The organism is Paenibacillus sp. FA6, assembly GCF_051550225.1.
Lineage (GTDB): Bacteria > Bacillota > Bacilli > Paenibacillales > Paenibacillaceae > Paenibacillus_AQ.
The window spans coordinates 288358-346028 of the sequence record NZ_CP188820.1 but is presented as its reverse complement, the minus strand read 5'-3'; the positions used below and the strand labels follow the sequence as shown (position 1 = coordinate 346028).

The 57671-nt window shown below is 41.2% G+C and carries 58 protein-coding genes (2 of these 58 only partly in view); 24 read left to right on the top strand and 34 right to left on the bottom strand.

What is annotated here, in order from left to right:
* On the top strand, positions 1 to 240 hold the end of the coding sequence (locus ACP8HI_RS01595) for a hypothetical protein (protein WP_438349413.1). It extends 393 nt beyond the left edge of the window; the window shows 240 of its 633 coding nt (coding positions 394–633); the start codon falls outside the window, past its left edge; the stop codon is at positions 238 to 240.
* Between the two features lie 75 nt (positions 241 to 315).
* Here ACP8HI_RS01595 and ACP8HI_RS01590 read toward each other — a convergent pair whose 3' ends face one another.
* The 14 genes from ACP8HI_RS01590 to ACP8HI_RS01525 all read right to left on the bottom strand — a co-directional run bounded on the left by ACP8HI_RS01590 (position 316) and on the right by ACP8HI_RS01525 (position 14793).
* Positions 316 to 1200 carry a carbohydrate ABC transporter permease gene (locus tag ACP8HI_RS01590; protein ID WP_438349412.1) on the bottom strand — a complete coding sequence of 295 codons (885 nt, stop codon included), beginning with the start codon at positions 1198 to 1200 and terminating at the stop codon, positions 316 to 318.
* A 16-nt stretch (positions 1201 to 1216) separates the two neighbouring features.
* Entirely contained in the window at positions 1217 to 2098 is an 882-nt protein-coding gene (locus ACP8HI_RS01585) for a carbohydrate ABC transporter permease (protein ID WP_438349411.1), read from the bottom strand.
* 56 nt (positions 2099 to 2154) lie between these two features.
* Positions 2155 to 3489 carry an extracellular solute-binding protein gene (locus ACP8HI_RS01580; RefSeq protein WP_438349410.1) on the bottom strand — a complete coding sequence of 445 codons (1335 nt, stop codon included), beginning with the start codon at positions 3487 to 3489 and terminating at the stop codon, positions 2155 to 2157.
* A gap of 120 nt (positions 3490 to 3609) precedes the next feature.
* Positions 3610 to 4407 carry a response regulator transcription factor gene (locus ACP8HI_RS01575; protein ID WP_438349409.1) on the bottom strand — a complete coding sequence of 266 codons (798 nt, stop codon included), beginning with the start codon at positions 4405 to 4407 and terminating at the stop codon, positions 3610 to 3612.
* Positions 4404 to 6176 carry a cache domain-containing sensor histidine kinase gene (locus ACP8HI_RS01570; protein WP_438349408.1) on the bottom strand — a complete coding sequence of 591 codons (1773 nt, stop codon included), beginning with the start codon at positions 6174 to 6176 and terminating at the stop codon, positions 4404 to 4406. Before ACP8HI_RS01570 ends, ACP8HI_RS01575 begins: the two co-directional genes overlap by 4 nt.
* Before the next feature lie 192 nt (positions 6177 to 6368).
* Positions 6369 to 7070 carry a DsbA family protein gene (locus tag ACP8HI_RS01565; RefSeq protein ID WP_438349407.1) on the bottom strand — a complete coding sequence of 234 codons (702 nt, stop codon included), beginning with the start codon at positions 7068 to 7070 and terminating at the stop codon, positions 6369 to 6371.
* 52 nt (positions 7071 to 7122) lie between these two features.
* Positions 7123 to 7275 carry a hypothetical protein gene (locus ACP8HI_RS01560; protein WP_438349406.1) on the bottom strand — a complete coding sequence of 51 codons (153 nt, stop codon included), beginning with the start codon at positions 7273 to 7275 and terminating at the stop codon, positions 7123 to 7125.
* A gap of 240 nt (positions 7276 to 7515) precedes the next feature.
* Positions 7516 to 7899 carry a RidA family protein gene (locus ACP8HI_RS01555; protein WP_438349405.1) on the bottom strand — a complete coding sequence of 128 codons (384 nt, stop codon included), beginning with the start codon at positions 7897 to 7899 and terminating at the stop codon, positions 7516 to 7518.
* Positions 7900 to 7949: 50 nt separating this feature from the next.
* Entirely contained in the window at positions 7950 to 9464 is a 1515-nt protein-coding gene (gene nhaC / locus ACP8HI_RS01550) for a Na+/H+ antiporter NhaC (protein ID WP_438349404.1), read from the bottom strand.
* A 22-nt stretch (positions 9465 to 9486) separates the two neighbouring features.
* A complete protein-coding gene (locus tag ACP8HI_RS01545; RefSeq protein ID WP_438349403.1) occupies positions 9487 to 10647 on the bottom strand; it encodes a MalY/PatB family protein in 1161 nt (386 codons plus the stop codon).
* A 36-nt stretch (positions 10648 to 10683) separates the two neighbouring features.
* Positions 10684 to 11367: a helix-turn-helix transcriptional regulator gene (locus tag ACP8HI_RS01540; protein WP_438349402.1), complete on the bottom strand. Its 684-nt coding sequence runs from the start codon at positions 11365 to 11367 to the stop codon at positions 10684 to 10686.
* 414 nt (positions 11368 to 11781) lie between these two features.
* Positions 11782 to 12780: a Gfo/Idh/MocA family protein gene (locus ACP8HI_RS01535; RefSeq protein WP_438349401.1), complete on the bottom strand. Its 999-nt coding sequence runs from the start codon at positions 12778 to 12780 to the stop codon at positions 11782 to 11784.
* A 195-nt stretch (positions 12781 to 12975) separates the two neighbouring features.
* On the bottom strand, positions 12976 to 13143 hold the full coding sequence (locus ACP8HI_RS01530) for a hypothetical protein (protein WP_438349400.1): 168 nt from the start codon (positions 13141 to 13143) through the stop codon (positions 12976 to 12978).
* 360 nt (positions 13144 to 13503) lie between these two features.
* Positions 13504 to 14793 carry a Gfo/Idh/MocA family oxidoreductase gene (locus ACP8HI_RS01525; protein ID WP_438349399.1) on the bottom strand — a complete coding sequence of 430 codons (1290 nt, stop codon included), beginning with the start codon at positions 14791 to 14793 and terminating at the stop codon, positions 13504 to 13506.
* A gap of 126 nt (positions 14794 to 14919) precedes the next feature.
* Here ACP8HI_RS01525 and ACP8HI_RS01520 point away from each other — a divergent pair, with 126 nt between their 5' ends.
* From ACP8HI_RS01520 to katA, 6 genes are all read left to right on the top strand, one after another.
* Positions 14920 to 15777 (top strand): helix-turn-helix domain-containing protein, encoded by an 858-nt coding sequence (locus ACP8HI_RS01520; RefSeq protein ID WP_438349398.1) that lies wholly within the window; start codon positions 14920 to 14922, stop codon positions 15775 to 15777.
* A gap of 891 nt (positions 15778 to 16668) precedes the next feature.
* Positions 16669 to 17685, top strand: a complete 1017-nt coding sequence (locus ACP8HI_RS01515) for a substrate-binding domain-containing protein (protein ID WP_438349397.1) — start codon at positions 16669 to 16671, stop codon at positions 17683 to 17685.
* A complete protein-coding gene (locus ACP8HI_RS01510; RefSeq protein WP_438349396.1) occupies positions 17682 to 19091 on the top strand; it encodes a histidine kinase in 1410 nt (469 codons plus the stop codon). The genes ACP8HI_RS01515 and ACP8HI_RS01510 overlap by 4 nt, the downstream gene beginning before the upstream one ends.
* 20 nt (positions 19092 to 19111) lie before the next feature.
* A complete protein-coding gene (locus tag ACP8HI_RS01505; RefSeq protein WP_438349395.1) occupies positions 19112 to 20458 on the top strand; it encodes a response regulator transcription factor in 1347 nt (448 codons plus the stop codon).
* A gap of 213 nt (positions 20459 to 20671) precedes the next feature.
* Entirely contained in the window at positions 20672 to 22063 is a 1392-nt protein-coding gene (locus ACP8HI_RS01500; protein WP_438351671.1) for a sugar porter family MFS transporter, read from the top strand.
* Between the two features lie 251 nt (positions 22064 to 22314).
* Positions 22315 to 23775, top strand: coding sequence for a catalase KatA (gene katA, locus ACP8HI_RS01495; protein WP_438349394.1), 1461 nt, complete (start codon positions 22315 to 22317; stop codon positions 23773 to 23775).
* A gap of 90 nt (positions 23776 to 23865) precedes the next feature.
* On the opposite strand, the gene ACP8HI_RS01490 is transcribed toward katA, so the two are convergent.
* The 6 genes from ACP8HI_RS01490 to ACP8HI_RS01465 form a co-directional block, all read right to left on the bottom strand.
* On the bottom strand, positions 23866 to 24711 hold the full coding sequence (locus ACP8HI_RS01490) for a MetQ/NlpA family ABC transporter substrate-binding protein (protein WP_438349393.1): 846 nt from the start codon (positions 24709 to 24711) through the stop codon (positions 23866 to 23868).
* A 260-nt stretch (positions 24712 to 24971) separates the two neighbouring features.
* Positions 24972 to 25634, bottom strand: a complete 663-nt coding sequence (locus tag ACP8HI_RS01485; protein WP_438349392.1) for a methionine ABC transporter permease — start codon at positions 25632 to 25634, stop codon at positions 24972 to 24974.
* Complete coding sequence (locus tag ACP8HI_RS01480) at positions 25627 to 26319, bottom strand: methionine ABC transporter ATP-binding protein (protein WP_438349391.1); 693 nt, start codon at positions 26317 to 26319, stop codon at positions 25627 to 25629. Before ACP8HI_RS01480 ends, ACP8HI_RS01485 begins: the two co-directional genes overlap by 8 nt.
* 366 nt (positions 26320 to 26685) lie before the next feature.
* Positions 26686 to 27642, bottom strand: a complete 957-nt coding sequence (locus ACP8HI_RS01475; protein ID WP_438349390.1) for an ABC transporter substrate-binding protein — start codon at positions 27640 to 27642, stop codon at positions 26686 to 26688.
* A gap of 33 nt (positions 27643 to 27675) precedes the next feature.
* On the bottom strand, positions 27676 to 28701 hold the full coding sequence (locus ACP8HI_RS01470) for a FecCD family ABC transporter permease (RefSeq protein WP_438349389.1): 1026 nt from the start codon (positions 28699 to 28701) through the stop codon (positions 27676 to 27678).
* Position 28702: 1 nt separating this feature from the next.
* On the bottom strand, positions 28703 to 29707 hold the full coding sequence (locus ACP8HI_RS01465) for a FecCD family ABC transporter permease (protein WP_438349388.1): 1005 nt from the start codon (positions 29705 to 29707) through the stop codon (positions 28703 to 28705).
* A 265-nt stretch (positions 29708 to 29972) separates the two neighbouring features.
* Here ACP8HI_RS01465 and mscL point away from each other — a divergent pair, with 265 nt between their 5' ends.
* The gene (mscL, locus tag ACP8HI_RS01460; RefSeq protein WP_438349387.1) at positions 29973 to 30356 is read left to right on the top strand and encodes a large-conductance mechanosensitive channel protein MscL; all 384 of its coding nucleotides are present in this window, start codon (positions 29973 to 29975) and stop codon (positions 30354 to 30356) included.
* Positions 30357 to 30542: 186 nt separating this feature from the next.
* Positions 30543 to 30926: a hypothetical protein gene (locus tag ACP8HI_RS01455; protein WP_438349386.1), complete on the top strand. Its 384-nt coding sequence runs from the start codon at positions 30543 to 30545 to the stop codon at positions 30924 to 30926.
* Positions 30927 to 31077: 151 nt separating this feature from the next.
* Here the strand turns inward: ACP8HI_RS01455 and ACP8HI_RS01450 are convergent, their stop codons facing one another.
* Together ACP8HI_RS01450 and ACP8HI_RS01445 are read right to left on the bottom strand one after the other, a co-directional pair.
* Positions 31078 to 31593 carry a hypothetical protein gene (locus ACP8HI_RS01450; RefSeq protein ID WP_438349385.1) on the bottom strand — a complete coding sequence of 172 codons (516 nt, stop codon included), beginning with the start codon at positions 31591 to 31593 and terminating at the stop codon, positions 31078 to 31080.
* A 2-nt stretch (positions 31594 to 31595) separates the two neighbouring features.
* Complete coding sequence (locus tag ACP8HI_RS01445) at positions 31596 to 32582, bottom strand: Gfo/Idh/MocA family protein (protein ID WP_438349384.1); 987 nt, start codon at positions 32580 to 32582, stop codon at positions 31596 to 31598.
* 310 nt (positions 32583 to 32892) lie between these two features.
* On the opposite strand from ACP8HI_RS01445, the gene glgP reads away from it, so the two are divergent.
* Positions 32893 to 34518 carry an alpha-glucan family phosphorylase gene (glgP, locus tag ACP8HI_RS01440; protein WP_438349383.1) on the top strand — a complete coding sequence of 542 codons (1626 nt, stop codon included), beginning with the start codon at positions 32893 to 32895 and terminating at the stop codon, positions 34516 to 34518.
* A 132-nt stretch (positions 34519 to 34650) separates the two neighbouring features.
* Here the strand turns inward: glgP and ACP8HI_RS01435 are convergent, their stop codons facing one another.
* The 6 genes from ACP8HI_RS01435 to ACP8HI_RS01410 all read right to left on the bottom strand — a co-directional run bounded on the left by ACP8HI_RS01435 (position 34651) and on the right by ACP8HI_RS01410 (position 39325).
* Positions 34651 to 35097, bottom strand: coding sequence for a hypothetical protein (locus tag ACP8HI_RS01435; RefSeq protein WP_438349382.1), 447 nt, complete (start codon positions 35095 to 35097; stop codon positions 34651 to 34653).
* 205 nt (positions 35098 to 35302) lie between these two features.
* Positions 35303 to 35728, bottom strand: a complete 426-nt coding sequence (locus ACP8HI_RS01430; RefSeq protein ID WP_438349381.1) for a hypothetical protein — start codon at positions 35726 to 35728, stop codon at positions 35303 to 35305.
* A 17-nt stretch (positions 35729 to 35745) separates the two neighbouring features.
* Complete coding sequence (locus tag ACP8HI_RS01425) at positions 35746 to 36219, bottom strand: double zinc ribbon domain-containing protein (RefSeq protein ID WP_438349380.1); 474 nt, start codon at positions 36217 to 36219, stop codon at positions 35746 to 35748.
* A 245-nt stretch (positions 36220 to 36464) separates the two neighbouring features.
* Positions 36465 to 37064 (bottom strand): response regulator, encoded by a 600-nt coding sequence (locus ACP8HI_RS01420; RefSeq protein WP_438349379.1) that lies wholly within the window; start codon positions 37062 to 37064, stop codon positions 36465 to 36467.
* A complete protein-coding gene (locus tag ACP8HI_RS01415) occupies positions 37061 to 38197 on the bottom strand; it encodes a sensor histidine kinase (RefSeq protein WP_438349378.1) in 1137 nt (378 codons plus the stop codon). The genes ACP8HI_RS01420 and ACP8HI_RS01415 overlap by 4 nt, the downstream gene beginning before the upstream one ends.
* Before the next feature lie 72 nt (positions 38198 to 38269).
* Entirely contained in the window at positions 38270 to 39325 is a 1056-nt protein-coding gene (locus ACP8HI_RS01410) for a fatty acid desaturase (RefSeq protein ID WP_438349377.1), read from the bottom strand.
* A gap of 129 nt (positions 39326 to 39454) precedes the next feature.
* On the opposite strand from ACP8HI_RS01410, the gene ACP8HI_RS01405 reads away from it, so the two are divergent.
* From ACP8HI_RS01405 to ACP8HI_RS01390, 4 genes are all read left to right on the top strand, one after another.
* A complete protein-coding gene (locus tag ACP8HI_RS01405; RefSeq protein ID WP_438349376.1) occupies positions 39455 to 39580 on the top strand; it encodes a hypothetical protein in 126 nt (41 codons plus the stop codon).
* A gap of 94 nt (positions 39581 to 39674) precedes the next feature.
* On the top strand, positions 39675 to 40778 hold the full coding sequence (locus tag ACP8HI_RS01400) for an ArsR family transcriptional regulator (RefSeq protein WP_438349375.1): 1104 nt from the start codon (positions 39675 to 39677) through the stop codon (positions 40776 to 40778).
* 49 nt (positions 40779 to 40827) lie between these two features.
* Complete coding sequence (locus ACP8HI_RS01395; RefSeq protein WP_438349374.1) at positions 40828 to 42672, top strand: ABC transporter ATP-binding protein; 1845 nt, start codon at positions 40828 to 40830, stop codon at positions 42670 to 42672.
* Positions 42669 to 44456: an ABC transporter ATP-binding protein gene (locus ACP8HI_RS01390; RefSeq protein WP_438349373.1), complete on the top strand. Its 1788-nt coding sequence runs from the start codon at positions 42669 to 42671 to the stop codon at positions 44454 to 44456. The genes ACP8HI_RS01395 and ACP8HI_RS01390 overlap by 4 nt, the downstream gene beginning before the upstream one ends.
* A 16-nt stretch (positions 44457 to 44472) precedes the next feature.
* Here ACP8HI_RS01390 and ACP8HI_RS01385 read toward each other — a convergent pair whose 3' ends face one another.
* From ACP8HI_RS01385 to ACP8HI_RS01375, 3 genes are all read right to left on the bottom strand, one after another.
* On the bottom strand, positions 44473 to 44658 hold the full coding sequence (locus ACP8HI_RS01385; protein WP_438349372.1) for a hypothetical protein: 186 nt from the start codon (positions 44656 to 44658) through the stop codon (positions 44473 to 44475).
* Between the two features lie 144 nt (positions 44659 to 44802).
* A complete protein-coding gene (locus ACP8HI_RS01380; protein WP_438349371.1) occupies positions 44803 to 45567 on the bottom strand; it encodes a C40 family peptidase in 765 nt (254 codons plus the stop codon).
* Between the two features lie 483 nt (positions 45568 to 46050).
* The gene (locus tag ACP8HI_RS01375) at positions 46051 to 46581 is read right to left on the bottom strand and encodes a hypothetical protein (protein ID WP_438349370.1); all 531 of its coding nucleotides are present in this window, start codon (positions 46579 to 46581) and stop codon (positions 46051 to 46053) included.
* A gap of 230 nt (positions 46582 to 46811) precedes the next feature.
* Between ACP8HI_RS01375 and ACP8HI_RS01370 the strand changes: the two genes are divergently transcribed.
* The 4 genes from ACP8HI_RS01370 to ACP8HI_RS01355 all read left to right on the top strand — a co-directional run bounded on the left by ACP8HI_RS01370 (position 46812) and on the right by ACP8HI_RS01355 (position 49390).
* A complete protein-coding gene (locus tag ACP8HI_RS01370; protein ID WP_438349369.1) occupies positions 46812 to 47555 on the top strand; it encodes an SGNH/GDSL hydrolase family protein in 744 nt (247 codons plus the stop codon).
* A 274-nt stretch (positions 47556 to 47829) separates the two neighbouring features.
* Positions 47830 to 48216 carry a MarR family winged helix-turn-helix transcriptional regulator gene (locus ACP8HI_RS01365; RefSeq protein WP_438351670.1) on the top strand — a complete coding sequence of 129 codons (387 nt, stop codon included), beginning with the start codon at positions 47830 to 47832 and terminating at the stop codon, positions 48214 to 48216.
* A gap of 211 nt (positions 48217 to 48427) precedes the next feature.
* Positions 48428 to 49063, top strand: a complete 636-nt coding sequence (locus ACP8HI_RS01360) for a nitroreductase family protein (protein ID WP_438349368.1) — start codon at positions 48428 to 48430, stop codon at positions 49061 to 49063.
* Positions 49064 to 49096: 33 nt separating this feature from the next.
* Complete coding sequence (locus ACP8HI_RS01355) at positions 49097 to 49390, top strand: putative quinol monooxygenase (protein WP_438349367.1); 294 nt, start codon at positions 49097 to 49099, stop codon at positions 49388 to 49390.
* Positions 49391 to 49499: 109 nt separating this feature from the next.
* On the opposite strand, the gene ACP8HI_RS01350 is transcribed toward ACP8HI_RS01355, so the two are convergent.
* Positions 49500 to 51239, bottom strand: a complete 1740-nt coding sequence (locus ACP8HI_RS01350; RefSeq protein WP_438349366.1) for an ABC transporter ATP-binding protein — start codon at positions 51237 to 51239, stop codon at positions 49500 to 49502.
* The gene (locus ACP8HI_RS01345; RefSeq protein WP_438349365.1) at positions 51236 to 52978 is read right to left on the bottom strand and encodes an ABC transporter ATP-binding protein; all 1743 of its coding nucleotides are present in this window, start codon (positions 52976 to 52978) and stop codon (positions 51236 to 51238) included. Before ACP8HI_RS01345 ends, ACP8HI_RS01350 begins: the two co-directional genes overlap by 4 nt.
* Positions 52979 to 53129: 151 nt before the next feature.
* Here ACP8HI_RS01345 and ACP8HI_RS01340 point away from each other — a divergent pair, with 151 nt between their 5' ends.
* The 6 genes from ACP8HI_RS01340 (at position 53130) to ACP8HI_RS01315 (ending at position 57355) form a co-directional block, all read left to right on the top strand.
* Positions 53130 to 53999, top strand: coding sequence for a LysR family transcriptional regulator (locus ACP8HI_RS01340; protein ID WP_438349364.1), 870 nt, complete (start codon positions 53130 to 53132; stop codon positions 53997 to 53999).
* 88 nt (positions 54000 to 54087) lie between these two features.
* The gene (locus ACP8HI_RS01335) at positions 54088 to 54855 is read left to right on the top strand and encodes a polysaccharide deacetylase family protein (RefSeq protein ID WP_438349363.1); all 768 of its coding nucleotides are present in this window, start codon (positions 54088 to 54090) and stop codon (positions 54853 to 54855) included.
* Positions 54856 to 54983: 128 nt separating this feature from the next.
* Complete coding sequence (locus ACP8HI_RS01330; RefSeq protein ID WP_438349362.1) at positions 54984 to 55745, top strand: MerR family transcriptional regulator; 762 nt, start codon at positions 54984 to 54986, stop codon at positions 55743 to 55745.
* 130 nt (positions 55746 to 55875) lie between these two features.
* Complete coding sequence (locus ACP8HI_RS01325; RefSeq protein WP_438349361.1) at positions 55876 to 56346, top strand: hypothetical protein; 471 nt, start codon at positions 55876 to 55878, stop codon at positions 56344 to 56346.
* Between the two features lie 47 nt (positions 56347 to 56393).
* The gene (locus ACP8HI_RS01320) at positions 56394 to 56849 is read left to right on the top strand and encodes a hypothetical protein (protein WP_438349360.1); all 456 of its coding nucleotides are present in this window, start codon (positions 56394 to 56396) and stop codon (positions 56847 to 56849) included.
* 47 nt (positions 56850 to 56896) lie between these two features.
* On the top strand, positions 56897 to 57355 hold the full coding sequence (locus ACP8HI_RS01315; protein WP_438349359.1) for a hypothetical protein: 459 nt from the start codon (positions 56897 to 56899) through the stop codon (positions 57353 to 57355).
* Between the two features lie 157 nt (positions 57356 to 57512).
* Here ACP8HI_RS01315 and ACP8HI_RS01310 read toward each other — a convergent pair whose 3' ends face one another.
* On the bottom strand, positions 57513 to 57671 hold the 3' portion of the coding sequence (locus ACP8HI_RS01310) for an asparaginase (RefSeq protein WP_438349358.1). It continues 855 nt past the right edge of the window; the window shows 159 of its 1014 coding nt (coding positions 856–1014); its start codon lies beyond the right edge, outside the window; it ends in the stop codon at positions 57513 to 57515.

Below are 57671 nucleotides of genomic sequence, written 5' to 3'. Positions count from 1 at the left end.
GTAGCTACTTTGGCCGTTGGTATATTGGATTTCGTAGATGGCGCGGATGGTGTGGACTCCGTTGAGAGTTCCTCCATCGAGAATCCAAATATGCATGATGTTGAACCACATTACGTGAGTGGTTATGAACGTGCGGATGGTACTCATGTCGATGGCTATTTCAGAGATGGCGATGGAGATACGCAAGTCGATAATCCTGACGGTGGCTATTCTCAGCATAATCCTAATTACAAAGCATAACTAACTACCCATATAAAGACAGTCGCTCGAATTCTTTATTAGAATTCGAGCGACTGTCTTTTCATTATTTAAGGGCTAACCTTTAACTGATCCAGCGGCAATTCCTTCGACAATGCGGTCACTCATGAGTAGGAAAGCTAACATTATTGGCAGAATACTAATGACTAATGTAGCGCCAATTGCTCCCCAATCCGTTGTGTACTGTCCGATAAAGTTCTGGACACCAACAGTCAGTGTTTTATATTTATCTGAGCTGATGAATGTGTTGACGAATATAAATTCGTTCCAGTTATAAATCATATTAATAATTCCAGTAGTTGCTATGACAGAGGAAGTCATTGGAAAGACAATTCGAAAAAATATCCGATTGATTGAAGCTCCGTCCACCACGGCCGCTTCCTCAACTTCCTTCGGCAAAGCGTAGTAAAATCCAAGTAGAATCATAATGGTGATTGGCATATTAAATGCAACATACGCTATGATAATCGATATAGGATTATCTATTAAATTAACCTTTTGAAAGATACTGAACAATGGAATCAATGTTGAATGGACTGGGATCATCATTCCTACCATGAATAGACCTAGAACGAATGAGCTTGCCTTCCATTTCATCCGCGTCATCGCAAAGGTAACCATGCTAGATAGCAATACGGTAAGCACCAGAGCTACACCCGTCACCCATACGCTATTGAGGAAATAGCTGCCTATATTCCCTTGAGTCCATGCGTTCACATAGTTCTCCCAATGTGGCTGTGCTGGTATCGCAAACGGGGCCATATCGAATACTTCTTGATTGTTCTTCAGCGAGAATATAAACAACCAGATCAACGGTAAAATTTGCAGAAGTGCTACCATAATAAGTACCAAATATAAAATACTATAACCAGCTTTACTTAAAGTCCTCCGCCCCAACCCTATCTCATTCACTGGGTAAGCCGTCACCGTGTTCGTCTTCATGAGGGTACCTCCTCTCTTATGAATATTGAATAGTGTCTTTAGAGGCAGTTGCCTTACGAATTAGGTACGTCACGACCAAGCAGATGAGTAACAGGAAGAAGCCTATCGCACTACCATAGCCGAAATCAAAGCTTCTAAAGGCTTTATGATACATATAGGATGCCATCACTTCACTCGATCCATTGGGACCTCCATCCGTCATCACGTAAATAAGATCGAAATATTTCAGAGATCCAACGACAGCCAAGACAATCGTTACTTTGATGACCTCTGTGATTAACGGAAGCTTAATTCCATAAGCGATTTGCCATCCGCTTGCTCCATCGATTCTCGCTGCTTCCACTAATGACTCAGGAATATTCTTCAATGCGGCATAGTAGATCAGAATGTAAAACCCTGCGTATTGCCACAAGATGGGTACAAAGAGTGATAACATGACGATCTTAGGATCAGCCAACCATAATGGAGGATTCTCAATACCAAGTGATACCAAGAAGGTGTTCACTACTCCATTCGTCGGATGATAAATTTTCAGCCACAACTGAGCGATTGCTACGGAAGATAGTAGCATGGGAACTAAATAGATTTTCCGAAGTAGGTTTGCACCTTTTATTCTCCCAGACAATACGATCGCAATGAGTAGATATCCCAATAGGCTAATGACCGAAAATGCTGCGAGTAGCAGTGAATGATAGGCGCTCTGCCAGAAATTTGAATCTTTCAGAAGACTAGTATAGTTATCTAGGCCGATAAAGGTCATTGCGCTTATCCCATCCCACTGATTCAGCCCATAATAACCCGTTAATATAATTGGAATGTATATGATTCCCATAATGAGTAGCAGTGAAGGTAGGATGTATAGTGCAATGATACCTTTGTTAGACATGACTTTGTCCATCTGTCTCGTCCTCTCCTTCCCTAGTGTATATCTCGATGTATGAAACGCCTTCTTACTTAATTTCCTTTCTCTATAGCTTCCATATGTTTCTTCGCAAATTCTGCTGGGGTAGCTACCTTACCGAATAATGCCTGGATCATATTCAAATGTTCTTGAGCAGCATTCGGTTTCATTTGCACATCAGCAAATAGTGTAATGCTACTAGCGCTATTCAATTCATTAAATAGATCAATATACAACTGTGGTAAAGATCCTTGTGTTGTATCTACCTTCGTTGCTGGGATAACTCCCGCTGCTGTTACGGACTGCTCGCCCCACTTGGAGACAAAGTATTCAACAAAGGCTTTGGCTTCATCTTTAACCTTAGATTGTTCGGCTACGAATAGACCTACACCAGGACCACCGACCCAACTGTTAATATTCCCTTTTCCACCTTCAACGGTTGGAAACTTGAAGAATCCAATGTTATCTTTGAATTCTTGCGGGATATCTGGGTTGCTCGTGTAGTTCGGTAGTTCCCATGTTCCCATGAGATACATAGCAGCCTTACTATTCATGAATTCGGATTTACCTTCATCGTTGGAAAGTCCGTTAAAACCTTTGTTGAAGGCATTCATATCTACTAAAGTCTGAATTTCAGCTGCTGCTTGAATTAGACCTGGATCATCAAATGAACCTGAACCGTCAATCGCCTTCTTAAGGGTTTCATTCCCCGCGATGCGATCTGCTAAATACATATACCATAATGACCCCGTCCAGCGATCCTTGTTCCCAAGGGCAATTGGAGCTACATCATTCTCTGTTAGCGTTTTCACAACTTGCTTGAATTCATCGTACGTTGTGGGAACCTGAAGATTATATTTAGCAAAAATTGCTTTGTTATAATAAATTGGAGAAATATTCAGTTCAATGGGAAGTGCATATGTCTTGCCATCCACGGCATATGCTTCCGTGGTGCCGCTTACGAATTTATCCTTTAGTTGTTCCCCGCCAAGAATATCATCCAACTCTGCGAACAGGCCACCTTTTACATAAGGCTCCATAAATCCTGCCGCCCATGTTATTCCTACATCTGGTAGCTCATTAGACGCGGATAACACTTTTAATTTGTTCTTATATTGCTCATTTTCTAGAATCTCTTGCTTGATGGTCACATTAGGATGATCAGTCTGATACTGATTGATAATTTCACTTACAAGCTTATTCTGCTGTGCTGAGCTTCCTGCTGGCCACAAATGCATCATATTCAAGGTGACTTTCTGTTCAGTTCCACCCTTCGATGCACCGTTCGTCTCTTTTCCCTTATTACCGCTAGCCCCACCACACCCAGACAATACAACCATCATTGCAAGTACAAGTAGCAAACCAGAAGTTATCTTCTTTCTAGACATCACTTCAACCCCTTATTCGTTGTCGTACGGCTATTGTAACCGTTCACATTTATATCTTAGCACGGGCGTTGAAAGTCCATAAGGTCACAATCATTTGGGAAAACTCCATTATTATTGGATCTATTCTATCTCGTCTTGCTGCCCAATATGTTGTCTATATCTGCTTGGGCTAATCAATTCCAATGACTTAAACACTTTGATGAAATATTTATCGGTCTGATAACCTACCTTTAAAGCAATCTCACCAATAGGCATTCGGGTCTGTGTAAGTAGCACCTTAGCTTGTTGAATCCTACTACGCGATAGGTATTCACTGAATGTAATTCCAGCCTGTTCTTTGAATAGTACGCTGAAGTAACTGGCATTCAAATGAAGCAACACCGCAAGCCCACTCAGGGTAATCGGCTCTTGCAGATGTCCTTCCACATACGCCATGGCCTCACGAACTGGCGTACTCTGGCCTTCATTCGAATCATCTAACCCCAATAACTTCTTGTCGACTAGCTTCTCTATATTCTCTCTGCGCCTCCTATCCACTCCCACTTGCAATGCCTGCTGTACGACGCTCAGAAGCTCTTGTTTATCTAATGGCTTAAGTAGGTAATTGATTGCACCGAATTGAAGCGCCTTCTGCGCATATTCGAATTCTGCATAACCCGAGATAACGATCACCAATGGCTTATGGGGTTTATCTTGAAGTGAACGGATTAAATCCAGACCACTAACCTCCGGCATCCGAACATCTGTAATCAATAGATGAGCGACATTATGCTGAAGCCACTCCATGGCCTCTACTCCGTTAGATGCCGTTTCAACTCGGTAAGGTTGTTCAGTCAGGTACGCTTCCAGCGTATTCCGAATTCCCTCTCGAGTTCGAGGCTCATCATCCACAATCAGAATCGTCTTTATCAATCTCATCGTCCTCCTTGTTCACTTGGTATTTCAAAAACAACGGTAGTTCCCTCCGATATACGACTGCTCAAGCGTAATCCTTCTACTTCTCCATGATCTCCTTCATAGTAAAGCTTCAGGCGCCGCTGGACGTTGACAAGACCTATACCTGTTCCCTTAGAAGAAATAGACGGTCCACCTTCCAACGCATGATATAATTCCTGAAGCATTGCCTCATTCATACCCAGACCGTCATCTGTAACGGTTACCGTTGTCCAACCCACACTTTCGGATGGCACCACACTGACTGTAACCCTACCTGGTTTAACCTTACTTTCCACCCCATAAAGAATCGCATTCTCGACGATCGGCTGAATCAATAATTTCGGAATAGGAACAGACATAGACTCTGGCGATACATCTACATGCCAACTCAAGCGGTCTCCAAGCCTCATCTGCATAATTAGTAAATAGCGTCTGACCTGCTCCAATTCTTCACCGATCGTGACCCACTCGTCATGATTCGGATTACTGATCGTATAGCGAAACAATTTGGACATGGCAACGACCAGACTAGCTAATTCCTCCTCACCCTTCTCCTGAAGCGACCAATTAAATGCTTCTAATGTATTGAATAGAAAATGTGGATTGATTTGCGCCTGTAATGCTTTTAACTCGGTACGACTCTGGAGCATTTCTTTCTCATACACAACACGAATCAGCTCATTCATATGATTGACCATCTGATTATACGTATAGTTCAATTCACTTAGCTCTATCGTGTATACCGACTCGTGATTGGGTGTAAGTACACCAAATCGAGATTTGCGCATCGCTTTGATCAGTTGGATAATGGGACGAGTAATCATCGTAGACAAGATGAAGGACATAATTAGGAATAGCAATGCTCCAATACCCCCCGACGCAAACAGAACGGTCTGAAGCATCGAGATACCTTCGGTGATATATCGAACAGGTGTTAATATAATGAGTGTCCAATTGGTCTTCTCCGAATGTTGCTTAACCATCACATAGTCCTTACCCTCAAACGTCACCGTCTGATTCCCACTGTCCATGAGAGGTTCCAAATCAGCATCTGTTATCCCATTTGAATTAAGCATCCGTCCAGTATCATCTACTAACAGGATAAATTCCCCTGCCTCATTAACTATTTGTAGCTCATTCAGTTGAAAATAACTCCGTTGAATACGTACGAGTATATAACCACCTCGAGAGAACCAACGATCCATTAAACTGACCTGCCTGATAGCCAGGATATAATCCGTATCATTCGGATCAATTCCCATCCAGACTAGCCGTCCCTTCTGACGATTCGCCTCTTCAATATAACGTTTGTCTACCCGACTGGATAGCGTACTCTCCCCCATTGGAAACAGTAACTTATTATCCGAAGTATACAGCTCCAACGATTCTACATCTGTGGTATATGCTTGATAACTTCCAACGATTTGTAGCAAGGATTGACGCTCGTTAAACGTGCCGGGTTGCCCATCTAATTCTTTCACCAGCAGCTGTTGAACGTATGAATTCGTCGCTACTTGCATTGTCATGCTATCAATCTGCGCAATTAATGCATCCAATCTTCCGGTGGCTTGTACGGCTGTTTGCTGGATATGCTTCTCTGTGTTGTCTTTAAGGAGTGTTGATACTCTATCGTAGATAAATACTCCCGCGACACAAATAATAATGAGCATAACTATAAAGAAACCTAAGAATATCTGATTCCTAAGCGTATTGAACTCCCTTAATCTCCCCATCTCACTGTTCATCCCCATAGTGTATATATTGTTGATTACTTCTTCCTAGATAACTATAACAATACCATTGTAAAAGTACGACAATCATTTGGATATAGGAGCATATTACTAGTGATTCGAAAGAAAAAAGACACCTGCTGCTTACGCAAGTGCCTTCCCCATAGGGCATCATTCTCATATCGCCAATAATTTTGTTTAATGGACATGCCATTACTTTACGCGAGCTATCTCCGCTTCAATCGCTGCGACTAAATCTTCGTAAGAAGAGCTAGGAAGGAGCCTTCCGTTCACCATAAATTTAGGGGTGCCATTGACACCTAAGGAGCCGGCTAGCTTGAAGTCTTCTTTTACATCTAATGCATGCGTATGGTTTTTCAGATCACTTTTAAATTGATCATAGTCTATGCCCGTGATATTATCTTTTACAAATTGAAGCAAGAATTTCTCCGTAGCCCAGATGTCCTTCTCAATACCCTGGTTCTCAAACAGTAAGCTTTTATACTGCCAGAATGCGTCATTATTTTGTTGATAAATACTTTCCCCAGCAGCCGCAGCCAATATGGAATCTCGATCAATAAAGGCGAAATTCATGAAGTATAAATCAATCTTATCTGTATCTACAAATTCCTCTTTTAATTTCTCGAAATAAGCCCCATCCCACATCATACAAGCTGGGCATTTAAAATCAGCAAATTCTATAACCTGTATCCCTGTTGTGCCACTTCCCAAATGTGGTTGCCTGCTGTAATCAATCTGATCTAGATTCATTTCTCCACGAATTTCAGTATAGTTCGGTAAGTCCTCTAATGCTGAAGAATTCTGCGACTTATTAAGTACAGCCATCAATACCAACAGAGCAACCAACACGACAGCGAAAATAATAATCATATATTTAGAGCTAGTCTGTTTCATAAATTCTCCTTTTAACTATTAGTGGGAGTAAGTATAACAGAATAGCAGCCCTTCATTCGGTATAAAAAGTCACCTTCTGCCTCCACCATTCACTATTAGGTGCAATACGTACAACTAAATTCAACCCAATCCCTCTGAAGCTAACTTTAGTTGTATGGACTACATCTAAATTACTGGAAACTTCACTTTTCAGCGTTATCGCCATTTTTAACTGTCCTTTGTACAACTAATTCTCTCTTTCCCTACCTTTCCTGCTAATTAAATGTACTTTCTGCATCTATTCTAGCCTCACCTTCACTACCTTATATAGACTTTTAATAATCATAAAGGGTAGAGCGGGAAGTCCTCCAAAAAATTTACACTTTCTATTATATGAACAAAAAAGACCATAGACGCAAAGCGTCCATGATCCCTTTTTGCTACCTTATTTCCTCAAACAATCTTATTACAGCTGAACGATGACTTCTATTTCTACTAGAGCATCTTTCGGTAAACGCGCTACCTGTACGGCACTACGAGCCGGATAAGGCTCTGCAAAATACCCGCTATATATTTCGTTCACGACTTGGAAATCATTCATATCTTTTAGAAATACCGTAGATTTCACGACTTGATTCATACTTCCGCCTGCAGCCTCAACAATGGCCTTCACATTATTTAATGATTGCTTTGTTTGCCCTTCAACTGTTTCTGGAAATAATCCCGTACTAGGATCGATCCCAAGTTGTCCCGATGTGAAGAGTAAACCCCCAACTTTAACGGCTTGTGAATAAGGTCCAATGGCTTGTGGTGCATCATTTGTTTGAATAATTTCTTTGTTTGTACTCATCGTCATATCTCCTCCATCTAAATATTTCCTAGTCTTCATCAGCATATTAATTATTGTGCAACTTTCTGTTCAGTATCGAATTCCTTCAACATTTCTTGTTGTTGCTCTGGTGACAACTTGGCAATACCGAAACCAGTGTAGCCCCAAATGGTGGCGAATATAATACCTGTCCAACAAAGTACTGCCCAAGGCAAGTAATCTAATGTCGCCACACCGAGCGTTCCGGCCATATAAGCACCTGCAGCTGTCCACGGTAAGATAGGCTCGATAATGGACGCAGAGTCTTCGATGGTTCTAGATAAGTTCTTCGGATGTAAACCTCTACGGATATATGTCTCACGTAACATTTCACCAGGCATAAGAATTGAAATCTGACCATTGCTTGTAATACCGATCATAGCCATACCAACAGCAATCGTCGAAAGGATCAACGAACCTGTAGAATGAACCATTCTCATCAATCTGTTAATAATAAGATCCAGTGATTTCGTTACGGAAACCGTTCCCGCAAACACAATGGCACTGAAACAGATAAGCAATGTACCCATCATGGAGCTCATACCTCCACGGTTGAGCAAACGAGGAATATCTGGAATGACATTAGCAATATCGAAACCAGCCGCACTCACCATGGACAGGTCAAATCCACCCACTGCAGACACCATAACGTCTTGAATCGAGAAACCTTGGAAGATCATAGCATTCGCCATAGCGACAAAGGATGAGATCAGCATAACAGGGATCGTCGGTTTCTTCGTAAGAGATCCTCCCAAGACAATAAGTATCGGAAGAATAAGTAACCAATTCCAGCTAAATATCGTATTGAGTGTACTCATAATTGTACCGACTTTTTCCGGAATTTCAACTCCGGCTCCTCCTGAGTTTAAACCAGTAATGACATATACAATCGATGCAACAATAAAAGAAGGAATGGTCGTATACAATAAGTGACCTATATGTTCGTACAGATTAACTCCGGTTGCTAAAGCGGCAATGTTCGTAGTATCAGAAAGCGGAGAAAGTTTATCCCCGAAGTATGCACCCGCAACAACTGCACCAGCGACAGCAGCCATATTCGCATCCATTCCGGCCGCAACGCCCATGAACGCAACACCAATCGTTCCGGCAGATCCCCAGGACGTTCCTGTACAAATCGATACGATGGACGTCACTAAGAATGCCGTAATAATTAGAAATTGAGGATTAATAATCTGTAGCCCATAATATATCATCATTGGAATCGTACCGCCAACCATCCAACTACCGATCATGAATCCAACCGTGATCAAGATAAGAATGGCGGGCATCGTCTTAGCAATCTTTTCTGATATCGAACCTAGAATATCATCATATGAATGGCCCAATTTAATAGCGACTATCCCTGCGACAACCGCTGAGATAATAATCAATGGTTCTGGAGGAAGTTCAAACAATACATATCCCAAGCTTAGTAGTAGGATCATTGTAAAAACAGGTATTAATGCTAAGAATAATGTTGGTGGTTTTATGACCTTTTCCTTTTTTTTCTTTGATTGTTGTGGTTGCTTATCTTGTTTGCTTCCCATGTTGTTCACCTCGAAATAGTATTTAGTACGCTGCCGCCATACGCTGTAAAGCTTCTTCCAATGTCACCCGCGACGTTGCTACATTTAAACGAATAAACCCTTCACCTTGCGGTCCGAAGGAGGTACCGAAACTCACACTAACTTTAGCGTCATCTAGTAACCACCGCTTCAACTTCTCGTCTTTCTTATCAAAAGAAGTACAATCAATCCACAGTAGATAGGTTCCTTCCGATTCAACAATATGCAACTCTGGAAAATGCTCAGCAAAGAATTCTTTTACGAAATGAATATTACCTTCAATATAGGCTTTCACTTCTTCCAACCATCCGTCACATGCAGTATAAGCCGTTTCACAGACCGGCACTGCGAAGAATGTTGGGTTGTGAATGCCTGCTTCAACTAGACCTTTCTTGAATTCCGTCCGCAGATCCTCATTTGGAATAATAATGTTAGCGATTTCCAAGCTTGCCAAGTTGAATGATTTGCTTGGAGAAGTGCAGATAATGCTTCGCTGTGCGATTTGCTCGGATAGTTTAGCAATAACAGTATGCTCATAGCCTGGACGTACGAAATCAGCATGAACATCATCCGACACAATCAGAACATCATACTTCGTGCACAAGTCGGCTAGTTGAGTTAATTCTGTTACCGTCCATACGCGTCCAGTCGGATTGTGAGGCGTTACTAACAGCAGTATTTTGACACCTTGCCGCATATGGAGTTCCATATTATCGAAATCTAGTTCATAACGACCATCCCGATAGATCAATGGACTCTCAACAAGCTCGCGTCCATTCTCTGAGACTGCCTTTGCAATCGGTTGATAGGCTGGCGTATGCATGAGTACACGATCACCGATATCCGTAAATTTTTGCAGAATAATAGAAACGGCTTGTATAATTCGTGGACTAAACACAATCCACTCTTGAGGGATATTCCAGTCATATGCTCGCTTCATCCATCCCTGTACGGCCGCATAATAAGGGGGATATAAATCGGTGTATCCGAATATGCCATGTTGCGCCATCTTTACGCTCACATCAATAATGGCTTGCGGGCCACGTAAGTCCATATCTGCTACGGACAACGGGATCACTTCCTGACCATACTCTGCGACTAACCCATCCCATTTAGCACAATTGGTTCCGTATCTGTTAATTACTTCATCAAAATTAGTATTCATAATTTCCCCTCTCTACAAGCTTCTATATTATTCCGATCAATCTTTCACCTTTTGTAAGTAGCGATATACCGTTGGTTCGGACATATTACATGCCTTCGCAACTTGTACCACACCGCCTTTAAGTAGAAAAACACCCTCGTCATTAAATTCTTTAATTAATTCCATCTTCTCTTGGGCAGATAATCGTTCAGGTGACACAGCTGTTCTAGACATGACCGTCTCAATCATGTGTTCCAATAAGTCATCCATATTTCCTTGCAAGTATTCAGAAACAGGCTTCTCGACTGCACCAGATTCTAGCACTTTCGGGCTAGGCGGAAAGGCTCCTCCACCTTCTAACAAATCTTGAATCCACTGAGCTGCTGTATCTAAATGGGTTACGTCGATATTCAAACACATCATACCGACCAATACACCGCTTTCATTCTTAATAAAATACGTCGACGAGCGAAATGTCTGACCGAGTGACCCTTTACCTTTATAGTTCGATATGAACTGTTGCTCGTGATAGGCCCCTCCTTTAAGAATCTTCAAGACAAGGTCTGTCGAGCCGTCCCCCACTTTTCTCCCACTGATGTGACCGTTTTCAATATGAACAATCGAGCGTTCTGGATTACTAATATCATGAACAACCACTTCACATTTAGGTCCGACAATGGATGCTATGAATGAAGCCATCGGGTAATACTTCACCAAAAGATGTACGTTATTATTCTCCATAGGATGCCGCCTCCAGCTAGATTCACTTAACTAACAATTAAGTATTCAATTTAAAAGAATAAATATGATAATTTATTATCTTGATAACATATTATCATCAATATTAATCGTTTACAACCCTTTTCTACAATAAATTATTATATTGATAAAATATTATTAATCATCAATAAAAAAAGACCTGCTAGCACTCGCAAATGAATAACGAATGTAGCAAGCCGTTTGCTTCTTTCTATACATGCGAGTTCAAAAAGTCAGGTTTTCAGCACCGAGAAGATTGGATGAAGAGAGGGAGTGAGGAGCGGAGCGTAGGCAATACCTACGTGAGCACCGGAAGGACCGGCTGAATTCAATCTTCGATGTCGAATATACCTCTCGATATACTTCGTGATCAAAAGATGACTTTTTGAACAACCTCTATACTTCGAATGGATAACGGAGTCCCCATTGTCCGCGTACCTGATCAAGTATTTTCATAATACCTAGCGATTCTTCCAGCGTCATGACTGGACTCTCTGTAAGACCTTCAATCAGACATCTGCCCACTTCTTCTGCCTCAAATGTAAATCCTTCACATTCACGATCATCCGTGAACCGCTCCACCTCTTCCCCACCCACATGAAGTGAGACGGTTTGAGCATTAAAGAAAGATGGGACATGAATCGTTCCTTCCGTTCCATGAATATAAACTTCGTTATTAAGTTCGAGCCGGATTGCCCCGTTCAACGATGCCGTTCGACCAGATCCATAGGATAAAAGAATAGAGAATTGCTCGTCTACGCCTGTCTCACCAATATGTGCTGTACTTGATATCGTCTGCGGCTGTGCTCCAAATATCATAGATGCGAACGATATGGGATAAATCCCGACGTCCAGCAACGCTCCCCCACCTAAATTCGGGTTAAGAAGTCTTCCTTCAGGTTCCCAGCCACTACGGAATCCAAACTCACCTTTCACTAACTGTACATCACCGATTCGCCCGTCCTTTAGCCACTCTCTGACCTTCATAATAGGAGGTAGGAAACGAGTCCACATGCCTTCCATTAGGAATAACTTATGTTCCTGCGCATAACGTACCAGTTCTTCTAACTCGCCACTATTCACAGTAAAAGGCTTCTCACATAACACGGCTTTACCTGCACGCAAGCAAGTCATCACACTGTCTTTATGAAAAGGATGTGGAGTTGCCACATATATTGCATCCACATCGGGATCACTCACTAATTCCTCATAGCTTCCATAGATTCGGGGAATATGGTGTTGTTCAGCAAATCGCTTGGCACTATCCATCGTTCGAGATCCAACAGCTACACACTCGCCATTCCTTGCATGGACTAAATCCTTCGTAAACTTACCTGCAATCCAGCCTGTACCTAATATCCCCCACTTGATTTTCTGTCCAGTCGCTTGTACCATGCTGTACCTCCTCAAGTCTAATGATGACTATATTCTACCAAATTCAATAAGACAAAAGAAGCCTGAGCCCTACTATACTCATATGTGGTTGGATTCGCTATTAAGAAGAGACTACTTTCGGCGTCCTTGGTGAAAGAGTTCATATAGTGAAGATTTTTAATTTTAAGTTTCCGATGCCAGTGATACATTGTATCGCTAGCAGGTATGAGCTGCATCACCATCATCAGTCACCTTCCGCCTCCACCATTCACTATTAGGTGCAATAAGTACAACTAAATTCAACCCAATCCCTCTGAAGCTAACTTTAGTTGCATGGAGTACATCTAAATTACTGGAAATTCCACTTTTCAGCGTTATCGCCATTTTTAACTGTCCTTTTTACAACTAATTCTCTCTTCCCCTACTTTTCCTGCTAATTAAGTGTACTTTCTGCATCTATTCACTTACCTTCACTTACCTTCATGCGCGAAGCTTTATTTGTCACTCTAACGTCGTCACTCTATGCATATTCCACTGAAATCCATCCGGAATTCAAGATATTTTATGGAATTCGGATGGAATTTGGTAGATGTCGTATCGGCTATTCAAGTGATTTCAACACCTTATATAGAGTTTTAATAATCATAAAGGGTAGATCTGGAATTCCTCCGAAAAACTTATATTTTCTATTATGTCGAAAAAACCTCCTTCTCAGGAGGCCTCTCACTTATATATCTCAACTCTTTAGAATTGAACTAAGCTATCGACACGAACCGGAAGCCCCGTCCGTATCGCCTTATTCGCCGCGATGCCAGTTAAGATGGATCTCGCTCCATCGATATGATTCGCAGCACGATTGAACTTATCCGGTTCTGGATTTCCGAATATATCATTCAGTAACACAGGATCCCCACCTCCGTGACCACCCTCCGCCTCTTCGACCTCAACTTCATAAGGCTCATCGAACATAGGGAATACGTGGATCGACTTGCCTTTTAACGCACCTTCTAACGCTTTATCTCCTCCAGAATTCACGTATGACTGTTCAACTACATTCACCTCAATACGTCCTTTGCTTCCATTAAAGACAATTCGATATCCTTCCCACGGCTGATAAGCAACAAGTGAATATGTCAGAATCGCTTTATTCTTATATTGAACTAATACGCCCATCGTATCCTCAATGCTAATTCCGTCTCCGAATACACTTTGGTCACGGCGATATCCATCTTCATGTTCGGCATCCAGATACATGGCCTTTAAATGTTCATTGTCATCTAAGTGCAAAGCAAATGGATCTTCCTTAGCAATCCGGTTCCCTGTTGCCCGTTCATAGAATTGGGTTTCTCCCCGCTTCTCCGCATTTTCCTTGCCATAGAACATCAAATCTCCGAACGCAAATACCGTCTCCGGTTGAGAGTCAATCCAGAAATTAACGAGATCGAAATGATGTGTTGACTTGTGAACGAGCAACCCACCACTATTTCTTTTATCACGATGCCAACGACGGAAGTAATCTGCGCCATGCTGGGTATTCAATAACCATTCGAAATGCACGGAATGAACTTGTCCGATCACGCCGTCCATTATCAATTCCTTTAGCTTCGTATGATGTGGTGCATAGCGATAATTGAACGTCACACGTATATTTCGTCCCGTCCGTTTCACCGTGTCTAGAATTTCCTGACACTTCTCTTCATCCACAGTCATCGGCTTCTCAGTCACGACATCACAACCAAGCTCCATAGCGCGAATGATATACGTATGATGTGTACGGTCTACACTTGTTACAATAACAACGTCTGGCTTCTCTCTATCAATCATCAGATCGAACTGATCTGCTGTATATGTGGGAATCTCGGGATAGTCATACTTCTCACGTAATAATTGATTCGCATAGTTCATACGGGTCTGGTTCATATCACAAAAGGCAATCAGCTCGGAGGTATCTCGATAATCCCTGGCTAACGCTGCATAGAAAAACTCAGCTCTTCCCCCTGTACCTACTAGAACATAACGTTTCTTCTGACTCAATCCAAACGCCTCCTCTTCTTGTTACAATAACAATACCGCAAATAACAACTATATTCTCCGCAAAATATGTCTATTCCTTCAAATACCCCGCTTTATTTGCTATAATTTATATTAGAGGTGAGACTAGTGAATCAGCCCTTTCATTTAAACTTTCAAGACCCCAATCAGCAAATAGGCATTGATTATGATCGAAGAGTTGGACACTACAGTATGCAAGAAGACCATATCCATGATCATTACGAGTTGTATTACCTGTGCTCAGGTGAACGTACCTATTTCATTAAAGAACGGAGCTATCGTATTGTGGCTGGAGATCTTGTATTCATTGACCGCAATGCCGTTCACAAAACATCCGATGTAGGCATTCCTGATCACGAAAGAATCGTCATCTATTTAGCTCGTAGCTTTCTAGAACAATCTTATCCAGAATGGCTACCTATGTTGGAAGAATCTTTTAAGTGGGATATTCCTATACTCCGGCTTCATCTACACGAGAGTAGTTATTTAACAGAATTGATGGATGAGATCAAGCACGAGTTATTATCGTTACAACCCAGTAGCGTCCTCGTCATCCGGCATCGGATTGTTGAGCTGCTTCTATATGCCCATCGGCAACGCCAGAATAATACACTTCTCTTATTGGACAATGAAACACCGATACATCGCAAAATATCCGACATCACCCGCTACCTCAATGATCATATTGCCGAAACACTTTCACTGACGGAAGTTGCAAGTCACTTCTATATCAGCCCATTCTACTTAAGCCATCTTTTCAAAAAAACGACTGGATTTACTTTCAGTCATTATTTAAACTTAAGCCGAATTAAGGAAGCTCAAAGACGCTTAAGGGAGACTCAGCTTCCTATTTCTGAAATTGCTTGGCAATGTGGCTTCGATAACTTCTCCCATTTCGGTAAAACATTTAAAAAAATCTCGCATCTATCTCCGCGAGATTATCGTAAAGCCCATGGAAGGACGTGAGTGGAAGAACGAGGGCTTCGGCAGCTGTTAAAATCGTGGAAGAGCGTGAGTCTAGGCTTTCGCTGCTGTTAAAACCGTGTTCTCATGAATGTTATTATTAAGTGGATAGAACACAATTTTAAAGGCGGACGCTCTGCTCTCCATCCCACACTCACGCCCTTAGCAACTTTAATAGAGCATGTAGAAACGGCTATGCCGTCATTGGTGAAAGAGTTCATATAGTGAAGAAGTTTACTTTTCTGATGCCAGTGATACATTGTATCGCTAGCAGGTATGAGCTGCAACACCAACACCATCACCATTAGTCACCTTCCGCCTCCATCATTCACCATTAGCTGCAAAAACTACACTTAGATTTGGTCAATCCCCTTTAACACTAACTTTAGTTGCATAAAGTACATCTAGATTACTGGAATTCTCACTTTTAACCGTTTTCGCCACTTTTAAGTGTAGGTTTTACAACTATATCCTTCCTTACCGACTTTTCCTGCTAATGAAGTGTACTTTCTGCATCTATTCTAGCTTCACCTTCACTACCTTCATACTCGAAGCATTATTCTGCACTCTAACATCACCACTCTGTGCATATTCCACTGAATAACATCTGGAATTTAAGATCCTTCATGGATATGAATGGAATTTGGTGGGTGTCGTATCGGCTATTCAAGTAATTTCAACACCTTATATAGACTTTTAAAAATCATAAAGGGTAGAGCGGGAAGTCCTCCAAAATGACCCTACCACATACTCCCATTTCCCGCACATTCGCTTTTTTTACTCATCGTTAAATAATTGCCACGGAAATAATACATGTAATGTTCGTTCGTTTGGGGTTTACTCCATGTTTCTAGTATAATGTGCATACTAAGTACATTTCTAAGGAGTTGCGGTATGTCTAACCGGAAATGGAATCTGAGCATTGTGATCCTATTTGTTATATTTGCTTGTTTAATGCTAAGTTTCCTGTTCTCTATGCTACATATTCGTGAGTTGATCCAACCTCTGAAGTCCACAGATGGGAGTGATTCTATCCCTCGTCACGTCGTGTTGATCTCACAAGAGTTGGACAACCCCTATTGGCGTTCTATTGAGGAAGGGGCTCGAGGAGCCGCTCAGAAATATGGCATGGATCTCGAATATATGGGACCATTTCGTATCAATCCAGATGAACAAATCAAACGATTAGAGAAAGCCATTGCTGCCAAGGCAGATGCCGTCATAATTCAAGGAATCAATGACCCTCACTATCGTACGTTAATTGATAAAGCTACAGATCAAGGAATTCCTGTAATCACCATAGATACCGATGAACCTGGTAGCCAAAGATTGTCTTATGTAGGAACGGATAACTTAGATGCTGGGAAAAGAATGGGTGAGCTTATCGTTCAATCCATCCATGAACAACCACTAGTTGAACAAGTAAGCATTGGTGTATTGATCGGAAACGAATCGGCAGATAATCAACAATTACGTCTTCAAGGGTTCCGTTCCGTTATCAGTCAATATGATAACCTTTCGATTGCTGAAGTGAAATCTTCCAACATTTCTCGTCTTCAAGCAGCTGAGCAAGCAGAATACATCCTCTTACATCATCCAGAAGTCTCTTATATGGTTGGACTCAGCTCTTTGGATGGAATCGGTATCCTCGAAGCCGTACAACGTGTGCCCGCGCATGGGAAAGGGATCAACATATTCGCATTTGACGACTTAGCTGAAACGAAGGAAGCTATTACTCAGTGTCAGATCGTCTCGACTATTGTCCAGCAACCCAACAGAATGGGTTATGATGCCATATCGCTTATTCATGATTTTTTCCAAGGTAAGGCATTACAACAGCAGCATTTCACAGCGATTACCGTACTTGATCGAAGGACATCTGCCGTTTCCGAAGAGGTGGTGTACCCATGACGATTCGCAAAAAACTGCTATTGTTTATTCCGCTACTCGTATTGCTCGTCAATTCAGTTACCTTCTTTCTATTTCAAAGCAGTCAAACCGTTCAACAAAGCTACGGTATTATGATGGACCGAATCCTGATGTATAATCAATCCGCTCAAACGGCGGATCTTACTCTTAGATTACTCTACCAAGATTTAATTCATACTGAAAGTAATAGCACCACAAATTTAGACCAAGAGCAGCACAAGTTAGAGGAAATTCGTAGCAAGCTCTCCAAGATCACGAGTCCCTCTCTTCCACCTTCGACTCTCACGGGATATTCGCATATGCTGGAAACACTGATTGAACAGACGACAGCTGTACTTGCAGCAGTTGAAGCTCAAACGCCAAGTATCGCATTCGCCCATTACGCCGATGCAGAGCATACAACTGGATTTATTCGAGAGGAAGCACAGCGTCTTGTAGATATAGAACTCGCCTTCTATCAACCCATTTACCAAGAAGTCCAACAAGAGAATACGCGAATGAATCAATTAAGTTCAGCTATATTTGTTGTGAATACATTGATGAGCATCGTACTTGCGATCTGGATTTCTCAGAGCATCACCGGACCTGTCAGAAAGCTGGTCAGTCTAGCCAGGCGGGTGTCGCTTGGTGATCTTAAGGTGGTCGATTCTCTCCGCTCTCATTCCAACGATGAACTTGGCATCTTGTCGGAAGCATTTAAGCAGATGACTAACGATCTAGTCGTATTAATGGAGAAGGATAAAGCAAATATAGAACAGGAGAAGCTACTTAAAGAATTGGAGTTGCAAGCGTTACAGAACCAGATGAATCCACACTTTCTTTTCAACACCTTAAATGTACTCTCTAAGTTAGCTTTATTAGAAGGTGCGGAGAAGACGAGCGATCTCATCATTTCTATGTCTAATCTTCTACGGTATAATTTACGTAATCTCGATCAACCTGTGACGATGAAAGATGAACTGAACATCGTCCAAGAATACTGTACGATTCAGCAAGCACGATTCAGGGATCGAATCCAATTCGAATTAGATATTGATGAGTCCACACTACAAGAGCCTATCCCTGCTTTGACACTTCAGCCTATGGTTGAGAATGCCTTCTTACATGGTGTTCAAGGGATGGAACAAGGCGGGCTTATCCGGCTAGAAATCATGAGAATTCCAAAGGGCATACTCATCAAGTTAATAGATAACGGATGCGGAATGGATGAGAACACAAGACAAGCCATACTACGAATGGAAGCAGGAACGGAGAAAGAGCACTCCACCGGTCTTGGTACAAGAAATGTGTTTAAGCGTATACAGTTATTTTATGGACAACCTAATCTTATGAATATTGATAGCGCACCCGGGCAAGGAACTACGATAACCATCCTTATTCCAAAGTAGAAAGGAGAACGAACACCAACATGTATCGACTATTGATCGCGGATGACGAGGCGCTGGAACGCGAAGGACTGGAATGGATCATTCAGCGCATGATGCCGGATACGTTTGAGGTCATTCACGCGGACAATGGACGAACGGCTATTGAGCGAGCGGAGGAGCATCGACCACATATCGTGATGATGGATATCAATATGCCGGGAATTCAAGGCTTGACCGCTATACGCGAAATTAAAGAGCGACTTCCCGATACGAAGTTCATCTTGGTGACTGCCTACGATTACTTTGCATATGCCCAGGAAGCACTTACGCTTGGTGTAAAGGAATACCTTCTTAAACCGGCCAAGCGTGAACAGGTCGTTACCGTACTGGAGGAACTTCTCGCAGAACTGAAGAAGGAGAAGAAAAGACGAAATGATGAGCTCGAACTCAGACATAAAGTATCGCAGCTGTTGCCGTTAGTCGAGAACGAACTTGCCTTAATGTTCATGGTTGATCAGACATTGGACACAGACGCCGAACAATTATCCGAATGGCTTCACTTCCCTCTCGAACAGGGCTGTGCCATAGTCATGGCTTTCCCAGAACATGTTCATTCGCAGAATAAGCAGAAAATATACGACGTCATCCGAAGTTACACCAAGACGGCTAAAACCAGTAGTATTGTAAGTTCTCTCATTAATCGTCATATGGCCATTTTCTTATGGAAAGACCCGGACATTCAAGATGCTCTATGGAAAGAGTCGATGAAACAGTACGGAACCAAACTAGGTCTGCTTGTTGAACAACAGCTTAAATATGAAGTATCCATTGGCATTGGCTCAATTGGGAGCGGAGCAGACGGATTACGAAAGTCCTACTTCGAAGCTGTATTTGCATCCACCTATGACGATCATAACGGAAATGTATGCCATTTCGAAGAATTGAAGGAAGGTGAACTACAGCCACCCTCCGAATCAGAACACCATTCCTTTATAACGGAATCAAGTCATAGATCCTATGTTCTATCCGCACTGCACCATATTCGTGAAGAACGTGAGCAACAAACGCTGAGCGTCCTCGACAGGGCAATTGGGTACATTCAGGAAAGATTTACAGAAGATCTATCTCTTGAAGAGGTCGCGGATGTTGTCCACCTCAATCCCCACTATTTCAGTAAAATATTCAAACAACAAACCGGCAGTACATTTATTGATTTTCTGACCCATTTGCGGATCGACAAAGCCAAAACTCTAATGAGTTCCGGGCACCTTAGCCTTAAGGAGGTCTGCTACAAAGTCGGCTATAATGATCCTAATTATTTCAGCCGTGTATTCAAAAAGGTTACCGGGATTACAGCCAGCGAATATCGTGGTCAGAATAAATCGTGAGAAGTCCATGCCTATGTCATGGACTTTTTTATGTTATTAGGTCATAAAAGTGCTACTTTCCCTTCATCTCAAAACCTAAATTGAATCCTCCTAATTAAATGCGGGAATAACACAGTAATGTGAAGGTTTTAGTTCCCTAAAGCTAAGGTTATCCATGATACAATAAAACGGATTTAAGTGGATGTGTCGAGAGGAGAAATGAAGTTGGATAGTATGATAAGTAAAGAACCTGAAAAAGTAAGTATGAAGTTTGTGACCCTAGTGTCCATTGTATCCGCTCTTGGTGGATTATTATTCGGATTCGACACGGCAGTCGTGTCGGGTGCCATCGGTTTTATGCAAGAACATTTTCAATTAAATCAGATACAGGTGGGTTGGGCCGTTTCCAGTCTAATTATTGGCTGTATTGTAGGAGCTGCATTCTCAGGAGTGTTGAGCGATAAATTTGGTCGAAAAAGATTACTGATTACCGCATCTATTCTATTCATTATCGGTTCAATCGGTTCTGGATTAGCAGATACATTCTCCTATTATATTATTGCTCGTATCATTGGAGGGTTAGGAATAGGGATTACATCTACGCTTAGTCCACTCTATAATGCTGAAATTGCTCCAGCTAAATTCCGTGGTCGTCTAGTAGCGTTGAATCAGCTTGCAGTCGTAACTGGAATCTTCCTCACGTATTTCGTCAACTTGTGGATTTCCAATTCTGGTGATGCTGCTTGGGGAGTCACTACGGCTTGGCGTTGGATGTTCGGAGTTGGTACCATTCCAGGCGTCCTATTTCTAGTCTTGCTCTTCTTTGTTCCTGAAAGCCCAAGATGGTTGATCAAGCAAGGAAGACCAGCCGATGCCTTGCCTATTCTACTTCGTATTCACGGTGAAGATTTAGCCAAGAAAGAAGTTATCGACATTAAGAAGTCATTCGATCAGGAAAGCGGATCGATTCGCCAGTTGTTCAAACCAGGACTACGCATCGCGCTCATTGTTGGTGTTGCACTGGCAGTCTTACAGCAGATTACAGGAATTAATGCGGTGATGTATTACGCACCGGAAATATTCAAAGCAACAGGAGCCGGGACGAACTCAGCACTAATCCAGACGATATTTGTCGGTTTGGTCAATTTCCTGTTCACGATTCTAGCCATATGGCTCATTGATAAGGTTGGGCGTAAAGCGTTGCTGTTAGTCGGTACAGGATCGATGATGATTTGTCTCATTGTTATAGGTGCGGCCTTTCAAACAGGAAACACTTCAGGACCTTGGGTTCTAATCTTTATATTATTATATGTAGCTTCCTTTGCCATATCATTAGGTCCAGTCGTATGGGTCATTATGTCTGAAATCTTCCCTAACCGAATCCGTGGCAAAGCTATAGCCATCGCTTCCATGGCGCTTTGGGCAGCTGATTATGTCGTTTCTCAGTCATTTCCACCTATGCTGAGTTCAATAGGACCTGGGATTACGTTCTGGATATTCGCTGCAATGTCCTTCATTACATTCATCTTCACTTGGCGTGTTGTTCCCGAGACAAAAGGGAAAACGCTGGAAGAAATCGAATTGCTTTGGACCCCTTCAGGGAGTACTCCTACGCATAAAGCCTAATAGAACATATCTATAGTATCAATAAAAAGGCCATGATCTCCATTGATAACACAGGAGATCATGGCTTTCTTTCACGGAAAAATAATCATTTACCAATAATCTATTTAGAATGATTATAAAAAAGTATTGATTATATTCTGATAACTGGTATCATATAATTATATCAAACAGAAACGGAATATAAGAAATAGAGTATCAAATGAAACATATACTTTCTTATATTTAAAAATAACTTAAGAGGTGATTCGTGAATGACTAATGAAAATAATAAACTAACAACAAGCTGGGGCGCTCCTGTAGGAGATAACCAGAACTCAATGACAGCAGGTTCCCGTGGTCCAGTATTAATTCAGGATGTACACCTATTAGAGAAATTGGCGCATTTCAATCGTGAACGTGTTCCAGAACGTGTTGTACATGCTAAGGGTGCCGGAGCCCATGGTTATTTCGAAGTTACAAATGACTTATCTAAATATACTAAAGCTTCCTTTCTTAATGCAGTGGGAAAACGCACACCTATGTTTGCTCGATTCTCCACCGTTGCTGGTGAACTTGGATCTTCTGATACCGTACGTGACCCACGTGGATTCGCTCTGAAGTTCTATACCGAAGAAGGAAACTACGATTTAGTTGGTAACAACACACCCGTATTCTTCATCCGTGATGCCATTAAATTCCCTGACTTTATTCATACACAGAAGCGTCATCCACAGACACATTTGAAGAGTCCTAATGCCGTTTGGGATTTCTGGTCTTTATCTCCTGAATCATTGCATCAAGTAACTATTCTCATGTCCGATCGTGGTATCCCTGCAACATTAAGACATATGCACGGATTTGGAAGTCATACATTTAAATGGGTTAATGCAGAAGGCCAAGCTGTTTGGGTGAAATATCATTTCAAAACAGAGCAAGGAATCAAAAACCTTGATGTCGATCTAGCTGCTAAACTTGCAGGTGAGAATCCTGATTATCATACCGAGGATCTATTCAATGCTATTGATCAAGGTGATTTCCCAGTATGGAAGCTCTCCGTTCAAATTATGCCATTAGAAGATGCGAATACGTATCGTTTCGATCCATTCGACGTTACTAAAGTATGGTCCCAGAAAGATTACCCGCTTATCGAAGTTGGTCGGATGGTCCTAGATCGTAATCCAGAGAACTATTTCGCTGAAGTGGAGCAAGCTACATTCTCTCCCGGCTCATTTGTACCTGGTATCGAAGCTTCTCCAGATAAAATGCTACAAGGTCGTCTATTCTCATACGGAGATGCTCATCGTTACCGCGTAGGAGCTAACCATAATGCGTTACCTATCAACTGCCCTTATGCTGCAAAAGCAAACAACAATCAACGTGATGGACAAATGCGACCTGATAACAATGGTGGAAGTTCCGTTTACTACGAGCCTAATAGTTACGGTGGAGCTACAGAATCACCACAAGACAAGCCCGCTCCATTCGAAGTATCCGGATTCGCTGATAGTGTAGCTTATGATAGCGATGATCACTATACACAAGCTGGTGACTTATACCGTCTGATGAGTGAAGACGAGCGTACTCGACTTGTTCAGAACTTTGTCGGAGCTATGAAGCCTGTTGATAAAGATGAGATTAAACTTCGCCAGATCGGACACATCTATAAAGCTGATCCAGAATTCGGGCAACGTGTTGCCGAAGGACTTGGATTGTCTGTACCACAGCAATCATAATATCCCTTCTACAATAAATAATAATATCAAAACGGCTGTTCCAACGTAGATTTCTCTACGGATGGAACAGCCGTTTTTTCATTTGGTAGACTATTCAAATGCAGGTACAGCAATTTCATCGTAATTATCCTTGAAGAATTGTTTCACTTCAGGACCTGTCATTCTCTTGGCAAGCTTCTGAATCGGTTCTGAATCTGCATTATCTTTGCGAGCCACTAGCGTAATGACGAAATCGGAATCATTCCCTTCCGAAATCAACGCATCCTTCTTAGGTGTTAGCCCAAGCGGTTTCGCATATGCTGGGGTCATGGCAACGAGATCTACATCGTCCATTGTGCGCGCAAGCATCAATAAATCAACTTCTTTAAATTTGAATTTCTTCTCATTCTCGATAATATCTGCTTGTGTAGCGTTAATACCTACACCTTCTTTTAACTTGATCAAACCATTCTTCTCAAACATAACAAGGGATCGTCCAATGTTGGATGGATCATTTGCGATCGCAATGGTCGCCCCCTCGGGTACATCATCTATGTTCTTATAGTTTTTGGAGTATGCACCATAGATGGCATTATAGATCGATTCTATTTTTACCAATTCAGTGTTATTGCTCTCGTTATATAGTTCCATATAGGGAACATGTTGAAAGAAGTTAGCGTCAACCTCCTTGTTAGCCAAGGCATTGTTAGGTTGAATATTATCAGACAACACGACGATTTCAAGATTAATGCCATCTTCCTTCAACAGTGGCTTCACTAGTTCTAGTACTTCTGTCATTGGTGGAATAAGCGTAGCAATTTTCAATGTAACTTCTTCTTGCTTACTACTTTCAGCTTCGGTCTGAGTTTGATTCTGGTTATTATTCTTACCACATCCAGCGATAACTAGCATTAATACAATAACTGAAATAAACAATACTTTTCTATTTCTCTTCATGTAAATACCCCCGTAGTCTTTATCTATTATTTATTGAAAATCATTAGTTTAAGCAATTCACGACCGCTACGCTGACGGATTGTCCTTACGATCGCTGTTGCCCTCTGATTTCTTGATTTATTCCGCTTATAGCAGTTGAAATCAGAGGGCAAAGCATATGCTTTCGTTGTAGCTTTCCTACGGAAAACTTGTAGGCGAACACTTCGCTTCTTCAGGACAATTCCTTCCCCTGCGCTACCTTGAATATAATCTATATTTCATTATCTTTTATCCAATATTCTAGAAATAAAGCTACCCGTATACTGGATACTCTGTACCAGAATGATCATAATAATAATCGTAAAGATCATAAGATCCGTCTCAAACCTTTGATACCCATAACGAATGGCGAAATCCCCAATTCCACCTCCACCTACGATACCCATCACAGTCGAATAAGATATAAAACTGATGGTTGAGGTGGTTAATCCTAACACAAGACCTGATCGTGCTTCTACATACAGAAATTTGACGATAATCTGCAAGGTGGATGCTCCCATCGATGAGGCTGCTTCGATAACCCCTTTGGGAACCTCCAAGAGGGACTGCTCTACTAATCTCGAATAGTATGCAATTGCCATGATGGATAAGGGCACCGATGCTGCAAGCGTACCGAGAGCCGTCCCTACGACGAGCCGAGTAAATGGAATCAAGAATACGACGAGTAGTAGAAAAGGAAATGACCTGACGACATTGACTATTATATTCAAAATACCATAGAGCAACCCATTCTCGTACAATTGACTCTTTCGCAACAAATATAGAAAGGTACCCACTGGAAGGCCCACTAAAATCGCTGCAAAGATGGATATCCCCACCATAGCAAAAGTCTCCCCAATAGCCTTCCATATTTCAGACTGATACTGCATGATATATTCAGCCATGTGTATGATCCACCACTCTAGTCTCTACTAAACGGCCTGATTCCATAACGGATACATTATGACACATGTTGCGGATGACATCCATTTCATGTGTCACAATGACGATGGTGAGACCGAAGCTTCGGTTAAGTTGTTTCAGCACATCCAAAATACCCTCTGTGGTGCTAGGGTCCAAAGAGGATGTCGGTTCATCACATAATAACACTTTAGGATGATTCGCAAGTGCTCTGGCAATTGCTACCCGCTGCTTCTCTCCCCCACTTAATTGTGAAGGATATTGCTTGGATTTATGCTGTAGGCCTACAAATTGCAAAAACTCATGAACACGTTCCAATCGTTCACGCTTCGGTATTCCTACTAATTCAAGAGGTATTGAGACATTACCACTAACCGTCCTATTGTTTACCAGATTGAAACTCTGGAAAATCATACCGATATTTCTACGAGCTTCGCGAAGCTCTTTCTCAGTCATATGAGTCAAATCCTGATTACCCACCATAACCCTTCCGGTATCCGGCTTCTCTAACAAATTAATCAATCGTAACAGAGTCGATTTACCCGCACCGCTAGTGCCGATAATCCCATGTATCTCTCCTTCTTGTACTTGAAGAGATACAGAATTGACAGCTTGGAATTGGCTAGCTGAACTCATAAAACTTTTACTTACCTGGTGCAACGAAATCACGGAGAGATCCTCCTTCATTTAGAGCATGCGTTTCCTATGTGATGTCAGGCTGAGACTAATCATACCACAGGTTTAAGGGTAATTGTGATACAGGATCAATATTTAATCCTAAATGTCGCTTTACATATAGGTTTTCCGTGTTACATTCATAATCGAAGGTTATTGAATACAGCCTGTCCTTTCACTAGAAGAGTCTTGCAAATAAGATGAAGCTTACGTTTCGGAATCTTATAACCTACACAATGAGTATCTGCTACTCTCAATCGATCGTTTGAGAGTAGCAGATACTCCTAATTAAGATTGAAAAGAGACTATCCCTAAGGACAGTCCCAAAATATATGCTAAGTAGAACCTTACAGCATGATTCTACTTGGTAAAAAGCTTCTCCGCATCATCAAGTGCCATGCTGTGTCCCACAGATGAATAGTCAAGCCATTTTTGTCCATCAAGAATATAGACATGTTTATTTTTGACTGCCTTCAGATTTTGCCATACTAGGTTTTTCTCCAATTCGTCAAAGTTACTCTTAGCTTCATTGCCTTTGCTAATAATAACGAAAATGGCATCTGCATCAAAATCAGGAAGTACTTCCTTAGAAATCACCTCATAGGGTTCATTGACTGCGATCTTCTCCACTCCATTGGCCATATTCAGCTTAAGATCCTCGAACATGATAGGTCCTACTGGACGCCTTGTACCCATAACACGTAATTCCTTAGCAGTCATGCGAACAGCCATAACCTTTGCGTCCGCCCCAAGCTCGTTGTGAATTAGTCCACTGACCCGCTCAGCTTTGGCTTCATATTCTTCGATAAACACCTCCGCTTCCTTCTCACGGCCTACATGCTCTCCAATTCGTTTCAAATGATCTCTCCAAGTCCCCGAATCTAGATCTATGCTAATCGTAGGCGCAATTTTCTCGAATTTGGCAAGGTCTGATCCAGAATAAACCGCATCAATATAAATAATATCGGGCTTAAGGGCGAGTATAGATTCCATATTTGGGTCTGTAACAACACCTAACTTAGCTACTCCCTCTAGACGATCTGCTACGTGAGGTAAGAAATCCTTCACATCACCGCCTACAACAGATCCTGCTGGAGTAATACCAAGAGCTAGTAAATTATTCGTAATATGAATCGACATCGAAGCAATTCTAGCATTAGGATCATGAACTAGAATATCAGATGTTGATGCAGCGCTCTCTATCTCAGCTCCGTTATTCGTGCTCAATAAAGTTGTTGTAGATTCTTTAGTCTGTCCACAAGCGGCCAGTAAGACCATTAGCATAAGTGATACCATCGTTAACATTACCTTTTTCATAGTGATTTCATTCCCCCGTTAGTAAATAATTAGTTAAATCTTTGTTTTTAAAAGTAAATAAAGAAAATATGGACCGCCAATAGCCGCTACAACTACACCTGCTGGAATCGCATTCGGCTGAAAAATAGAACGTCCTATAGTATCAGCAGTTACCAAAATAACCAAACCTACCAATCCTGCTACTGGAAGGAAATATCGATGCTCCAGTCCCGCAATTCGTTTAGCAATGTGAGGTGCAATGAGACCTATAAACCCGATCCCCCCCGCCATAGACACACTGGCACAAGATAGGGCTATCGCCAACACTAGCATGATGATTCGATTCTTAGTAACATGGCTGCCAACGCTTAACACAATTTCATCACCTAATGCAAATACATCCAATGTTCTAGAGCGAATATAGATGAATGGAACTAGCACGCATATCCATGGAAGCAGCACCCAGACATGAATCCATTCTCTACCCCATATGCTTCCAGCTAACCAACGCGCAGTGAAGGAATATGTATCCTGATCCAACTTTAGCGACAATAAGAGTGTAAGTGCACTGATTCCAGCTGCAACAGCAATCCCTACTAAGATTAATTGAATCGGTAAGATCCCCCGGTGACGATCATATGCAAATATGAAAATAATAAGAGCTGTAAAGATACCACCCATAAAGGTGAACAAAGGAATCAATATCGCAATAGGCCCTTCCATCGTACGGAAAAAGGAAACAAAAATAATTAATCCCAATGCCGCTCCCGTATTAATACCTAGAATTCCAGGATCAGCAAGCGAATTGCGCGTTACCCCCTGGATGACAGCGCCTGAAATTCCGAGACCAATGCCAGCTAATATCGTTATGAGAATACGTGGCAATCGATATTCGAACATAATCATGGTCTCTTCCACCGTGCCATTTCCGAGCAAAGTTCGCCACACGGTTAATGGAGATAAACGGATCGTTCCTGTATTCAGACCTACGACAATAACAGCAATCGCAAGAAACAACAATAAAACACTAACGAAAATGGCTCTCTTAGCTCTTTTTCTAGCTAATACATTCATATCCATGCTATATATCTCTCCTTTCCTTACGTGCTAAGTAAAGAAAGAAAGGGACTCCAACCATAGCAACCATCGCACCTATAGCAAATTCCTTAGGGGGGTTGACCATCCTAGATGCAAAGTCAGCACAAACAAGCAATATTGCTCCAAGTAGGGCAGAGAACGGAATCACAATCCGATAATCTACCCCTACCAACCGACGTGCAATATGTGGAACAACAAGACCAAGAAACCCAATCGAACCCGCAACAGCTACCGAAGATCCAGCCAGAACTACAGCTGCACTTAACCCAATAAGACGTACTCTGTTAACTCGAATACCAAGATTAACAGCTGATTCATCACCAAGAGACAGAAATGTTATTGAACGCCCCATCGTGATAGACCATCCAATCGTTATAAAGACAATTGGCGCTAGTAATTTTAGGTGATCCCAATTCACTCCAGCCACGCCGCCTGCATACCAATAAGCTAGATCCTGACTCAGATCAAAGTAAATGGCGATTCCAGTACTTAGCGAGTGTAGAATAGCAGCCACAACAGCACCTGCTATCGTTAACCTTATCGATGATAGTCCACCTTGCGTTGATGACCCCATCATGACTATAAAGAGTGTGGTCAGTGCAGCACCAACGAACGACATCACCATTAGACCTGAATAAGACATGCCTGGTAACAAGGAAAAACTAAGCGCAACTACAAATGCAGACCCAGCATTCACCCCAAGGATCCCGCTATCTGCAAGCGGATTACGTGTTACACCTTGCATAATAGCCCCTGCCACAGAAAAGGCCATACCCGTAATGACAGCTCCGAGCACGCGGGGCAGCCTTAGCTCATGCACAATTTGATGGGAGGTTAGACTTGAATCGTAATTGAATACAGCCGACCACACCGTCCCTAGTGTCAGTTCCTTAGCACCGTAAGAGATCGCAATGAAGATAGTTAACATTAACCCTGTGATTGCAGCGATAAACCATAAACAAACTATTATTCTTTTACTCCATTTCATACGCTTGTATTTAAAAGGCCTCCCTCTCACTGATTCTCTAATTGATAATGATAATCAATATTAATTGTAACATATTTCCCTCTTTGGTATATGACAATATCCAAGCTTCATAATATCTTTACTCATCTGATCTTATCACTGTCCAGTTATAGCCCGTTCCAGCTGGATGTCGTTGAATATACAGGTTACTTACTATTGCCAGTCTCACATGCCTTTTGATATAATTCAACGTGGTTAACTACTAAGCTAAGGATGTGATATAAATATGTTAAAAGAGTTCAAGGCCTTCGCGCTTAAAGGAAATGTAATGGATCTTGCGATTGCAGTTATCATCGGAGCAGCGTTCGGTAAAATTGTATCCTCCTTGGTTGATGACCTCTTTATGCCATTGATTGGATTGATTCTTGGGGGTAAGGATTTCTCCGGAATGCAATTCCCATTAGGTGGTGACGCCTTTCTGAATTATGGTGCTTTCCTACAAACAGTTATCGATTTCATTATTGTTGCGTTCTCAATCTTCCTATTCGTTAAACTACTATCAAAGTTTAAACAAAAAGAAGAAGCCAAACCTACTGCTTTACCCGAACCGTCAAAGGAAGAATTATTGCTTACAGAAATTCGTGACCTATTGAAACAAGGCAAGGTCTAGAATAACTAAATTGCATACATTTCTATAACAACTTAGGGGATCCCACACGGGATCCCCTAAGTTGTTATTACCCCTTCACATATTTCGACTTCTGAAGAAAAACAGACTCTCTAAATTCAAAGTAGTCTAAGCCAATCCTAGTAGACTCTCATATATTGTTATTATCTCATGAAAGGAGTGATAGCAATGTTATCCAATATCAATCGTAATCTAAGACTCTCTCTTTTCTCCGGTTCTAACTTTACAGGAAGACAAATCCTATTTAGACATGGAGGAGTAGCTGTTCGTAATCTAGGGGCATTCCAATTCAATAATGAACTTACCAGTTTCAGGCTCAGAAATTCCGTGAATCCTAGTGATGTCACGCTAGTATTATTTTCTCGCAATAACTTCCAAGGTTCAATCCGCGTATTTCGTGGAAGCCAGAATATTGCCAACTTAGCGAATTTTAATTTCAATAATGTAACCTCGTCATTTATTCTAGTAAGTGCTAGACTATCTGATCAGAACATCCGTGAAATTCAACGTACTTCTACTCCGCCTTGTGATATTCTAGTTATCACACGGTAACCTTACTTCTCTAGTTGATTAGAAACCGAAATTCAAAAAAACTGGAATAGCTATTAAGCCATTCCAGGTTTTTTTGTCGTACCGTAATACCAGAGAAGCATACCAAGCTATCCTGCGTATGCTCTATACATTACATTGTATCTTCGATTAGCTAAATATCATTCAGATCTGTCAGGGTCTGGATCACATGATCAATCAACTCCGGAATATCTTCCATCTGATCCTCGCTAATCCTCCGCTCAAATCTCACTTCAATGGTATTCATGTATAGCGAATCCTCTTGTCCATATACATAGCTTAACGTTTGTGTCGGTGTTGTCGAAGACTTCCAAATATACCGTAGTATATCGTCAATCTGTCTACACTGTGTCTCTACATTCATAATCTGCATATAGAATCGTAAGCGCAATGTGCAGGCTGGAGTCTCACCCGGTAGTTCTAGAATTTCAGCTGCTAAATCTTTAAGTGATGCCTCTAATGAAATTTCAGCTGTCACATTCCTATGCTCAGGTAGCACAAATTGTAAGGCGAATTCCCTCGACATAACAGACATTTCCATCCGATCCATTCGATTAATAATCAGAATGATGCCCTCTAGATTATCCAAATCATAGAGATAGTTCTCAAAGGCCACTTTTAAATTGTCATAAACGGTAGGATCAAACATGCTTATGCTAAATCCGCTGGATATTTAAGTCCAATCTGACGTCTAGCTTCCTCCATAACTTCTGCAACAGCTAGCGAGTTCGCATGAGAATTAAAAGAACTTTCCCGCTGACCGCTCTGCACCAACCCAATAAATTCTTGAATTTCATAGAACATAGGTTCATGAACCTGTGGTCGAGTTAGATCTTCAATCGAACCATCTCTGTAATGAATTTTCACATCGTATGGCACACTAATCTTATCAATCACCATCGTCCCGTTCTCCCCCTGGATTTCCGCGGGCAAATAAGAATCAGTAATCTTTGAGTGCATAATAATCGCATCCATGTCTTTATATTTCATCACCATGCTTCCTTCACCGTCTGCTCCTGAAGACAGAAGAACCCCCACTGCTTTAACGGAATCCGGCTTGCCGAATAACGCCACCATCGGGTAGAGACAATAAATACCTAAATCCATTAATGATCCATTGGAGAATTCTGGTTTGAAGGCATTCAGAACGTTCCCCTGTTTATATGCATCAAAGCGCGAGGAATATTGACAATAGCTCGCGAAATAACGCCGTATTCGGCCTATTTTATACAAATTATCTTTCATGATAGTAAAATTCGGCATCATCGTAGATTTCAAAGCTTCCATTAATACGACATTGTTCTTCTTCGCTACAGTGATCATTTCTTGCGTCTCAGTTGCATTAGATGCCAGTGGCTTCTCACATAGAACATGCTTTCCATGATTCATACAAAGTATCGCCTGTTCCGCATGGAATGAGTTCGGACTAGCAATGTATACAGCATCGCATTGATCGCCTGATACCATTTCCTCCAAATTCGTATATACCTTGGGATCATTATATTTAGATGCAAAGTTCTTGCCCTTCTCTTCCGATCGCGAGTAAATCGCTGTCAGGATGAATTGATCTGTCTCAAGCGCTCCTTGGATGAAACGTTCTGTTATCCAGTTCGTTCCAATAATACCGAATCGTATCATAATTCATCTCATTTCCTTCCCATATGACTTTATTTATATCATTCTCTCATTCTCATTTCTTCATGTCCACTTTCTACACTGAATTTATTAAATAAGTAACATTAATCAAGAGAGTGCAAACGATTGTTCATCATCTGTAGCTGTATCCCCAAAGTTTATAGACGTATTCCGTTAGATTATGCTAATATATCTGTGAAAGCGTTTAGAATCATTGTTAATCTCAATGTTTTGAGCAAACGTTTGCATCTAGATAGCAACTACATCATGTTGTTCAAGTAACACTACAACGAAATGATTAGGAGGCTGTTAAATGAGTACAAAAAGATTACCGACCGTAGCTTATTTCAGTATGGAATACGGACTTCATTCAGATTTTAAAATGTATGCAGGTGGTCTTGGTATTCTTGCTGGGGATTATATCAAGGGTGCCAAGGACATCGGCATGCCGATTGTAGCGATCGGACTTAAATGGAAACAAGGCTACACAGATCAAAGAATTGATGCAAATGGTAAACCATACGACACATACCACAACTATGTTTACGATTTCCTAGAGGATACTGGAGTTAAAGTAACGGTTAAAGTTAGAAAGATCGATGTTGTATGTAAAATATGGAAGACAGAACATTTCGGCAATAGCCCACTATACTTACTCGATACCGATATCCCTGAGAATAACGACGCCTGGATAACAGGTCAGCTCTATGGTTGGTTTGGTGAAGAACGGATTGCGCAAGAAATCGTGATCGGCATAGGCGGCGTCAAAGCAATGCGGGCGCTAGAAATCCCGATAGATGTCTATCATTTCAATGAAGGACATGCGGCTCTTGCCGCCACAGAATTGATTCGCGAAAAGATGTGTACAGGTCATTCCTTCGAAGAAGCTTGGAAAGCCACTAAAGAAGAAGTCGTATTCACCACTCATACTCCAATCAAAGAAGGTAATGAAACACATCCACTCGACCGCCTTGAATATATGACCGCTTTCAATGGCCTAACCCGTGACCAAATGGAGCGTATTGGTGGAGATCCATTCAATATGACCGTAGCTGGCTTGCGTCTTTCACGCATTTCTAATGGCGTAGCTCAATTGCATGCAGATACCTCAAACAAAATGTGGAAAGAGATTGCCGGGAGATCTCCTATTATTGGCATTACTAATGCCATCCATACGCCAACTTGGGTTGATGAACGCATCACCGCCGCCTTTGAAGATGGTGGGGATCTGTGGGGCGCACATATGGAAATCAAGCACGAGTTGATTGACTTCATTAAGGACCGCTCTGGTATCCAGTTAAATGTAGACAATCTGCTCATCGGTTTCTCTCGTAGAGCTGCTCCTTACAAACGGAGTGATCTTATTTTCTCAACTCCTGAAATCATTGAACCCTATCTGAAATCGGGTAAAGTCCAGATTGTCTTCTCTGGTAAAGCTCACCCATTGGATGATATTGGAAAGAAGATTGTTAGCAATCTCGTGGCTATGATGAAGAGATATCCAAAGAGCGTCGTTTTCTTAGAAAATTATGATATGACCATTGGCGCTATGCTCACTCGTGGTTCAGATATCTGGCTGAATAACCCACGTAGACCACTTGAAGCTAGCGGAACCTCTGGGATGAAAGCAGCGATGAACGGCGTCCTCAACTGCTCCATCCTAGACGGTTGGTGGCCAGAAGCCTGTATCGACGGTGAGAATGGTTGGCAGTTCGGCGATGGATTCGAGACAACCGACTTCGAAGAATTAGACCGACATGATACGGAAGCCTTGTACGATACTTTACTAAATAGGGTACTTCCGACGTATTATGAAGACCGTCCGAAATGGGTTGCCATGATGAAGAAAAGTATTGAGACTACACGCGAAGAGTTTGCAACCAAGCGGATGCTTGAACAATATTTCAACGAAATGTATATTAAGCCTAACCGTGCGTGATCAAAAGGGACCTTTTTAACAACTGCTAATAAATGATATAGCTTAACTAATGGAGAAATGGCTGTGCCATCCTTATTCAAGGACGGCACAGCCATTTCTGCTAAAACATGTACTTTTTCTTTTCAATCTGATTTACATATTAGGTTCTTCCGGTTGCGTAGCTGATTGATCCACTTTCTGCGACATTTGACTTGGTAACTTCCACGCTGTTGCCACTGCAAACACGACAAAGAGGATATCCATTCCACCGAAAAAATCAGTTATATTATCCGTAAAGAGAGTAATTACATCACTATTAAACAACCCTTCAAAACCATCGTTTATTATGTAGCTGAAGAAGAGATATTTACCCAGTACTATCCCAATCAAACTAGCGATGACCGCCATAACTTGATGTATCTGAGTTGTCTGTCTATTCGAAAATAATACAACAGCATATCCGGCTAATCCTCCAATGGCCCAAGCGATAATACCTAATTCATAATCTGATACTACCCCAAACGCTGCCCAGATTACGCCCCCAATAATCGCAGCCAATAAAGCTCCCAATGCAGGTAAAACAATTTTATTACTTTCCATTTACACATTCCCCCGCTCCGCAGTAACATAACGTTCAATCAATTGTAATGAAACTGCAATCTAATTTTCATCTTCTTTTAATGTAACAACGGTACAATGAAGTTACCCCTTTTAGTATATATAAAATAATCTGAACCCACAGCCCGTTGCTGTGGGTTCCTTTTATGTAAAGCATTAGACAATCCAACTATTCAACTATTATCATCTAACCTTCAAGTTCTGTCGCATAGGAAGTTACTGAATACTTGAATACCCCATACCCCAGAAGAATATACACTAGAGGAGTTATTAACGATGACAGCGATATACTAGTGAAAGGAAATAATACATACAATGCGTATCCCCACAAACCATAAGGTAAATACTTCAGATTGTTTCTAGATACAAGTGTTAACCATGCTCCCACTAAGAAAGCTAGATAAGCCAATGAGTTCAACGGGATCGTCTGAAAAACAAAATAAAATATGTTGTTAAATTTATTCGGTAACAGTTGATAGACTAAGTCTCTTAAGAACATGATTCCTAACCCTCCGAATAAGAGTTGAAGCTCAAATTCACGAAAAAATGAATACCATTTCAATGTTTCAAACCATCTGCGTGTTTCTTGGAGGGCTACTGAGAACTGTTTCAATCCTGATCTCCCCTGTCCTATACTTTTTGACCACAATTCTCGCAATACTCATTGGATGCCGCTACTGTGGAACCGCAATCTGAACACACAATAACATTCGGTATGGTTTCTACAATAACGACGGCTTCTTCACTGTCGATAACATCAAACTTATTCCCACATGACGCACAGAATTTAGTATTCATAGGAACAGCTTTTCCACAGGAACAGGTCTTTTCATCTTTAATCTGCTTTATTCTTTGAGTGAGTAAATGATTCTCTTGTTGCAAAATAATGATTTTATCGCTTTCCACTTTAATGATTTGCTCCGCAATGGTCAGATCGTTAACAGCATACGCGTTAAACACTGACTCTCCAATCATCAAGTAAGACTTATCAATCTCTTTCTGCTTAGCAGAAATTTGAGCGTTTATTCTTACAACATCCACTGAATCTTTCGCTTTATCCGCGGCTTTTGTAGCCCCTTCTTTCAATTTGTTGAAAAAACTCATCCATTATCTCCTCCTTATTACCTATACTGTCTCATATTATCCAACAATTTCCGCGTTTTGTCACGCAACAAGCAGAAACGGCTATGCCGTCCTTTTTCAAGGAGTCTATGCTTCCGATGCTAGCGATACTTCGTATCGCTTTAAGGTATCCGTCTCTGCCGAAATATAAGGAATAGAGTATCAAGTGAAACTTATACTTTCTTATATTTTCAAAAAAAAACTCAAATGGATTTCCACTTGAGTTTTTATTTGAACCATCCCTTTTCTTTAAATCGTGTGACGGCTTCAATTCGGTTACTGACGTTGAACTTATCTAGAATAACAGAAATATAATTGCGCACGGTTCCCGTTGTAATATATAGCTGAGCAGCAATTTCCTTCGTATTTCTACCATCGGACATCAACTGTAGAACTTCCTTCTCCCGATCCGTTAGCGGACTTTCCTCACTATAAGCATCATCTACGAGCTCTGGTGCATAGATCCGTCTCCCCGCCATGACGCTGCGAATGCTACTAGCGAGTTCCTCACTCGGACTATCTTTCAACAAATAGCTACTTACACCCGCTTTGAGTGCACGTTCGAAATATCCTGGTCGAGCAAATGTCGTTAATATCATGACTTTGCAATCGAATCCCTTCAATTCCTCAGCAGCATCGAGCCCAGTCTTCGCCGGCATTTCAATATCCATAATACAAATATCCGGTTTATGAAGGTGAACCATCGCTAACGCTTCTTCCCCATTACTAGCCCTTCCAACAACAGTCATGTCCTCTTCCAAATCAAGCAGGGAAGCAAGAGCACCCAACAACATCCGCTGATCTTCAGCAATGACTATGCGAATCATTCCCCCACCTCCTTATCCTGATTCTTGATAACGTTCGGAACTTTAATGACAAGCATTGTTCCATGATCTGAACTAATTTCAAGGGTCCCATTTACGAATTCAAGCCGCTCCATCATTCCCCGCAACCCGTTTCCCCTAAGTCGACTATTGTCTTTATCCATACCAATTCCGTTATCCTTTACTTTGATAACCAGATCCGTTCGTGTTGATTCAATAAAAATGGTACAGGAGGACGCTTCGCTATGCTTCACCACATTCGTGACAGCCTCCTTGAGACACATACTTAGCACATTTTCCGTAAGCAATGAGGTATTCTTTAATATAGGATCACCTTCAATGCTGTACTCAATTTCAGCGGCCTTTAGTATCTGACTAACTCGAAAGACCTCATCTTCAACTCTCGTTCCTCGCATTTGAGTAACCATTTCCCGTACTTCCTTCAAAGCACTTCTAGCCGTTTGACGAACATCATCAATCTCTGCTTGAGCCTGCGTAATATTCTTACTCATTAATTTGCTGGCTAGATCGCTCTTCAATCCTATAAGAGAAAGCTTCTGCCCCAATGTATCATGCAAATCACGGGCAATTCTCTGACGCTCCTCTAGCTTTACAAGTTCAGAAATTCGCTTATTCGCATCCTCAAGCTGATCCTGTAGCTTATCATTCTTATTTCGATTATACGTATTCACTGGAATGAGAATAACACCAATCAAACTCATTATAATAAATGGAAATTGAGTGATAAATAGAGCCTTTTGTGTGAAAAACCCATAATTAATGCTTAGAAAGGTAGTGACCAAATGAATACAATACAGCGTAATAAATCCCGCCTTACTTTGAATATTTCCGATAAATAGGGCTAGGAAGATAGCAAAATAGACATAACCGAACAACAAGGTCATGCCTATAGAGATCACAATCTGTACACTCGTCCATATATATATCGGCCAGCCTTTCGTCACAAAAGACATCACATAACAACCCAGAAATACAAAGGTCATTATAATGCCAGTAGTTATCTGGATTGGAGAGGACGAACGAAATATGAAATAAAAAGGGAGGATGCACAAGACGACCCATACATATGGACTTAGTCCAGTGCTCTTATGAAAACTTTGATACCATTTCTGCATGGTCATCCACCCTCTTTTTTGTCTGCCATTTCAATTTGATAATATTCTAACATATAAAGCTTACACCTGTAATTATTTCTCTTGTTGATTAGGAAGGCTGACATTCAGTTTCTCTGCTCCGGAATTCAGTTTACGAAGACGTCGTTTCATCTCTCCAAAGCTGATAAATACTTTATTCTCCTCGTCCCACAGACGGAAGTTTAAAGATTTAAGACTTGTACCAATAGTAATCGTTGTAGCTTGATGCAATGGTGGCGTTGCATTGTGAGCTTCTTCTAAATGGTAGTTCGGCACCTTCGGGTTCAAATGGTGAACGTGATGGAAACCGATATTACCTGTGAACCATTGAAGAACCTTAGGAAGTTTGTAATACGAGCTTCCGTCCACTGCTGCTTTTACATAATCCCATTCATCTTCATTCTCAAAGTAGGAATCCTCGAACTGATGTTGGACATAGAACAACCAAATTCCAAGACATCCTGATACAAAGAAGACCGGACCTTGAACCATAACAAATGCCTGCCAGCCAATAGCCCATATCAATAATGAATATACAGCCACAATAGAAATGTTTACCACGTAGGTATTAATCCGTTCCTTGCGTTTCGCCCCTTTACGGTTAAAACGATATTGGAATAAGAATACAGCGATCGGACCAAGTCCAAACATGACTAACGGATTGCGATAGAATCGGTATGCCAATCGGGTCATCTTAGAAGCCTCTGCATATTCATCCACGGTAAGAAGCCACATATCTCCTGTACCACGTTTATCTAGGTTACTACTGGTTGCATGATGCATGGAATGACTGTATTTCCACTGCTCGTATGGAACCAACGCAACGACACCCGTTATCGTTCCAATGACCTTATTGGCCATTTTACTCTTAAAGAACGATTGATGTGTACAATCATGGAAAATAATAAAGGTTCTGATCACAAAGCCAGAAGTGACAATCGCTAATACCAATGTCAACCAATATGAAACAGAAAGACTCAGGTAAGCTGCGTACCAAAGTACTATTAATGGTCCCATTGTATTTATAAGCTGCCTAACACTTGATTTCATTTCGGTTTTTTCATAAGGGGCGACCTTTTTTCTTAGGTTGACTTGTTTAGCCTCGGTCATTGCATGTATTCCTCCTCAGATTCGACGCTTAAGACAACTTGTTACAAGCTCAGCGTACTTTACTCTCTCTAGTATAGGCAACTAAGCGCGACTGTACTAGTCATAAACGTCTAGTCAGGAGTATGACATATGTCATACTCTTTAGCTCAGCGTGTCATTCCATTATTGTCCAATCCATTGAATTATTACGCTTTAGCTACCACCCTTTTCATCAATTTTAATATGGATAGTTATTTTTCTATTTACAATCAGTAAATTTTTGTATATTCTAACATTACATAAAAACTGAATGTTATTGATTATCATTAAAGATTCAACAAATATAATAAAAGATGTCAGGAGGATAACTATGAAGGATTTATTAAATAAGAATATTAGCTTTGCCTATAATGAAGCTCTCGAATTGATTGTTTCCATGGGGATGATCGCTTGTGAAGAGCAAATGATCGCACTTGCAGAGGATTACAAACTGGAAACAGACCCCCTTGCTATATCCTTTCATGAAGAGGCGCGGGCACGATTATCACCTCATACCCTTCGGGAGCTTCAGTTTTTTTTCGAATATAATTTTTTACATAAAGGACTTGATTTCGCTTTCTATGAATCAATCTGTTCATCGATGGAACCGCAGTCTGCAGAAGAATGGATGTTGCGCCTAGGGCATAGCCCTGCAGAAAGAATAGTCGCAGAAATGGTATATGGCGTTTATCACGATAAAATGGATGAGCTTCTACAGGGTATGGATTGGGAAGTTGTCAAAAAGGACATTCCTTTGCTACTTGAAATCGTAAAAAAAACAAGACCCCAAAAGGAAGTAGCCGAAGCTCATGCACCGCTACTCGAATGTCTTGCCCATCCAGAAGAGACCAAGGTACGGTGTATACAACTCATACAGCAGTTCTACCATGATGCCTTTTCTCTCTGGAAAGACCGTTTGAGGGTAGAGTCTGAACGAGCTGCAATACGGTACGAAGAATCTTTCCATGCCAATCCCGAACGATTCATTCGTGATCATACCGGAACCGAGCCCACTACTTATGACATACCCACAATCTTTCATATCAGTCTCATGGCCCAAGTAGGTAACGACCACCTAGTCTTTTATACCGGAACATCATGGATCGGATGGGTTATTTTTGGCATACATAATGATCGCGTATTCGGACCCGCTGCCGATCGAGAAAAGACAGAGCTGTTCTTAAAGGCCTTCTCAGATAAAAGACGCTTAGACATCTTATTACTTCTGCGCGAACGTCCTCACTATGGACAGGAACTAGCGATAAAGCTCAGCATAACACCATCCGCAGTAAATTATCATGCCAATTTCTTATTCTTCTTAAATCTTCTTGAAATGAAAAGAGTAGAGCATCGAATGTATTATCATCTCGATATAGAAAAACTACGAGAATTGCTGGCTGTAACAACTAGAGTCATGCTGGATGAAGATTACTGAGTAGACCCTAAACAGTAGTGAATTTGATTAGTCATTGGGAGGATGTAACTTGAGCCGAACTACGAAAGAAGAGGTTGTGAATAACAGAACGGCATCCGGCGCTTCTAGCACTTTGAAACGTCTCATGAGATTAGGAAAACCTTATTTGGGCTGGTACATCATATTGTGCATCATTGCAGCAATCTTATCGCTTGCAAATGTTGCCTTAGCTGAATCTTTACGTCGTATTATTAACGCTGCTACAAATCACGACATGTCAGTACTAGTGTCTGGCGCCATATTTGCAGTAGTGGTTGTTATCGTCGATGCTTGCGGGGAGTTTCTCAAAACTTATGTCTCAGGACTACTCGAATTCAAGTCGATCGCCAAGCTCCAAGCATCGGTTCTATCCAAGCTATTGAAAGTACAAATGAAGGATTTAGACCGTTATCATTCTGCTGATTTCATAAGCCGTATCAATGATTCTGCCGTTGCTGCTCAGCAAGGTATCAATCAAAAAACCATCGATTTGCTTAGCAGTTTGATGCAAATTGCCTTCCTCCTTACCTATCTATTATCCCTCCAGTACGTATTAACTATCGGGACTCTAATCATCTGCTCCTTGGTTCCGCTAGTCATGATTCCTTTCACCTCCCGTCTTCGCTCTATGCATGAGCAAAGACAGAAACTAGAAACAGCGCAACAAGCTTTTATTCAAGATACGGTACAGGGTGCTGAGGTCGTGCGTGCCTTCTCACTGGGTCCCAAGCTTCATGATCAATTTGCACAACGAGTGAAACAGTATTTCAACATTCATCTGCCGGTCTCTCGCCTAGAAGCGGTAGGGTATAACATGCCATTAGCTGTTATACTCGGTGGCTTAATGTATGTTCTGTCCTATGGTGGATACCTCGTCATTGACGGTCGTCTAGATGTAGGTGCCGTCGCGGCATTCCTTATCTGTTTCGAGCAAATTACGAACCCCGTATCTCGCCTTGCCAACTTATGGACTGAATTACAAGCTTCCATGGCACAAGGTAACCGAATGTTTGAAGTCCTCGATCTGAAGGATGAGGGTGTCCATCTTGAATCTGATCTTTATGACGTTCACACAAGGAACTCCACCTCAGCTTCCAATCCGATTGTGAGTGGGTTACACGCTATCTCATTCGAACAAGTCAACTTCCGCTACCGAGATGAGCAAGTATTAACTGATGTCTCTCTTACAATTGAACCTGGGAAAGTAACTGCATTTGCAGGTCCTAGTGGCAGTGGAAAAAGCACGCTCCTTAATCTACTACTTGCCGTTTATGAACCCTACGAAGGCATTATACGCTGTGGAGATCTGCAATTAAGAAACATCCATCCTCGGGAATGGCGCGCTGGCATCGCATACGTTTCTCAAGAACCGTATCTTTTCTCTGGCACACTGTATGAGAATATCTGCTGGGGAAAACCAGATGCCATACATGAAGACATTATTAAAGCCGCGCGAAAGGCTGGCATTCACGAGTTCATCATGACAACGCCCCAACAATATGAGACTGTCATCGGCGAACGCGGACTTACATTGTCTGGAGGAGAGCGGCAGCGCTTATCTATCGCTAGGGCATTTGTCCGTGAACCTAAGCTCTTGCTTCTCGATGAACCGACAGCAGCACTTGATAGCCACAATGAAGAGATTGTGCAACAAGCCCTTAAAGAACTCATGTATGGCCGTACTACCGTAGTTATCGCCCATAGACTATCCACCATTAGAGATGCTGATCGAATTTATTATATGGAGTCCGGCTCGATTGTTGAAGAAGGCTCACACCATGAATTAATGGCTTCAGATGGTAAGTACCGAGCCATGGTTGAGATCACTTTTAAGAATGATAACGTCTCACCCGAGGCTATGGAGGTCGAAACATGAACGTTAAAGAACCTACCGATCATAAACTGGGCTACATTCTGCGTAGATTGATTCCTTATACGATCCCTTATCGGGTCGGATTTATTGTTGCCATCCTCCTTCTTTCTGCCAAACTCGTGATGGACATCGGTTTTGCCGTCATTCAGCAGGTATTCATTGATACGATCAATAGCTCTAATATGAACTCACTTATCCGTTTGACTGTCATTTGTGCAATGGTCTGTATCGTTATTATCTGTTGCCTCATGTTACAACATTATATTAGATTCGTTGTGCAGAGTCGTATGTCATGGGATATTCGTGCTAAACTTTTTAACAAAAGTCACAAAATTCCATTCACTTATGTCCAATCGATGCATTCTGGTGATCTAACCTCACGTAATAATAAGGATGCAGGTATGGCGATCGGCGTAGTAAATAGCATTGTATACGACCTCGGATACAATCTTCTCCTTTGCTTTGTTTCGTTTCTATACTTAGCCCAAATGGACGTGTGGATCGCGCTTCTTGCCCTTGGTTCAGGTCCTATTGTATTTCTGTCTGGTCGGTTCTTTGATCGAAAGCTACGTAAATTATCTACGGAAATTTATAAGAAGGAAGCAGAACTTCGTGGATTATTGCAAGAAATATTGCAGGGAATGAAAGTGGTGCGAGCATTTGGGCTAGAAGATACTCTCCTTAATCGATATGTGCTTGAACGCGGGAAATTGAATCGGTTACAACTAAAAAGAACCATTTTAAACGGACTATTGTGGCAATCCTCGGCATTTATCAATAATATAGTCATGGTTGCATGTGCTGCTTTAATTGCTTTATCTGCTCTAAAAGGTGGAACGACAGCCGGTGAAGTACTCGCATTTATCATTTTGATGGGACGAGTACAGTGGCCATTCGTACATATGTCTCGGACTTGGGGCGGGGTGCAAGAAGCTTTAGGTGCAGCTGATCGTGTATTCGATATTTTTGAGATGTCCGACGAAGGCGAAGTAAATCCATTATCGCAACTTGCCTCGTATCCAGAGGCTTCAGATGAGGCTTCAGATGAGGCTGCAGCATTGTCCTTACAAGATGTCCATTACAGACACTACGCTCTTGATGGAAGTGGATCATCACTCTTTGCCGGAATTAATATGAATATCTCTCCTGGGGAAACCATTGCGGTTGTGGGGCCAAGCGGTTCAGGCAAGACGACACTTGTTCGGTTATGCTGTGGTCTATATGAACCTGATATCGGTAGTATCTCCATTTACGGGAAGTCTGTTCATAAGCACCTTGAAGAAGCGCGCTCCATGATTACGTATGTACCTCAGACACCTTATTTATTCTCAGGAACAATAAGGGACAATATCGCTTTCAGTTCAAATGAAGCAACCGAAGAAGATATTCAAGAAGCTGCTCGACTCGCGGGTGCAGAGGAGTTTATATCAAGGATGCCCGCAGGGTATGACACGATATTAGGCGAACATGGTTCAACCTTATCCGGTGGACAAAGGCAACGAATCGCTATTGCGAGAGCCTTCCTTCGTAATGCTCCGCTTCTTCTTCTAGATGAGGCTACCTCCGCTTTGGATAACGAATCAGAACGAATTGTTCAACAATCACTTGATCTACTCATGAAAGATCGAACAACGTTAGTCATCGCTCACAGACTATCTACGGTGAGGGATGCCTCTAGAATTATCGTGTTAGATCAAGGTGTAATTGTTGAAGAAGGTTCGCATCATACTTTGCTAGCGTTGAACGGACTGTATGCCGAATTATACAATATTCAGTTTAAAGCGTGACCTTTATTGTTTGCATTTACACCATAACAAACGTACAGGAGGCTCTCACATATTCATTCCCATCAATTCGAATTGATTCTGCAGTGAAGGACTCAACCCTACCTACGATCGCTAACTCTTGATCCACCCATACTTCTATATTTCTTTGAAAGGTTATTGATCTTTGAAAATCAGCATCTAGTAAACAATTTTTCCTAATCATAATAATTCTCCCATTCTTATGAACAATTCTGTATTAAACGGTGTTCTTACATGTAGTATATCATTTTAAACAGACAAAGATCCTCATCGATTAGCCTCGAATGGGATCTTTGTCTATGAAACGGTGCTTTGCTGCATATCTTAATTATAGTGCACTTCCCCCGAACAGGAACCTCTTCTCCCAGTGCGTACCATCAATTTTACTTATGGTAACACCACCAGATTCCTTGGAATAGGTATGAAGGATTTGTCCGTTTCCTAAATAAATACCGTCATGCGTAATTCTAGCTGTTGATTTCTTCACACCAGAATAGGCAGATGCACTTGATCCTTTATAGGACATGAAGAACATCAGATCTCCACGTTTCAGCTTGGTCCAATCAGTCTGTACAGTTCCTTTATCCTTTACATAACTTCCTTGAGCTCTGGAATCAGCTGGTAACTTTATTCCAAGACCATCCATATAAATTTGGCGTATAAAATCAGAACAATCAAATGTAGCAGTATTAGAACGGCTTGATCCGTACTCATAAGGTGTTCCCATGTACTTCATTCCTGCTGCAATGACCTTCTCAACACTACTGCTTGTCGTGTTATTGTTACCTGAATTCCCTGAATCTTTCGTAGTATATTTGGATGAAGAAGAGATATAACCTATCGTTCCTTCAACGTTTTTCACCTTAAGCCATGATGCACCGGATTTCTCCAGAACAACAATCTTCTCACCTTTTTTAAGCATCCGAATGACGCTAGAAGAAGTAGTAGGAGCCTTTCGTAAATTAACTCCCCAAGTCACTTTTGATGTAGATGTTGCAGCTTCTACTTGTTGGACTAAGACGGTTGTGGACAAGCCACCAAACAGCATTACTGCTGCGAATGATGCTGATATTACTTTTGTGCGAATCTTCATGTTGTTGTTACCTCCTGAGATGCGTTTGTTTCTGCATGCTTGTCCTCATTGTAAAGTGCTTTCTCGCGCTAGTTAATCAGCCCATAGTCGTAATTCATTGATTCCAATTAGGTAAAAAGAACTGTAACGTTATATTTAAAAAGGATAAATAAGGCAATTATAAACAAGGAGATCACGTTGCACTCATTTGGTTACAATATTGTAACCATCCTCTTTATTATTGATTTCTTCTCTAAAAAAAAACAATAATAGCCTGTAAATTATATAGGTCTAAATACCTAAATAGTAACTCTGTTCTCGTGCCCATTTCCCAATAGTTACCACTCACTCACCTGCATCATTAGACCATTTAGTGAACATTCATACCAATTAAGTGGTATTATCTATAGATTTTCCAGATGACTAGTTAAGAATCTCTGTGCGTATCAAAAAAGGGTCTTAGGGATTATTCTCCCTAAGACCCTTCTCTCTTGAATGAAACTATTATTTAACTTCAGTAACTCCAGTTACAACACCTTTTTCTGATACATCAAAAGATGCTTTGAATTCTTCACTTGCAAAGTATACATTACCTTCAACCTTTGCATCTACAAGTTGAAATCCATTAGCTTCAACATAGACATCACCAACGAAAGTTCCACCTTGGATTCTTGCATTTTCACTTGTAACTGTTAACTTAGGAGCAGTAAGTGTGTAAGAAGCCGTTATATTCTTATCTGCATCTTGTTCATAAAGAGCTATCTTACGTGCGGCTACGTCTCTGTTCGTAAATGGTCCATCTAATACAAGATCCTTATCAATCTTCAAATCATTAAGTGTAGCAATGATCCATGTTCCATCTTTGCTGATCGCATTCAAGAATGCTTCTTCATTGTTTACTATGGATGCAGTCGTTACTACATCAACTGCTGGTTCTGTAGCGACGGGTTCTTTTGCGACTGGTTCTTTATCACTTCCACAAGCTGCCAATAATACAAACACCAACACCAATCCTAAACTCATTAATTTTTTCATTATAATTCCCCCTGATTTCTATTTGTATAAATTTAGTATAACACGATTTTAAGTAAAAAAGAGCCTCTTGCTATACTTTTCACAAAGTGTATACATTTTAAAAAAATCACTTTCTATACACATCCTCTTTATTTGTTGTTATGTTAATACCACCTAGATTTACTTATGCTACAACCTATATTACACTTAAAAAAAGGCGATGAAACCTTTGGAATAATTGAGGTGAGATCATGAGCAACGATAGCGACGACTTATCTATCAACCGCACCAAGTATATGATTACGGGAGACTCCATTTCCAAAGGAGTTATTTATGATGAATCTCGCAGTAAGTATGTCATTCTTGAAGATAATTATGTTTCTCTCATGCAAAGTAAATTAAAAGGCGTTGTTCGCAATACGGCGAGATTTGGAAATACGCTGATTAAAGGAATTGGAAATCTTAAAAAAGACATACAGAAAGAAAAGCCCGACTTCGTGCTGATCGAGTATGGTGGAAACGATTGTGATTTTCATTGGAATGAAATTGCCGATAACCCTGAAGCAGAGCATAATCCAAAGACCGATTTCAATGTATTTGAGAAAATGCTTAGGGAAACAATCGAATTATTAAAAAGCCAACAAATTACGCCTATTTTAATGAACCTCCCTCCACTTAATGCAGAGAATTATTTCAATTGGGTCAGCCAGAATAACCCGGTAGCAGCTGCAAATATCCTGAAATGGTTAGGGAGTGTCACCAAAATCTATTGGTGGCAGGAACGATACAACTCGACGATTCTCAAGGTTGCCGAGAGCACCCAGACGAGAATTATTGATGTAAGAAGTGCCTTCTTAGAGCAGCCTGATTTCACTAAATTTATTTGTGTGGATGGTATACACCCGAATAAAGACGGACATCAGCTTATATACGATAAAGTGTTAGACTTCATCCGTAACAATGACTTTCAATTACTACTCGATCATAAGAATTGATTATGTCCTCCCTCATTACAAGAGAATAGTGCAGGAAAGTGGCAGACCTAGGGTATTATCCTCGGTCTGCCATTTGTGTGTTTCTGTTCATTTCCGATTAGCTCAGAAATAATTAGCAAGTGAAAGACACTTGATTTATTGATTCATATGCTTTATATTAATTGACATGTCAACCATTGATGCATCAACTAATAAACATCATGGTTTTACGCATGATATAAGGAGGCCCACATTGACCCCATTATCATCTGAGGAAGCATATGTCTTTGACCAAATGCAATCTCTTAGTAAACAGATCAGTACTAAGTTTGAACGTTGCGCAGGTATTAGTCCATCACGACTGCAGCTTTTACATCAACTTTATCTAGTAGATGAAATCAGTCAAACCACACTCCAAAAAGAAGTGAAAATTGACAGCGCAGCAGTCACGCGGCACTTAAAGCAACTTGAAGTAGCAGGTACTGTTTCAAGGCGTAATAATCCAGACGATAATCGAGTCACACTCGTAAAACTAACGGATCGTGGACGCCATGAAATCATCGTTTATAAAAAAGAGAAGCAACAGTTTATTACGCAATTGCTTAAAGATTTCGACGAGCAAGAACGATCTACGCTATCCGATATGCTCAACCGGATGATCCACCATATTAACCAACTATAAAGAGGTTGTTCAAAAAATCATCTTTTGATCACGAAGTATAGCAAGAGGCGTATTCGACATCGAATATTGAATTCAGCCGGTCCTTCCGGTGCTCACGTAGGTACTGCCTACGCTCCGCTCCTCATTCCCTATCTTCATCCAATCTTCTCGGTGCTGAAAAGATGAATTTTTGAACTCGCACTATAATAACAGACAAAAGGAGATTTTAACTTTGCAAACTACTAAAATAAATGACTTCACAGAAATAATTACAGGACGCCGCTCCATCAAAGATTATGATACTTCCGTAAAAATCAGCCGTGAAGAAATGACTGAAATACTTACAGAGGCAACTCTTGCACCCTCTTCAATTAATTTACAGCCATGGCGCTTTGTTGTGATCGAGAGCCCTGAAGCAAAAGCAGTTCTAGCACCACTTGCTCGATTCAATCAAAATCAAGTTGAAACATCCGCTGCTGTCATCGCCGTCTTTGGCGATCTGAATAATTTCGATAAAGCTGAAGAAATATACGGTAAGGCCGTTGAACTTGGTTATATGCCCTTAGAGACAAAAGAGATGCAACTTCCTAGATTATCAGCCCATTTCGCAACACTGGATCCTCAAGATAATAGAGAGACCGTCCTCATTGATGGTGGCCTTGTATCAATGCAACTGATGCTCGTAGCTCGTGCTCATGGGTACGACACGAATCCAATCGGTGGTTTCGAGAAGGATCAAATTGCCGAGGCATTCGGATTAGATAAAGATCGCTACGTTCCTGTTATGCTTATCTCAATCGGTAAAGCAGCGGATCAAGGTTATAAATCTGTACGTCTACCTATCGATACAATTGCTCAATGGAAGTAAGAAATATCATTCACAATAATGGAGGGAAATTCAATGATCATTATTCATGCCACATTTAATATTATCGCCGATAAACAACAAGCATTTGTTGAAGAGATTCAACCTTTAATTGAAGCTTCAAAAGCAGAAAGCGGCAATATTTCTTACGACTTATTCAAAAGCACTGACAAAGAGAATATATTCATTATGGTTGAAGCTTGGCAAGATTCCGATGCAGTAGCATTTCACAATGCTAGCACACACTTCACTACTTTTGTGGGTAAGGCTGGTAACTTCTTAGCTGCACCACTAGACATTAAATCATTTAATGGACAATCCATCAATTAAACCTAATATCTCATAAACAACATTACTTCATCAACAGAAAGGGGATGTGCCTCAAGCCATAGTTCTTGGCTTGCGCACATCCCCTTTTTCAAATCACACCTAGACACATCTATGCCGATGTAAACTGGCTATTATACAGCCCTGCATAATGTCCACCGTGCTCTAACAACTCCTTATGATTTCCACTCTCCACGACATCACCATTCTTCATATATAAGATTAAATCAGCTTCTCTTATCGTCGATAGTCGATGTGCAATAACAAAGCTGGTTCTCCCCTCAATCATTTTCTGAAAAGCCTTCTGAATACGAATCTCCGTTCGAGTATCAATGCTACTTGTTGCCTCATCAAGAATAAGCATCGGTGGATCTACTAACATCACGCGAGCAATCGTCAGAAGCTGTTCTTGTCCCTGAGATAGACTGCCCCCTGTACCAGAAATCAACGTATCATACCCGTTAGGTAATCGTTTGATGAAGCTATGTGCATTAGCCGCTTTCGCTGCCATAATAACTTCCTCATCCGTTGCATCTGGCTTACCATAAGCGATATTGTCTCGAATGCTTCCCCCATATAACCAGGTTTCCTGCAATACCATACCGAAACTTTGCCGCAAGCTATCGCGAGTAATGTTATTAATATTCACACCATCTATCATGATAGCACCGCTATTCACATCATAAAAACGCATCAAAAGGTTAACAAGTGTCGTCTTGCCTGCTCCAGTCTGACCGACAATCGCAATACGAGTCCCCGGCTTAACCTCTAAGCTGAAATTGGTAATGAGTGGTCGATCAGGATTGTAGGCAAAATTCACCTTATCAAAGGTTATCGTCCCTTTACTTTGTTCCAAATGAATAGCATTTGGAGCGTCAGCTTGTTCCACCGTCTGATCAAGAACAGAGAAAATACGTTGCGCCGATGCACTTGCCGATTGAAGCTGCGTTAATACACCAGTAATTTCATTGAAAGGTTTAGCAAACAAATTTGAGAAAATTAGAAAGCTTGATAGTTCCCCCACTGTAATGGTGTTAAGTATGACTGCTATACTACCAATCATTGCGATAGCAGAGAAAGTAATATTGTTTACCAGACGGGTTGTCGGATTGGATAATGAACCATAGAACTGAGATTTCACACCTGCCTGATACAACGCTTGATTCTTCTCCTCAAATTCAGTAAACGAACGCTCTTCGTACTGAAATGCTTGAACCACTTTTTGTCCACCAATCATTTCTTCCACATATCCGTTTAGTCCACCTAAGATGCGAGCCTGCTCCCGGAACATCTGCTGAGATCGTGTCGTTATGAATCGTGCCACAAAGAATGAGACTGGAGCCGAAATCAGAACAACTAACGCCATAAGCGGATTAATATAGAGCATAAATGCAATGGATCCCGCAATCATAATCACACCTGTAAGCAATGTGGAGAAACCCTGAAGAAGTCCATCTGAGACGATATCCATATCATTAACAAAACGACTAATACTGTCACCTTGTGGGTGAGTATCGTGATAACTGAGCGGCAATATATTCATCTTCTCGAAGAGTTCACGACGCATATCATACACAGTCCGGTAAGCGATACGATTCGTCGAGTAGATCAACAACCACCCAAAGAGACTTCCAACGACATATACGATCGCTAGAATCACCAACAATTCCAGCATTGCACTGAAATTGACCTGCTTCACACCGATCATATGATCAATAGTCCTACCTATCAATAATGGACCGATCAGACTGGCGACAACACTGAGAATAGCACACAGTATCGCCCATATCGTCATTTTTTTATATCGTCCTGTATACTTTATCAGTCTCTTCCATGTTTCCTTATTATTCATTTGCCCGACTCCTCACTGGAAAGCTGAGAAAGGTAAACTTCTTTGTAAACCTCGCAGCTAATCATCAATTCATCATGCGTACCCATTCCTACAACTCGACCTTCCTCAAATACGATTATTTTATCAGCTTGTTGTACCGTACTAACTCTTTGCGACACCATGAGTACAGTCATCAACCTATCGCTCTCTTTCAGTGCACGCCTTAGCCCAGCATCCGTGGCGAAATCCAGAGCACTTGAGGAATCATCAAGGATAAGGATTTCTGGCTTAGCAACCAATGCACGAGCAATCGTCAGGCGTTGCCTTTGACCACCAGATAAATTGAGTCCCCCACGGGAGACCTGCGTGTTATATCTATCTGGAAGCTTGCAGATAAATTCATCGGCTTGCGCCATAGCAGCCGCCTTCGCGACTTCCTCATCCGTTGCATCTTCATGACCCCAGCGGATATTCTCGGATATAGTCCCGGTAAAGAGCACGGACTTTTGAGGAACCACACCTATTTTGTGCCTTAATTGCATCAGAGAATAATCCTTCACATTAAATCCATCAATCTTCACTTCACCTTCTGTCGCATCGTAGAACCTTGGGATTAGATTGATAAACGTTGATTTACCTGAGCCTGTGCTACCGATAATACCAACTGTTTCACCGCGGGTGATCTCGACGGAAATATCCTCAAGCGCCATATCACCTGTCATGTTATACCCGAAGGAGACGTTGTTAAATTGAATAGCTGGCACTGCCGTATGTTTGTCGAATGTGTGAGAACTAATATTCCCTGTATCTGGAATGGATGTTGTCGTTGCTAATACTTCATTAATTCGTCCAGCCGAGGATGATGCCTTCGTGAAAATAATGACCAAGTTCGATACGACGATTAAAGCTAGCAAGATTTGCGTAATGTAATTCATAAAGGCGATAATCTCACCCTGCGAGAGACGACCTTCATTGATGTGGATACCACCAACCCACAGAATCGCGATAATGGTAACATTCACTACAAGTGTCGTCAACGGATTCAGTAGTGCTGAAATTCGACCTACTCGTATAGCTGTATGAGTTAAATCCTCCGCCGTTTCATTAAATCGCTGTCTTTCCTGTCTACTCTTTGCAAAAGCCCGAATCACTCGTACCCCCGATAGGTTCTCACTTAAAACAAGCGCAATTCGATCTAGCTTCTGCTGATAGCTTCGATAGATAGGCGAGGTACGTGTAATTACGAAATATAAGATCACTCCAAAAATAGGTGTGGCTATTAATAAAATAAGTGACAATTGAAAATCCAATATCATTGACATAATAATTGCACCAATGCAGATAAAAGGTGCTCGTATAACGAGACGTATGAACATCGCAACAGCTAATTGAAGCTGGTTGACATCATTCGTTATTCGGTTAACGAGCGATGGTGTACCATACTTATCCATGTCCGTGTATGAGAGCGTTGAAATATGTTTGTAAATCTTATTCCGCAATGTGGTACCGAATCCTTGCGAGGCACGCGCCGCATAATACTGACAGATCATTGAACAGCCAAATCCTACAATGGAAAGCACAATCATAAGCCCACCCATTTTGAATACATAAGACGTATCACGCATTCCTATCCCTTTATTAATAATGAGCGCGACTATCGTAGGTAGGAGTAGCTCAAATATAGCTTCCAAAAGCTTGAAGATCGGTCCGATGATGACCTCTTTCCTGTAAGGTCTTAAATATGTAGCTAACTTAAACAACTCTAATCATCACCTATCGTAAGATATCGTCGAAATAATTGACTATTATGTAGTACCGACTATGATTATGGCATAACTACTCTCATATTAAAAATATCAGTTTCATTCTCATGCGATACGATAATCATATCTCAACACTGGAGGACTCCTTATGGATATTAGACAACTCAAATACTTCCTTACCATTGCAGAAGAAGGTCAGATTACATCGGCGGCGAAAAAGCTACAAATGGCACAACCGCCACTAAGTCAACAACTCAAGCTTCTTGAGGAGGAACTTGGCGTTAAACTCGTGGAGCGAAGACCCCGTAGTGTACAACTGACGGATGCGGGGATCATCCTGCGAAATAGAGCACAACAAATCCTAGAATTAACGGACTCCACCGTAAGAGAAATTAACGATTTCGTCAAAGGACTGAAGGGGACCCTTTCCATTGGCACGGTGTCCTCCTCTGGTGCAACCCTTATGAAGGAAAGGCTTTCCGAATTTCACAAAGCCTATACGGGTGTGAAATTTGAAATCCACGAAGGCAATACCTTTATGATTATTGATCTCTTAACGAAAGGGATTGTGGAGGTTGGCATTGTCAGAACGCCTTTTAACACGTCCAATCTAGAATGCCGATATGCTGAATCCGAGCCCATGATCGCCGTAATGACCCCAGATTTTGACTGGGCATCTCATCAAAACACGATCGATGTCGCTGAATTAATAGAGAAACCACTCATCATTTATCGCAGGTTTGAGCAACTCATTCGCGAGACCTGTTTGAAAGAAGGTTTTGAACCTACTCTTTTTTGCATAAATGACGATGCTCGTACAACACTATTGTGGGCAAACGCTGGACTTGGAATCGGAATCATACCGAAGTCCGCATTAGTTCTCGCCAATCATGAGTATCTGATCTTCAAAGAGATCAATAGTGAAGCATTAAGAACAAGGATAGCCGCCATTTGGATAAAGGATAAATATATCTCATCTCTAGCTACCAAGTTTATAGATAGCTTCAGCAAGGGATAGCTATTTCAATATTCTTCTGAATAATTGACCATATAGTGGTGAATCATAACGTTCATAATGTAAAATAAGACCCAAAGACGGAGGACAAATGAACATTTTGAACATGACTCGAATACTAATCATATTCTCTTTAGCCAATCTGTTCATCAACACTACATATGCCGAACCTCATTCTACTTTAGGTAAAGGGAGAGAGTATTATGAGAAGCGTGGTGATATCATATGGGAAGTACCATCCCAGAACAAGGTCATTGCCCTTACCTTTGATGACGGACCTGATTATACAAGGACACCTGAGATCCTTAATCTTCTCAAACAATATCAAGCCAAAGCTACGTTCTTTGTCGTAGGTAATCGCGTAGAGAAATTCCCCCATATTGTAAAGCAAGAATTTCTCGAAGGACATGAGATCGGAAATCATTCTTATGACCACGCTTCTTTTCAGAATATCTCCAGAACGAAATTACTGACAGAACTGAATCTTACGCAAGAAGCTATATATAATGCTACTGGACACAAACCGATACTATTTCGGCCACCGGGTGGTAGTTACAACGAAACTGCTGTTAATATCTGCAAAGAGAATGACTTGTTAATGATTCTCTGGTCATGGGATCAAGATACAAAGGACTGGGCTAGTCCCGGTGTGGATAAGATTGTGAATAAGGTACTGAATAATGTTGACAATGGAGATATCATCCTGATGCATGATTTTGTCCATAACAGTACACAAACGGTGGATGCCCTAAAAATCATCTTGCCAGAATTAATAAAGAGAGGTTATTCTTTCGTCACGGTTTCAGAGTTACTCTCTAATAAAGATCTTCCAGGACGACATATCGAAGTGAGTGAATAATTCCAAATGAATTAAGAGAAGCCACTGGTGCAAATCACTCCAGTGGTTCTTTGTTGTGCTAATTCATATACTGATTGACATTGACGTTACGTAAAGGTGTACTCTTATCTAGTCAGGGAGGTGAACACATGGAATATACCGTACAAAAGCTTGGGCACATGGCAGGTGTTAGCACGCGAACTTTACGATATTATGATCAAATTGGTCTTCTTAAGCCGGCAAGAATGAATTCTTCGGGATATCGCATTTATGGTCAGACTGAAGTAAATCGGTTACAACAAATCCTTTTTTACAGGGAATTAGGCGTAGGTTTAGAAAATATACAGGAATTGCTCACCGCACCCTCCTTTGATGGGAAGATTGCACTGAGGGAACACCGTACGAAACTTCTTGAGAAACGAGCACAACTAGATCAATTAATTGCTAATGTTGATGCAACATTGGCTCAAACTGAAGGGAGCATACCCATGACGAACGAAGAACGATTTAAAGGCTTCAAACAGACTTTGATCGATGACAATGAAAAGAAATATGGCAAGGAAATTAGAACGAAATATGGCGATACACAGATCAATCAAACCAATCAGAAGATTAAAGACATGACTGAGGCGCAATATGCTGATGTTGAACAATTGGAAGTTGCTGTCCATGAAGCTCTTGCCAAAGCTATTTCAACAGGCGATCCCGCAGGTGAATTCGCTCAGCACGCAGCAGATCTGCACCGCCAATGGTTGAGTTATTTTTGGAATGCTTACAGCAAGGAAGCCCATGCCGGAGTTGCTCAAATGTACGTGGATGATGAAAGATTCACAGCTTATTACGATGAGAAACAACCTGGGGTAGCAGCGTTCTTAAGAGATGCTATTCTGATCTATACTGCGAAGAAATAGTCACTTATTGTTAGAAGTTATGTTATAATTAGGAATAAATAATGATGGGAGTCGAAGAGTCGGCTCCCATATTTCTGTATTATACTTAGCGGCAGAATGGAAAGATTATCATAACGGAGGTTACATAATAATGGATCCTAATCATAAAACAACGCTGTGGAAGATTGTCCAATCCTGGTGGATACTACTGACCCTTGTTATGTTCTTACACTGGTCAGCTTTCTTCTATATTGCCATGAGAGTGAAAAGTAAACCGTTTGCTATTTGGGGCGTCGTTTATACGCTAACTTGTTTTGGCGGAATTATAACTGGAACCTCAACCGAGCAAACAAGTTGGCAATCCAACGTAGGTTTTGCTGTTTTCCTCATTAGTTGGGTCATTTGTATTATACATGCACTCATGGTTAGGAAAGAATTTCTACTTCGATTAGAAGCTCGTCAACTATCCTCCATAAGAGAAGAGAATAACCTGAAACGCAAGATTGAATCGGAGTACGGAGTAGACTTCGATCTACCTGAGTCGGAACACCCAAAGCGGCCTCTTCCACCAACTGTTCCAACAAAGGGTCGTGTCATTCGACAATCATCACACAATGAGTAGTGCTAAATACATATGAGTGTCGCATATTATTGGGGGGCTTATGCACAATGAACAAGGAGCGTAAAGGATCATTTTGGAATATAAGACAATCATGGTGGATTTTATTAACCTTCACATTTATTTTGAATTGGGTTGCCTTTATATATATTGGTCTGAAGGTGAAGAACAAAAGTTGGACAAAGTATGGTTTGATATATTCTATCCCCTTCTTTTTGAGTTCAATAAGTGATCAATTTATTGAGAGCAAAAGTGTTGATACTGTATGGTCGGTGTATTTTCTAGTAGGTGGTATCATTTCTATTTCACACGCCTTCAAGATTAGGAAGGAATTCTTAACCCGATTAGAAGCTAGGCAATTCGCCAAGAATTATTTAGATGAGACGCTTATACATCAGATTGAATCTGAATATGGGCTGGGACCACGTCTTCCTAAAGAGGTTCATTCTGATAGACCTGTACCTAGAACAGTATCGACAAGAGGGCTCCTCATTCGGCAATCTTAATATGATCTTTCGAATGGGGAACAAGATGACTTGGAGGCTAATTAATAATGGATAGGAAGCCTAAAGGATTTTTATGGAAATTAGCACAATCATGGTGGATTTTGTTACCTTTCACCTTTTATTTTAACTGGATTGCCTATATATATATTGGGAGGAAAGTAAAACATAAGCGCTGGACTATGTATGGAGCACTCTATGCAATTCCTTTCTTTCTCGTGTTCATAGATATGCTGTTTAAAATTAACTCAAGTATTTTAACTTATGTTTGGTCAGTTTCTCTTCTATTAGGCACCTTTATTTCTATAATACACGCCTTTAACATTAGGATAGAATTCTTAACTCGATTAGAAGCCCGTCAATTCGCCAAGAAATATTTAGATGAGACTCTCATACATCAGATTGAATCTGAATACGGGCTGGGGCCACATCTTCCTACATCAACTCAGTACGATGGTCCTGCACCAGCTACTGTATTCACGAAAGGGCCCATTATTCGGCAATCTTAATATATAGATCAGAGGAGAGGGTGTTGATAATATCCCAGGATTCGTAAGATGTACTAATGCGAACATGAAACTTTTGGAAGACGCGAAGAACCCACCTCTTAATTACGAAATCTAAGGTGGGTTTCTACTTTTCTTATGCTATTAAAATCACTCCCTACTAGATCACAGCCGGATCCAAAACGAAGTTCGCCTTCACAACACCAATCTTAACATTCCTCGCATTCAGTACTGGTGCATGAATATAATCTTTCAACAACTCATCCGTTGACTCATCACCGATTCCAAGCTGTCTCAACACTTCCATTGCCGCAACGCC

Bases quoted from the DNA above. Each gene is read 5' to 3' on its own strand.
- ACP8HI_RS01590 (WP_438349412.1), bottom strand. From the start codon at position 1,200: ATGAAGACGAACACGGTGACGGCTTACCCAGTGAATGAGATAGGGTTG.
- ACP8HI_RS01585 (WP_438349411.1), bottom strand. From the start codon at position 2,098: ATGGACAAAGTCATGTCTAACAAAGGTATCATTGCACTATACATCCTA.
- ACP8HI_RS01580 (WP_438349410.1), bottom strand. From the start codon at position 3,489: ATGTCTAGAAAGAAGATAACTTCTGGTTTGCTACTTGTACTTGCAATG.
- ACP8HI_RS01575 (WP_438349409.1), bottom strand. From the start codon at position 4,407: ATGAGATTGATAAAGACGATTCTGATTGTGGATGATGAGCCTCGAACT.
- ACP8HI_RS01570 (WP_438349408.1), bottom strand. From the start codon at position 6,176: ATGGGGATGAACAGTGAGATGGGGAGATTAAGGGAGTTCAATACGCTT.
- ACP8HI_RS01565 (WP_438349407.1), bottom strand. From the start codon at position 7,070: ATGAAACAGACTAGCTCTAAATATATGATTATTATTTTCGCTGTCGTG.
- ACP8HI_RS01560 (WP_438349406.1), bottom strand. From the start codon at position 7,275: ATGGCGATAACGCTGAAAAGTGAAGTTTCCAGTAATTTAGATGTAGTC.
- ACP8HI_RS01555 (WP_438349405.1), bottom strand. From the start codon at position 7,899: ATGAGTACAAACAAAGAAATTATTCAAACAAATGATGCACCACAAGCC.
- nhaC (WP_438349404.1), bottom strand. From the start codon at position 9,464: ATGGGAAGCAAACAAGATAAGCAACCACAACAATCAAAGAAAAAAAAG.
- ACP8HI_RS01545 (WP_438349403.1), bottom strand. From the start codon at position 10,647: ATGAATACTAATTTTGATGAAGTAATTAACAGATACGGAACCAATTGT.
- ACP8HI_RS01540 (WP_438349402.1), bottom strand. From the start codon at position 11,367: ATGGAGAATAATAACGTACATCTTTTGGTGAAGTATTACCCGATGGCT.
- ACP8HI_RS01535 (WP_438349401.1), bottom strand. From the start codon at position 12,780: ATGGTACAAGCGACTGGACAGAAAATCAAGTGGGGGATATTAGGTACA.
- ACP8HI_RS01530 (WP_438349400.1), bottom strand. From the start codon at position 13,143: ATGGCGATAACGCTGAAAAGTGGAATTTCCAGTAATTTAGATGTACTC.
- ACP8HI_RS01515 (WP_438349397.1), top strand. From the start codon at position 16,669: ATGTCTAACCGGAAATGGAATCTGAGCATTGTGATCCTATTTGTTATA.
- ACP8HI_RS01510 (WP_438349396.1), top strand. From the start codon at position 17,682: ATGACGATTCGCAAAAAACTGCTATTGTTTATTCCGCTACTCGTATTG.
- ACP8HI_RS01505 (WP_438349395.1), top strand. From the start codon at position 19,112: ATGTATCGACTATTGATCGCGGATGACGAGGCGCTGGAACGCGAAGGA.
- ACP8HI_RS01500 (WP_438351671.1), top strand. From the start codon at position 20,672: ATGATAAGTAAAGAACCTGAAAAAGTAAGTATGAAGTTTGTGACCCTA.
- katA (WP_438349394.1), top strand. From the start codon at position 22,315: ATGACTAATGAAAATAATAAACTAACAACAAGCTGGGGCGCTCCTGTA.
- ACP8HI_RS01490 (WP_438349393.1), bottom strand. From the start codon at position 24,711: ATGAAGAGAAATAGAAAAGTATTGTTTATTTCAGTTATTGTATTAATG.
- ACP8HI_RS01485 (WP_438349392.1), bottom strand. From the start codon at position 25,634: ATGGCTGAATATATCATGCAGTATCAGTCTGAAATATGGAAGGCTATT.
- ACP8HI_RS01475 (WP_438349390.1), bottom strand. From the start codon at position 27,642: ATGAAAAAGGTAATGTTAACGATGGTATCACTTATGCTAATGGTCTTA.
- ACP8HI_RS01470 (WP_438349389.1), bottom strand. From the start codon at position 28,701: ATGGATATGAATGTATTAGCTAGAAAAAGAGCTAAGAGAGCCATTTTC.
- ACP8HI_RS01465 (WP_438349388.1), bottom strand. From the start codon at position 29,707: ATGAAATGGAGTAAAAGAATAATAGTTTGTTTATGGTTTATCGCTGCA.
- mscL (WP_438349387.1), top strand. From the start codon at position 29,973: ATGTTAAAAGAGTTCAAGGCCTTCGCGCTTAAAGGAAATGTAATGGAT.
- ACP8HI_RS01455 (WP_438349386.1), top strand. From the start codon at position 30,543: ATGTTATCCAATATCAATCGTAATCTAAGACTCTCTCTTTTCTCCGGT.
- ACP8HI_RS01450 (WP_438349385.1), bottom strand. From the start codon at position 31,593: ATGTTTGATCCTACCGTTTATGACAATTTAAAAGTGGCCTTTGAGAAC.
- ACP8HI_RS01445 (WP_438349384.1), bottom strand. From the start codon at position 32,582: ATGATACGATTCGGTATTATTGGAACGAACTGGATAACAGAACGTTTC.
- glgP (WP_438349383.1), top strand. From the start codon at position 32,893: ATGAGTACAAAAAGATTACCGACCGTAGCTTATTTCAGTATGGAATAC.
- ACP8HI_RS01435 (WP_438349382.1), bottom strand. From the start codon at position 35,097: ATGGAAAGTAATAAAATTGTTTTACCTGCATTGGGAGCTTTATTGGCT.
- ACP8HI_RS01425 (WP_438349380.1), bottom strand. From the start codon at position 36,219: ATGAGTTTTTTCAACAAATTGAAAGAAGGGGCTACAAAAGCCGCGGAT.
- ACP8HI_RS01420 (WP_438349379.1), bottom strand. From the start codon at position 37,064: ATGATTCGCATAGTCATTGCTGAAGATCAGCGGATGTTGTTGGGTGCT.
- ACP8HI_RS01415 (WP_438349378.1), bottom strand. From the start codon at position 38,197: ATGCAGAAATGGTATCAAAGTTTTCATAAGAGCACTGGACTAAGTCCA.
- ACP8HI_RS01410 (WP_438349377.1), bottom strand. From the start codon at position 39,325: ATGACCGAGGCTAAACAAGTCAACCTAAGAAAAAAGGTCGCCCCTTAT.
- ACP8HI_RS01405 (WP_438349376.1), top strand. From the start codon at position 39,455: ATGTCATACTCTTTAGCTCAGCGTGTCATTCCATTATTGTCCAATCCA.
- ACP8HI_RS01400 (WP_438349375.1), top strand. From the start codon at position 39,675: ATGAAGGATTTATTAAATAAGAATATTAGCTTTGCCTATAATGAAGCT.
- ACP8HI_RS01390 (WP_438349373.1), top strand. From the start codon at position 42,669: ATGAACGTTAAAGAACCTACCGATCATAAACTGGGCTACATTCTGCGT.
- ACP8HI_RS01385 (WP_438349372.1), bottom strand. From the start codon at position 44,658: ATGATTAGGAAAAATTGTTTACTAGATGCTGATTTTCAAAGATCAATA.
- ACP8HI_RS01380 (WP_438349371.1), bottom strand. From the start codon at position 45,567: ATGAAGATTCGCACAAAAGTAATATCAGCATCATTCGCAGCAGTAATG.
- ACP8HI_RS01375 (WP_438349370.1), bottom strand. From the start codon at position 46,581: ATGAAAAAATTAATGAGTTTAGGATTGGTGTTGGTGTTTGTATTATTG.
- ACP8HI_RS01370 (WP_438349369.1), top strand. From the start codon at position 46,812: ATGAGCAACGATAGCGACGACTTATCTATCAACCGCACCAAGTATATG.
- ACP8HI_RS01365 (WP_438351670.1), top strand. From the start codon at position 47,830: ATGCAATCTCTTAGTAAACAGATCAGTACTAAGTTTGAACGTTGCGCA.
- ACP8HI_RS01355 (WP_438349367.1), top strand. From the start codon at position 49,097: ATGATCATTATTCATGCCACATTTAATATTATCGCCGATAAACAACAA.
- ACP8HI_RS01350 (WP_438349366.1), bottom strand. From the start codon at position 51,239: ATGAATAATAAGGAAACATGGAAGAGACTGATAAAGTATACAGGACGA.
- ACP8HI_RS01340 (WP_438349364.1), top strand. From the start codon at position 53,130: ATGGATATTAGACAACTCAAATACTTCCTTACCATTGCAGAAGAAGGT.
- ACP8HI_RS01335 (WP_438349363.1), top strand. From the start codon at position 54,088: ATGAACATTTTGAACATGACTCGAATACTAATCATATTCTCTTTAGCC.
- ACP8HI_RS01330 (WP_438349362.1), top strand. From the start codon at position 54,984: ATGGAATATACCGTACAAAAGCTTGGGCACATGGCAGGTGTTAGCACG.
- ACP8HI_RS01325 (WP_438349361.1), top strand. From the start codon at position 55,876: ATGGATCCTAATCATAAAACAACGCTGTGGAAGATTGTCCAATCCTGG.
- ACP8HI_RS01320 (WP_438349360.1), top strand. From the start codon at position 56,394: ATGAACAAGGAGCGTAAAGGATCATTTTGGAATATAAGACAATCATGG.
- ACP8HI_RS01315 (WP_438349359.1), top strand. From the start codon at position 56,897: ATGGATAGGAAGCCTAAAGGATTTTTATGGAAATTAGCACAATCATGG.